52 protein-coding genes and 1 pseudogene are annotated in these 57,238 nt (G+C 68.6%); 28 read left to right on the forward strand and 25 right to left on the reverse strand.

Going from position 1 to position 57,238, the window contains the following annotated elements; genetic code table 11:
* On the reverse strand, nt 1-226 hold a 226-nt coding region (locus P3H15_RS35645), incomplete at its 3' end, for a hypothetical protein (protein WP_276141560.1).
* Between the two features lie 771 nt (nt 227-997).
* On the opposite strand from P3H15_RS35645, the gene P3H15_RS35650 reads away from it, so the two are divergent.
* Nucleotides 998-2,653, forward strand: coding sequence for an alkaline phosphatase D family protein (locus tag P3H15_RS35650; protein WP_276141561.1), 1,656 nt, complete (start codon nt 998-1,000; stop codon nt 2,651-2,653).
* Here the strand turns inward: P3H15_RS35650 and P3H15_RS35655 are convergent.
* A complete protein-coding gene (locus P3H15_RS35655; RefSeq protein ID WP_276141562.1) occupies nt 2,650-3,117 on the reverse strand; it encodes an SRPBCC family protein in 468 nt (155 codons plus the stop codon). The two genes, P3H15_RS35650 and P3H15_RS35655, sit on opposite strands and share 4 nt — an antisense overlap.
* A 132-nt stretch (nt 3,118-3,249) precedes the next feature.
* On the opposite strand from P3H15_RS35655, the gene fusA reads away from it, so the two are divergent.
* Together fusA and P3H15_RS35665 are read left to right on the forward strand one after the other, a co-directional pair.
* A complete protein-coding gene (gene fusA, locus P3H15_RS35660) occupies nt 3,250-5,283 on the forward strand; it encodes an elongation factor G (protein WP_276141563.1) in 2,034 nt (677 codons plus the stop codon).
* Nucleotides 5,284-5,367: 84 nt separating this feature from the next.
* Nucleotides 5,368-5,805, forward strand: coding sequence for a hypothetical protein (locus P3H15_RS35665; protein WP_276141564.1), 438 nt, complete (start codon nt 5,368-5,370; stop codon nt 5,803-5,805).
* A gap of 7 nt (nt 5,806-5,812) precedes the next feature.
* On the opposite strand, the gene P3H15_RS35670 is transcribed toward P3H15_RS35665, so the two are convergent.
* Nucleotides 5,813-6,856 (reverse strand): LuxR C-terminal-related transcriptional regulator, encoded by a 1,044-nt coding sequence (locus tag P3H15_RS35670; RefSeq protein ID WP_276141565.1) that lies wholly within the window; start codon nt 6,854-6,856, stop codon nt 5,813-5,815.
* Nucleotides 6,857-6,942: 86 nt separating this feature from the next.
* Between P3H15_RS35670 and P3H15_RS35675 the strand changes: the two genes are divergently transcribed.
* From P3H15_RS35675 to P3H15_RS35685, 3 genes are all read left to right on the forward strand, one after another.
* A complete protein-coding gene (locus P3H15_RS35675) occupies nt 6,943-7,410 on the forward strand; it encodes a hypothetical protein (protein WP_276141566.1) in 468 nt (155 codons plus the stop codon).
* Nucleotides 7,407-7,799 carry a DUF1304 domain-containing protein gene (locus P3H15_RS35680; protein WP_276141567.1) on the forward strand — a complete coding sequence of 131 codons (393 nt, stop codon included), beginning with the start codon at nt 7,407-7,409 and terminating at the stop codon, nt 7,797-7,799. The genes P3H15_RS35675 and P3H15_RS35680 overlap by 4 nt, the downstream gene beginning before the upstream one ends.
* Nucleotides 7,800-7,867: 68 nt before the next feature.
* The gene (locus tag P3H15_RS35685; protein ID WP_276141568.1) at nt 7,868-8,737 is read left to right on the forward strand and encodes a PE-PPE domain-containing protein; all 870 of its coding nucleotides are present in this window, start codon (nt 7,868-7,870) and stop codon (nt 8,735-8,737) included.
* Nucleotides 8,738-8,740: 3 nt separating this feature from the next.
* Here the strand turns inward: P3H15_RS35685 and P3H15_RS35690 are convergent, their stop codons facing one another.
* Nucleotides 8,741-9,271 (reverse strand): helix-turn-helix domain-containing protein, encoded by a 531-nt coding sequence (locus tag P3H15_RS35690; RefSeq protein ID WP_276141569.1) that lies wholly within the window; start codon nt 9,269-9,271, stop codon nt 8,741-8,743.
* 61 nt (nt 9,272-9,332) lie between these two features.
* Between P3H15_RS35690 and P3H15_RS35695 the strand changes: the two genes are divergently transcribed.
* Nucleotides 9,333-10,733, forward strand: coding sequence for an MFS transporter (locus tag P3H15_RS35695; protein ID WP_276141570.1), 1,401 nt, complete (start codon nt 9,333-9,335; stop codon nt 10,731-10,733).
* On the opposite strand, the gene ychF is transcribed toward P3H15_RS35695, so the two are convergent.
* Nucleotides 10,723-11,802, reverse strand: a complete 1,080-nt coding sequence (gene ychF / locus P3H15_RS35700; protein ID WP_276141571.1) for a redox-regulated ATPase YchF — start codon at nt 11,800-11,802, stop codon at nt 10,723-10,725. The two genes, P3H15_RS35695 and ychF, sit on opposite strands and share 11 nt — an antisense overlap.
* A 46-nt stretch (nt 11,803-11,848) precedes the next feature.
* Nucleotides 11,849-12,253 (reverse strand): CD225/dispanin family protein, encoded by a 405-nt coding sequence (locus P3H15_RS35705; RefSeq protein ID WP_276141572.1) that lies wholly within the window; start codon nt 12,251-12,253, stop codon nt 11,849-11,851.
* A gap of 119 nt (nt 12,254-12,372) precedes the next feature.
* Here P3H15_RS35705 and P3H15_RS35710 point away from each other — a divergent pair, with 119 nt between their 5' ends.
* From P3H15_RS35710 to P3H15_RS35725, 4 genes are all read left to right on the forward strand, one after another.
* Nucleotides 12,373-13,950, forward strand: coding sequence for an FMN-binding glutamate synthase family protein (locus tag P3H15_RS35710; RefSeq protein WP_276141573.1), 1,578 nt, complete (start codon nt 12,373-12,375; stop codon nt 13,948-13,950).
* Nucleotides 13,951-14,076: 126 nt separating this feature from the next.
* Nucleotides 14,077-16,380, forward strand: coding sequence for a carbon starvation CstA family protein (locus P3H15_RS35715; protein ID WP_276141574.1), 2,304 nt, complete (start codon nt 14,077-14,079; stop codon nt 16,378-16,380).
* Nucleotides 16,373-16,564, forward strand: coding sequence for a YbdD/YjiX family protein (locus P3H15_RS35720; protein ID WP_043826878.1), 192 nt, complete (start codon nt 16,373-16,375; stop codon nt 16,562-16,564). Before P3H15_RS35715 ends, P3H15_RS35720 begins: the two co-directional genes overlap by 8 nt.
* Nucleotides 16,565-16,641: 77 nt before the next feature.
* Nucleotides 16,642-17,853, forward strand: a complete 1,212-nt coding sequence (locus tag P3H15_RS35725) for an AI-2E family transporter (RefSeq protein WP_276141575.1) — start codon at nt 16,642-16,644, stop codon at nt 17,851-17,853.
* 7 nt (nt 17,854-17,860) lie between these two features.
* Here P3H15_RS35725 and P3H15_RS35730 read toward each other — a convergent pair whose 3' ends face one another.
* Nucleotides 17,861-20,842, reverse strand: a complete 2,982-nt coding sequence (locus P3H15_RS35730; protein WP_276141576.1) for an SMC family ATPase — start codon at nt 20,840-20,842, stop codon at nt 17,861-17,863.
* Entirely contained in the window at nt 20,839-22,023 is a 1,185-nt protein-coding gene (locus P3H15_RS35735) for an exonuclease SbcCD subunit D (protein ID WP_276141577.1), read from the reverse strand. The genes P3H15_RS35730 and P3H15_RS35735 overlap by 4 nt, the downstream gene beginning before the upstream one ends.
* 110 nt (nt 22,024-22,133) lie before the next feature.
* Between P3H15_RS35735 and P3H15_RS35740 the strand changes: the two are divergent.
* Nucleotides 22,134-22,283 (forward strand): annotated as a pseudogene (locus tag P3H15_RS35740) (DNA recombination protein RmuC); the annotation flags it as partial.
* A 26-nt stretch (nt 22,284-22,309) separates the two neighbouring features.
* Nucleotides 22,310-23,164, forward strand: coding sequence for a DUF6542 domain-containing protein (locus tag P3H15_RS35745; RefSeq protein WP_276141578.1), 855 nt, complete (start codon nt 22,310-22,312; stop codon nt 23,162-23,164).
* Between the two features lie 28 nt (nt 23,165-23,192).
* On the opposite strand, the gene P3H15_RS35750 is transcribed toward P3H15_RS35745, so the two are convergent.
* Nucleotides 23,193-24,203: a 4-hydroxy-3-methylbut-2-enyl diphosphate reductase gene (locus P3H15_RS35750; RefSeq protein ID WP_072940657.1), complete on the reverse strand. Its 1,011-nt coding sequence runs from the start codon at nt 24,201-24,203 to the stop codon at nt 23,193-23,195.
* Nucleotides 24,204-24,345: 142 nt separating this feature from the next.
* Between P3H15_RS35750 and P3H15_RS35755 the strand changes: the two genes are divergently transcribed.
* From P3H15_RS35755 to P3H15_RS35765, 3 genes are read left to right on the forward strand one after another with little or no spacing between them, the layout of a single operon-like run.
* Entirely contained in the window at nt 24,346-24,978 is a 633-nt protein-coding gene (locus P3H15_RS35755) for a lipid droplet-associated protein (RefSeq protein ID WP_276141579.1), read from the forward strand.
* A complete protein-coding gene (gene xseA, locus P3H15_RS35760; RefSeq protein ID WP_276141580.1) occupies nt 24,975-26,231 on the forward strand; it encodes an exodeoxyribonuclease VII large subunit in 1,257 nt (418 codons plus the stop codon). The genes P3H15_RS35755 and xseA overlap by 4 nt, the downstream gene beginning before the upstream one ends.
* Before the next feature lie 4 nt (nt 26,232-26,235).
* Nucleotides 26,236-26,466, forward strand: a complete 231-nt coding sequence (locus tag P3H15_RS35765; RefSeq protein WP_276141581.1) for an exodeoxyribonuclease VII small subunit — start codon at nt 26,236-26,238, stop codon at nt 26,464-26,466.
* A 9-nt stretch (nt 26,467-26,475) separates the two neighbouring features.
* Here P3H15_RS35765 and P3H15_RS35770 read toward each other — a convergent pair whose 3' ends face one another.
* The gene (locus tag P3H15_RS35770; RefSeq protein WP_009479114.1) at nt 26,476-27,045 is read right to left on the reverse strand and encodes a DUF4245 domain-containing protein; all 570 of its coding nucleotides are present in this window, start codon (nt 27,043-27,045) and stop codon (nt 26,476-26,478) included.
* A gap of 189 nt (nt 27,046-27,234) precedes the next feature.
* Between P3H15_RS35770 and glpX the strand changes: the two genes are divergently transcribed.
* Both glpX and P3H15_RS35780 read left to right on the forward strand, forming a co-directional pair.
* Nucleotides 27,235-28,275 (forward strand): class II fructose-bisphosphatase, encoded by a 1,041-nt coding sequence (glpX, locus tag P3H15_RS35775; protein WP_015889665.1) that lies wholly within the window; start codon nt 27,235-27,237, stop codon nt 28,273-28,275.
* 97 nt (nt 28,276-28,372) lie between these two features.
* Nucleotides 28,373-29,776 carry a class II fumarate hydratase gene (locus P3H15_RS35780; RefSeq protein WP_276141582.1) on the forward strand — a complete coding sequence of 468 codons (1,404 nt, stop codon included), beginning with the start codon at nt 28,373-28,375 and terminating at the stop codon, nt 29,774-29,776.
* A gap of 61 nt (nt 29,777-29,837) precedes the next feature.
* On the opposite strand, the gene P3H15_RS35785 is transcribed toward P3H15_RS35780, so the two are convergent.
* The gene (locus P3H15_RS35785; RefSeq protein ID WP_276141583.1) at nt 29,838-30,695 is read right to left on the reverse strand and encodes an acyl-ACP desaturase; all 858 of its coding nucleotides are present in this window, start codon (nt 30,693-30,695) and stop codon (nt 29,838-29,840) included.
* A gap of 156 nt (nt 30,696-30,851) precedes the next feature.
* Between P3H15_RS35785 and P3H15_RS35790 the strand changes: the two genes are divergently transcribed.
* Together P3H15_RS35790 and P3H15_RS35795 are read left to right on the forward strand one after the other, a co-directional pair.
* A complete protein-coding gene (locus P3H15_RS35790) occupies nt 30,852-32,462 on the forward strand; it encodes a serine hydrolase (RefSeq protein ID WP_276141584.1) in 1,611 nt (536 codons plus the stop codon).
* Between the two features lie 28 nt (nt 32,463-32,490).
* The gene (locus P3H15_RS35795; RefSeq protein ID WP_276141585.1) at nt 32,491-32,922 is read left to right on the forward strand and encodes a limonene-1,2-epoxide hydrolase family protein; all 432 of its coding nucleotides are present in this window, start codon (nt 32,491-32,493) and stop codon (nt 32,920-32,922) included.
* Between the two features lie 74 nt (nt 32,923-32,996).
* On the opposite strand, the gene P3H15_RS35800 is transcribed toward P3H15_RS35795, so the two are convergent.
* The 3 genes from P3H15_RS35800 to P3H15_RS35810 form a co-directional block, all read right to left on the reverse strand.
* Nucleotides 32,997-34,364, reverse strand: a complete 1,368-nt coding sequence (locus P3H15_RS35800) for a PhoH family protein (protein WP_276141586.1) — start codon at nt 34,362-34,364, stop codon at nt 32,997-32,999.
* Nucleotides 34,365-34,673: 309 nt separating this feature from the next.
* Nucleotides 34,674-35,969: a serine hydroxymethyltransferase gene (gene glyA, locus P3H15_RS35805; RefSeq protein ID WP_276141587.1), complete on the reverse strand. Its 1,296-nt coding sequence runs from the start codon at nt 35,967-35,969 to the stop codon at nt 34,674-34,676.
* A gap of 66 nt (nt 35,970-36,035) precedes the next feature.
* On the reverse strand, nt 36,036-37,256 hold the full coding sequence (locus P3H15_RS35810) for a DUF885 domain-containing protein (RefSeq protein ID WP_276141588.1): 1,221 nt from the start codon (nt 37,254-37,256) through the stop codon (nt 36,036-36,038).
* 169 nt (nt 37,257-37,425) lie between these two features.
* Between P3H15_RS35810 and coaA the strand changes: the two genes are divergently transcribed.
* Nucleotides 37,426-38,358: a type I pantothenate kinase gene (gene coaA, locus P3H15_RS35815; protein WP_005238987.1), complete on the forward strand. Its 933-nt coding sequence runs from the start codon at nt 37,426-37,428 to the stop codon at nt 38,356-38,358.
* A 41-nt stretch (nt 38,359-38,399) separates the two neighbouring features.
* Here coaA and P3H15_RS35820 read toward each other — a convergent pair whose 3' ends face one another.
* Nucleotides 38,400-39,167: an isoprenyl transferase gene (locus P3H15_RS35820; RefSeq protein ID WP_072940685.1), complete on the reverse strand. Its 768-nt coding sequence runs from the start codon at nt 39,165-39,167 to the stop codon at nt 38,400-38,402.
* Between the two features lie 161 nt (nt 39,168-39,328).
* On the opposite strand from P3H15_RS35820, the gene P3H15_RS35825 reads away from it, so the two are divergent.
* Nucleotides 39,329-39,997, forward strand: coding sequence for a hemolysin III family protein (locus tag P3H15_RS35825; RefSeq protein WP_124389422.1), 669 nt, complete (start codon nt 39,329-39,331; stop codon nt 39,995-39,997).
* Between the two features lie 6 nt (nt 39,998-40,003).
* Here P3H15_RS35825 and P3H15_RS35830 read toward each other — a convergent pair whose 3' ends face one another.
* The 3 genes from P3H15_RS35830 to mca are packed head-to-tail and all read right to left on the reverse strand — an operon-like array spanning nt 40,004 to nt 43,231.
* Nucleotides 40,004-42,019, reverse strand: a complete 2,016-nt coding sequence (locus P3H15_RS35830) for a thioredoxin domain-containing protein (protein ID WP_276141589.1) — start codon at nt 42,017-42,019, stop codon at nt 40,004-40,006.
* A 16-nt stretch (nt 42,020-42,035) separates the two neighbouring features.
* Entirely contained in the window at nt 42,036-42,356 is a 321-nt protein-coding gene (locus P3H15_RS35835) for a hypothetical protein (RefSeq protein WP_072940693.1), read from the reverse strand.
* The gene (gene mca, locus P3H15_RS35840; RefSeq protein ID WP_276141591.1) at nt 42,353-43,231 is read right to left on the reverse strand and encodes a mycothiol conjugate amidase Mca; all 879 of its coding nucleotides are present in this window, start codon (nt 43,229-43,231) and stop codon (nt 42,353-42,355) included. The genes P3H15_RS35835 and mca overlap by 4 nt, the downstream gene beginning before the upstream one ends.
* A 190-nt stretch (nt 43,232-43,421) precedes the next feature.
* Here mca and P3H15_RS35845 point away from each other — a divergent pair, with 190 nt between their 5' ends.
* A complete protein-coding gene (locus P3H15_RS35845; RefSeq protein WP_072940696.1) occupies nt 43,422-43,847 on the forward strand; it encodes a DUF4307 domain-containing protein in 426 nt (141 codons plus the stop codon).
* Between the two features lie 225 nt (nt 43,848-44,072).
* Nucleotides 44,073-44,567, forward strand: coding sequence for a transcription elongation factor GreA (gene greA, locus P3H15_RS35850; RefSeq protein WP_005238978.1), 495 nt, complete (start codon nt 44,073-44,075; stop codon nt 44,565-44,567).
* Between the two features lie 80 nt (nt 44,568-44,647).
* On the opposite strand, the gene P3H15_RS35855 is transcribed toward greA, so the two are convergent.
* Nucleotides 44,648-45,997 (reverse strand): bifunctional lytic transglycosylase/C40 family peptidase, encoded by a 1,350-nt coding sequence (locus P3H15_RS35855; protein WP_276141592.1) that lies wholly within the window; start codon nt 45,995-45,997, stop codon nt 44,648-44,650.
* A gap of 146 nt (nt 45,998-46,143) precedes the next feature.
* Nucleotides 46,144-48,036, reverse strand: coding sequence for a YecA family protein (locus P3H15_RS35860; protein ID WP_276141593.1), 1,893 nt, complete (start codon nt 48,034-48,036; stop codon nt 46,144-46,146).
* 120 nt (nt 48,037-48,156) lie between these two features.
* Between P3H15_RS35860 and P3H15_RS35865 the strand changes: the two genes are divergently transcribed.
* Complete coding sequence (locus P3H15_RS35865; protein WP_009479096.1) at nt 48,157-48,348, forward strand: hypothetical protein; 192 nt, start codon at nt 48,157-48,159, stop codon at nt 48,346-48,348.
* A 25-nt stretch (nt 48,349-48,373) separates the two neighbouring features.
* Nucleotides 48,374-49,144, forward strand: coding sequence for an FAD:protein FMN transferase (locus tag P3H15_RS35870; protein WP_276141594.1), 771 nt, complete (start codon nt 48,374-48,376; stop codon nt 49,142-49,144).
* 7 nt (nt 49,145-49,151) lie between these two features.
* Here P3H15_RS35870 and ilvA read toward each other — a convergent pair whose 3' ends face one another.
* The 4 genes from ilvA to P3H15_RS35890 all read right to left on the reverse strand — a co-directional run bounded on the left by ilvA (nt 49,152) and on the right by P3H15_RS35890 (nt 53,674).
* Nucleotides 49,152-50,384, reverse strand: a complete 1,233-nt coding sequence (gene ilvA / locus P3H15_RS35875) for a threonine ammonia-lyase (RefSeq protein ID WP_276141595.1) — start codon at nt 50,382-50,384, stop codon at nt 49,152-49,154.
* Between the two features lie 72 nt (nt 50,385-50,456).
* Nucleotides 50,457-51,629, reverse strand: a complete 1,173-nt coding sequence (locus P3H15_RS35880) for a cystathionine gamma-synthase (RefSeq protein ID WP_276141596.1) — start codon at nt 51,627-51,629, stop codon at nt 50,457-50,459.
* Nucleotides 51,630-51,650: 21 nt separating this feature from the next.
* The gene (locus P3H15_RS35885) at nt 51,651-52,184 is read right to left on the reverse strand and encodes a hypothetical protein (RefSeq protein ID WP_276141597.1); all 534 of its coding nucleotides are present in this window, start codon (nt 52,182-52,184) and stop codon (nt 51,651-51,653) included.
* A gap of 104 nt (nt 52,185-52,288) precedes the next feature.
* Complete coding sequence (locus tag P3H15_RS35890; RefSeq protein ID WP_276141598.1) at nt 52,289-53,674, reverse strand: cystathionine beta-synthase; 1,386 nt, start codon at nt 53,672-53,674, stop codon at nt 52,289-52,291.
* A gap of 135 nt (nt 53,675-53,809) precedes the next feature.
* Between P3H15_RS35890 and P3H15_RS35895 the strand changes: the two genes are divergently transcribed.
* Entirely contained in the window at nt 53,810-54,832 is a 1,023-nt protein-coding gene (locus P3H15_RS35895; RefSeq protein WP_276141599.1) for an SGNH/GDSL hydrolase family protein, read from the forward strand.
* Between the two features lie 107 nt (nt 54,833-54,939).
* The gene (locus P3H15_RS35900) at nt 54,940-56,157 is read left to right on the forward strand and encodes an acetyl-CoA C-acetyltransferase (RefSeq protein WP_276141600.1); all 1,218 of its coding nucleotides are present in this window, start codon (nt 54,940-54,942) and stop codon (nt 56,155-56,157) included.
* A 119-nt stretch (nt 56,158-56,276) separates the two neighbouring features.
* Here P3H15_RS35900 and P3H15_RS35905 read toward each other — a convergent pair whose 3' ends face one another.
* Nucleotides 56,277-57,131: a Bax inhibitor-1/YccA family protein gene (locus P3H15_RS35905; protein WP_174705482.1), complete on the reverse strand. Its 855-nt coding sequence runs from the start codon at nt 57,129-57,131 to the stop codon at nt 56,277-56,279.
* Nucleotides 57,132-57,238 lie beyond the last annotated feature (107 nt).

Below are 57,238 nucleotides of genomic sequence, written 5' to 3' on the forward strand. Positions count from 1 at the left end.
CGATCCCTGTCCCACAGCTCTTTTTCCCCCTCATAACCACCACGCCGCCACCCGACTGTGGGATCAGGGCATCGCCAAACTCCTGCGCCGGATCAACCCGGTACGCCGACACCGCGCCAACCCCCGCGTCGTCAAACGCAAGGTCCTCAAATGGGCCGCGAAACGCGCGCACCACCAACACCATCCACAACCCACCCAGCCGCCGAAATGCGACATCCTTGTTCACTAACTGAACGGTATTGCAGCTAGCCCTGTAACCCGACCTTCGATCGGGACGTAACCAACAGCAGCGTTTCGTCCTCGCGACCGTACTTGTCGGTCACGTCTGTCAACATATCGCCGATTATTTACATCAGATCTTTGGAAACTTGGGGGAAGAATGACATCACTGTCGGCGGCAACTTCATCGTCGGCAAGACTCCAAACGATCCGTTCGAACACCGAACTGAGATGCACCGTCAAGTGAAACGCCGCGTGTGGTTACCGGATAATTGGTTGTCAGTCGTCGGTGTGTCACTAGGAATTCTAGTTGCCATCGTGAATCTGAAGTCGAATCAAAGCAACTACATTGCGACCATCGCGGCCTGTGTAATTGTCGCGTTGAGTGGACTTGCCCTGACGATAAATCTCACATTGTGCGCAACAAGATTTCGACCATTTCGGTTCGGGTTGCCAGGCTATGCCCTCGAGAGGGATACCGAAGGACAGACCTTTCTCACAGTCCCGAGGGGACGCTGCCTTTGGTGCCCGACCGAGCGTTACATGCGTCTCCAACCCGTGGAAGGTCTATCTGAGCTGAAATGGGTCTGCCCGGCGAACCCTGTGCAACATCAGATCGGCTTTGACTTCACCCAGCTACCGAGCCCCGACTCGGCCTAGGAAACATTTGCCCTGCCGAACGTCACCTTCGGGCAGAAGCCTCCTCGCGGTCGCCCGGGGATCCGTAGGCTTATCGCATGTACCGGTCACGCGCGAAGAATCCGGCAGGGTGACGAGAGTGGCGGAGCTGATTCTCGGACCGCTGCTCAGACATGTCGGCACGGGCGATGCGACGGTGTGGGTCGAGACGTCGGAGCCGTGCACCGTCCGGGTCCTCGGCCACGAGGAACGCACGTGGAACGTGTCGGGTCACCATTACGCGCTCGTCGTCGTGGACGATCTGGAACCGGGATCGACCACTCCGTACGACGTGACCCTCGACGGCCGTCCGGTGTGGCCGCTGCCGAACGCCGTCCCGTCGGTGATCCGCACGCTCCGCGAGGACGACGACACCCTGGTCCTGACGTTCGGATCGTGCCGGTTCGCCACGATGTCCACGACGGAGGACAACCGGCACCTCGGCGCCGACGCCCTCGACGCGTACGCGGTGCGGATGGCCGGACAGTCCCCGGACCGGTGGCCCGACGCCCTGCTGCTGCTCGGGGACCAGGTGTATGCCGACGAACTCTCCCCCGAGACCGAAGCGCGGGTCGCCGAGATCCACGACGTGAAGGAGCCACCCGGCCCGCAGGTGCGCAACTTCGAGGAATACACCTGGCTGTACGCCGAGTCGTGGTCGGACCCTCAGGTGCGCTGGCTGATGTCCACGGTGCCCACGTCGATGATCTTCGACGACCACGACGTGCGGGACGACTGGAACACGTCCGAGTCCTGGCGCGACGACGTCGAGGCGACGTCGTGGTGGGAGGAGCGCATCGTGGGCGCGTTGTCGTCGTACTGGGTCTATCAGCACCTGGGGAACCTGTCGCCGAGCCTCCTCGCCGAAAACGATCTGTACCAACGTGTTCGGAAGCACGGCGGCGACGTCGAACCGATGCTCCGGGAGTTCGCGTCGGCCGCCGACGAGGAGGCGGACGGCGCGAAGGGCACGCAGTGGTCGTATCGACGCGACCTCGGAGTCGCGAGGCTGCTCGTCATCGACTCGCGGTGCGGGCGCATCCTCGCCGGCGGCCGCCGCGAGATGGTGTCCGACCCCGAGTTCTCCTGGATCGAACGTCAGACCGAGGGCGACTACGACCATCTTCTCGTCGGGACGTCGCTGCCGTGGTTGCTGCCCCGCGCCCTCCACGACCTGGAGTCCTGGAACGAACGCCTCGCCGCCGGATCCCGCGGCCCGCGGGTGGCGGCCTGGGCCGAGAAGATCCGGCGCGCGGCAGACCTGGAGCACTGGGCGGCGTTTCGTGACTCCTTCGACCGGCTCGCCCGGCTCCTCGCCGACGTCGGCAGAGGTCACCGGGCCGGGCCGGGTGGGCGCGCGCCGTCCACCATCTCGGTGCTGTCCGGCGACGTCCACCACGCCTACGCCGCGCAGGCGCACTACCCCGAACCGCTGCAGTCACTGGTCTATCAGCTGACGTGCTCGCCCCTGCACAACTACGTACCGGCGGCCATGAACGTGACGTTCCGGATCTCGTGGCGGCGCACCACCGAGCGGACCGTGCGTTTCATCCTGGGCCGGGTGTCGCGGGTGCCGCCCGTTCCGCTCGACTGGTCCAAGGTCGCCGGACCGTTCTTCGGCGATCAGGTGGCGACCCTTCATCTGAACGGACGGTCGGCCCGCCTCGTGATGGAACAGGCCCGCAACGACGGCGACGGCACACCCCGGTTCAAGACCATGACCGACCTCGAACTGGCGACGGGAAAGGACTACTAACGCTGCTCGGCCGCCGCCTTCAGCTGCGCGAGCCCCTTCTCGAAGTCCTTGCCCACCATCTTGTCCATCGGGAAGACGACTCCCACGATCCTGAAGAAGAGGTTGTTCTTGCCGGTCATCTGCCAGCGGACGGTCGTGCCCGCGCCGTTCGGTTCGAGGAGGAACGTCGTGACGTTTTCCGCCTTGAACGGTTTGAGGAAGGTCAGGTCGAGCACGACTTTCGAGCCGGGCACCGACTCGGTGATCACCATCTGTCCCGAACCCGCCTTGCGGTTGCCCTCCCATGCGTAGGAAGCGCCCACTCCCGAATCCGGGCCGGAATAGGTGCGCTTCAAGTCGGGATCGACGTCCTCCCACGGCGACCACGCCTGCCATTTCCGGAAGTCGTCGAGGAGGGGCTGAACGACGTCGGGGCTCGCATCGATGACGGTGGAACGTTCGACGAGGAACTCGGCCGAGGCCATGCGGTCTCCATTCGGTGTCGGGTGTGGCGGACCGAGGTCGCGACCACCTCTTCACGTGGAAGATAACGCCTCGCCACCGGTCGCGCGCGCGGTATCGTCGGGAGCGACCCGTACGACATGGTGGGGGTAGCAGTGACGACCGAGACGGATCTGATCCGCAATATCGCCCTGGTGGGGCATCAGGGCAACGGGAAGACGACGCTCGCGGAGGCGATACTCTTCCGCGCCGGTGTCGTCACGCGACCCGGACGGGTCGAGAGCGGCAACACCGTGCTCGACACCCAACCGGAAGAACACGACCGCACCCAGTCGCTGACGCTCGGCCTGGCTTCGTTCTCCTGGAACGACTACCGGATCAATCTTCTCGACCCGCCGGGCTACGCCGATTTCGCCGGCGACGCGATGACGGCGCTCCGGGTCGCCGACGTCGCCGTGTTCGTGATCGACGGGGTCAGCGGTCTGCAGGTGAACGACGAACTGCTGTGGCAGGCGGCCACCGAGCGAGCCATCCCGCGCATCCTGTTCGTGAACAAGATGGACAAGGAACGGGCGTCGTTCGACGCCGTCCTGGCCGGGATCCGCGACCATTTCGGGTCCGGAGTCGAACCGGTCGACCTGCCCGTCGGCGAGGCGTCCGCGTTCACCGGCGTCGCCGACCTCCTCACCGAGCACGTCATCCTCTACGACAGCGGGTCCGCGAGCACAAGCGACGAACTGCCCGCCGACATCGCCGACCGCGAACACGAACAGCACGAGCATCTCGTGGAGGACGTCGTCGAGATCGAAGACGACCTGCTCTCGAAGTACCTCGACGGCGAGGACATCTCCGTGCCCGAACTCGAGCACGCGCTCCGCGCGGGTTTCGCCGCGGGATCGCTGTGGCCGGTGCTGTGCGGGTCGGCCGTCGATGCGATCGCCGTCGACCGGTTGCTCGACTTCGTGTGCCGAATCGCACCGGCACCGTCGGAGGTCCCGGGCATCGAGGTCCGCGGTGACGGGGACCGGGTCGCCGAGGTGCGGTGCGATCCGTCCGGCGACCCGCTCGCGTACGTCTTCAAGACGCAGACCGACGAATACGTCGGGCAGGTGGCGTTGCTGAAGATCCTCTCCGGCAGCGTGCACGCGGACGATGTCCTCGTCAACCAGCGCACCGGCGCGAAGGAACGCCTGCACAACCTTCTTCGCGTCCTCGGCAGCAAACACACCCCGATCGACAGCGCGGAGGCCGGCGACATCGTCGGCGCCATCAAACTCACCGACGTCTCGACGGGCGACACCCTCGCTCCGATCGGCTCACCGCTCACCGTGCCCCCGATCGTGCACCGCCGCCCCGTCTACGGGATCGCGGTGGCCGCCGAGAGCGCCGGCGACGAGGACAAACTCGCGACCGCCCTGGCCGAACTCGTCAGCGACGACCCGACGCTGGAGGTCACGCGCGACAGCGAAACCCACCAGACGGTGGTCCGGGGCGCCGGCGACGTGCACGTGCAGGTGGCGCTGACCCGGTTGAAGCGGCGGTACGGCATCACCCTCCTGACCGAACCGGTCAAGATCGCGTACCGCGAGACACTGCTCGGCACCGTGGAGACGGAGGGCCGCCACAAGAAGCAGAGCGGCGGCCACGGCCAGTTCGGTGTGGCGACGGTCCGCTTCGAGCCGCTCCCCCGCGACGAGGGCTACGAGTTCGTCGACGAGACCCGTGGCGGAGTGATACCCAAATCCCTCATTCCCGCGGTCGGCAAGGGGATCGCCGAATCGATGGGACGCGGAGGCAGGCACGGGTTTCCGCTCGTCGACCTGCGCGCCACCGTCCTCGACGGCAAGCATCACTCGGTCGACTCCGACGATTTCAGCTTCCGGATGGCGGGGGCGCTCGCCCTCCGTGCGGCCATCGACAAGGTGGGCACTCTCGTCCTCGAACCCGTAGACCACGTCGAGGTCACCGTGCCCTCGACGCTGCAGGGTGACGTGATGGCGGATCTCGGCCGGCGACGCGGCCAGATCGAGGGCACCGAACCCGCAGGGGACGGTGAGGTCACCGTCATCGCTTCCGTGCCGACGAGCGAGGTCACCGACTATCCGGTCGCCCTGCGCTCGATGACGCACGGGCGTGGCCGTCTCGCGCTGAGTTTCAAGTGCTACCAGGAGCGGCCCGAACCGCGCTGACAGTGCCCTTCCAGCGTGCACGCAGCGTTCTCCCAGCTTCCCGCGGTGTAGTGGTGTCTCACTCACAGAGGAAGGGCATCGATCATGCGTTCACAATTGGTTCGCGGCATCGGTGGAGCGGCGATGGCAGTAGGTCTCGCATGTTCCGTCGTGGCGTGTAGTTCGGGCGAGTCTTCGTCCGGCACTTCGTCGACCGGCACCGCCGGCAGCGCCGTGCAGGGCGACGCCGGCGGCAGCGCTGTGCAGGGCGGCTCCGCCCCCGCGGCGATGAGCGACGAACTCCAGGCCTGCCTCGAGGAAAACGGCGTGCCCGCACCGCCCGACCGAGCCGGCGGCGGGGCACCGGGCGGAATGACCCCGCCCAGCGGCGAGATGGCACCGCCTGAGGGCGGCGACGGTTCGGCCCCACCCCAGGGCGGCGCGCCGGACGAGTCGGCCGCTCCTCCCGGGATCGACAATTCGACGTGGGCGGCGGCGCAGGAGGCCTGTTCCTCGCTGGCGACGGGCACCACCGGGTCGTGAGCGGTCGTTAGTTCTCGCGACCGGTCCTCAGCCGCGCGGCGAGTTCCGCGCGGCTGCGAACCCCGGCCTTCGCGTACACCGATTTCAGGTGGTCCTGGACGGTGTTCGCGGTAATGCCGCGACGTCGTGCGATCTCGGACGTCGCGTAGCCGGCCAGCACGTCGGCGCACACGTCACGCTCGCGTGCGGTCACCGCATACGCTGCGAGCAACAACCCGGTGAGCTCACCGCCGGCGGCGGGTTCCAGGGTGACCACCGTCTGCGGTTCGTCGCCGCCGATCAAGGCCGTGGCGCGCACCAGAATCCAGCCGCCCTCCGCGTCGCGCACGCGCGCCTTGAAGATCCCCGAACCGCTCGACCGCGCCCCGAACGTCGCGGCCCGCAACACCACGGTCAACCTGCCCGGGGCGACCTCGTCGAAGCGGTCCTGCCAGCCACGGGCAGCGGCCGTGAGCGCGATCGGATCGCCGGCGGCATCGGTGACCACCACCGCCGGACCCTGCTCGCCGCGACCGGAGACCGCCGGGGCGTGCACGGACGCGGCCCTCGTCGCGACCGCCAGGCCGGGAGCCACGAGTGTGAGGAACTCGAGCTCACGGTCGGTGAAATCCGGCCCGGACCGCACGAATCCGGCTGCGCCCCAGCACACACCGTCGACGCGGAACACGATCCGGACCTCGCTGCGGAGCCCCAGCGGCGCCCACACCGCGCCGTGGCGGAGGCTGTGCGCGACCGCGACCGCGGGTAGGTCCGAGGCCCGCGCGACGGTCCGGCCGCTGCGCGCGAGTTCGGCGAACGTGCCCGGATCGTCGCCGTTGTACTCGGATTCGGCGAGCAGCGGTTCGTACTGCCGCGGTATCCGGTTGCGCCCGCTGGTCATCGAACTGATCGCGAGTGTCTCCGGGTCGAGCATCGCCCAGCACGTCAGGTCGGTGCGCACCGTCTCCCCGACCAGTTCGATGGCGCGCTCGTGCAGCTGCGTGACGCCGGCGCCCGATCCCGCGAAAGCGAGCACCTCCCGGCGCAGCTTTTCCGCCCGGACCTCCAGCATGAACACAGTATGCGCTGGTCACCGGCACACCACCATCCCAGATTCCGGGGATGGGTAGCGCGCGGTGCCCGTCATAGCGTCGCAGTATGTCCACCCACGTTCACGTAATCAGAGCAGGCGACGGCAGGCGGTTCATCGCGCCGGACGCCGACATCACGGTCCTGGTCGGCGCGGATCACACCGGCGGAACGTACGAAGTCTTCCTCGTCGAAGCGTCCCGGACCGCACCGAACGGTCCACTGCACGCCGAGCCGTGGTCGAAGTCCTACCATGTGCTGCGCGGCCGGATACTCGTCCAGGCCGGGGACACCGGGTACGAACTCGCGGCGGGGGAAACGGTCGCCATCGAGGCGGGAACGATGAATACGTTCACGGTCCTCTCCGAGTCCGCCGACTTCCTCCTCGTCGCCGCCGGGGCGTCCCACGGCCGCTTCTTCGGTGATCTCGACGTGGTCGGCCGTGGCGGGCACTCGCCGGAGGTCGTGGCCCGACTACTGCACGAGGTCACCGACCGCTACGGCGTCGAACTCGCGACCGGGGCGGGTGCGCCGTGATCCTCGTCGCGCAGATCGCCGCGGGAGTGCACGTGCTGGCGTTCGTGTGGGAATCGTTCCTGTTCCGCCGGCCGTCGGTGCACGAGGGCATCTTCCGCATACCCGGCAGCGACGTGCATGCGGCCCATCTGTGGGCGTTCAACGTCGGCTTCTACAACCTGTTCCTCGCCTCCGGCGCCATCGCCGGCGTCATCCTGTGGTGGGCCGGTCAGGACACGCCGGGTCGCACGCTCGTCGTCTACACCTGCCTGTTCATGTTCCTGGCGGGCATCGCCCTGGCCGCGTCGGATCGCATGGCGCTGAGCCGGCAGCGCGGCGACGGCGTCGTCGGCGCACTGTCACAGAGCGGGCCGCCGCTGGTGGCTCTGATCGCGCTGGCCATCGGGTGACAACCTTTCGCAGTCGATTGCCAGAAACTTCTCAGGGTCGACCGATCGAATCCTTATCGTCCGTCGGCATGATGGACGCCATGCCCCAGGTGACCGTTCTCGCCATCGGTGGTACCGGAGAGTCCCACCCCGATGACCACCGGCGCCACGTCTCCGGACTGTTGTGTGACGTCACCGACGCCCTCGACGACCGATTCGAGTCTCGGTGGGTCGGCTATCCGGCGTCGTACGGGCCGGTCGCGGCTGGCGGGCTCAGCTATCGGCAGAGCACCGAGGTCGGCGTCCGCAGGTTGATCGACGCCATCGACGACGTTCCCGGACGTGTCATGCTGATCGGGTACTCGCAGGGATGCACCGTGATCCGTGAGGTGCTCGGACAGATCGCCACCGGCACCCTGCGCTTCGGCAACCTCGCCGCCGTGGGTCTCGTCTCCGATCCCGAGCAACCGGCGGGAGTGGTCCCGGGATGCTTCGGGCGCGGTGTCGCGGGTGTCGGCGCGCCGATCCCCGAGTCGGTACCGGTCCAGTGGATCGCGCACCCGGACGACATGATCTGCAATGCCAGCGAAGACAGCTATGTCCGCGACATCGCCGACCTCACCCGGTGGATGTCGTTCCGCGCAGTTCGGACGTGGCTCACGCAGACGTGGGAACTGATCCGCAGCAACAGCTTCCAGAATGCGGGCAAGACACGATTCAGCCCCCGGCAGTGGCGCACCGACGCCCGTCGCCTGCGGACCGCGATGATCGAGGTGCTGGGCTACCTTCCGCCGCGCCTCGCCTGGCGCGGTGTGCGTGTCGTCAACACGCGGGGCGGGCGGCACATCGCGTACGCCAGCGAACCACTCGACGCGAGCGGGCTCACCGGATGTCAGATCCTCGCCCAGTGGCTGCAGGTGCGCGCGACGTTCGAACCGCCTCTGCGCGTCGCGGCGTGACGGTCAGGCCTCGCTGCGTGACCGCAGCGGGGTGAGCATCCGGCGGGGTTCGCGCAGGGCCACGGCGACGGCGTCGCTGCGAGGGTGGACGGCCTCCCCCGGCCCGGGGGCGACCACGAGGTCTTCCGGCCCCGGGATCGTGCCGCAGTCGGGGCACCGCCCGAAACGGTCGAGTTGCGTCCCGCATTCGGCGTGCGAGAACACCCGGCCGGGATAACTGCCGGGCGACACGTACTGCTCACCCCATTGGGAGAGCGCGTAGATGCTCGGCCACAGCGCCTTGCCGGCCTCGGTGAGCTCGTATTCGGGGTGACCGCCGTCGGCGGCGCGGACGAGGACACCCGCCTCGACGAGAGCGCCCAGCCGATCCGTCAGGACCGCGCGGGAGATGTCGAGATGGGCGAGGAGATCGCTGAAGCGGCGGACGCCGTAGAAGCAGTCGCGCAGCACGAGCATCGTCCACCGCTCGCCTACCACTTCGAGCGCGCGAGCGAGGTTGCAGTTCTGCTGCGAGTACCCGGTTCCCAGTGCCATTCACCCATGCTAACTCAACTCGGTCTTGTCACCAGACCAAAATAGTTCTAAGTTCAGTCTTGTGAACAGACCAACCGCGGTTGTCCCGCCCGCCCGCACACTCGCACCCCGCCCGGGAACCACGCTGTCCGTCGCGTCGCTCGGCACGTTCGTCGCCTTGATCGCGTTCTGCGCCCCGCTCGGCAACATGCCCACCGTCGCCGCGGCGCTGTCGGCCGGCCCCGCGGCGCAGACGTGGATTCTCAGTTCGATGAGCGTGGGCCTCGCCGCGGTCCTGTTGACGGCGGGCGCACTCGCCGACGACTACGGCCGGCGCCGTGTGTTCCATTGGGGCGCATGGCTTCTCGCACTGGGCGCGGTGGTCGGCGCGATCAGTCAGGAACCCGTCCTGTTCATCGTCGGGCGACTGATTCAAGGGGTGGCGGGCGCAGCGCTCATCGCGGCCAGTCTCGGCGCCGTCGCCCACGCCTTCGCCACTCGGGCGGCACGCGCGACGGCGAGCGGGATCTGGGGCGCGAGCGTCGGCGCAGGCATCGCGGTCGGTCCCGTGCTCGCAGGACTCCTCGACCTCGCCGGATGGTGGCGCGGCCTGTACTGGGCACTCGCCGTCGCGTCGCTCGCGATCGGACAGGTCGCGACGCGCGCGCTGGCGGAGTCACGGTCCGCCGTCCCGAAGCGGATCGACGTCCCGGGAGCGGTCACGCTGTGCGCCGCGATGGTGCTGGTCCTCGTCGCACTCGTCGAGGGAAGGCAGGGCAACACTCCCGCCACCGTCCTCTGCGGTATCGGCGCCGCCGTGTTCACCCTCGCGTTCGTCGGCGTCGAGCGGCGGCGCCCGTTCCCGATGCTCGACCTCGCCTTGTTCCGACGACGCGACTTCCTCGCCGCCACCATCGCGGCCCTCGCCACCGGGGCGGGCATCATTGGTCTGATGTCGTTCGCCTGCACGTTCCTCGTCAAGACGATGCACGTCAGCACGCTCGCCGCAGCCGGGGTGATCGCGCTGTGGTCCGGCACGAGCGTCGTGGCGTCACTGCTGGCGCGGAAACTCCCGGCGCGACTCGCCGGGACCCCGCAACTCGTCATCGGACTCGCCGGCGTCGGCGCCGCCATGCTCACGATGACGGGCCTGTCCCCCGACTCGTCCCCGCTGCGACTCGTCCCGGGCCTGCTGCTCGCCGGCATCGCCAGCGGCCTGCTCAACGCAGGTCTCGGCCGCCAAGCCGTCGCCAGCGTCCCCGCCGACCAGGGCGGACTCGGCAGCGGCGCCAACAACACCGCCCGCTACCTCGGCTCCTCCATCGGCGTCACCGTCGTCAGCATCATCGCCCTCGACCCCGCAGGCACCATCGACGGCATGGCGGCGGGCTGGAACCACGCCGCCGTCACCACCGGGTTGATCTCCCTCGCCGGCGCAGCAGTCGTCGCACTCCTCGTGCGGAGAGACGCGATCAGACGTTGAAGCGGAACTCCACCACGTCGCCGTCGGCCATGGTGTAGTCCTTGCCCTCCATGCGGACCTTGCCTGCGGCCTTGGCGGCGGCCATGGATCCGGCGGTGACGAGGTCGTCGAAGGAGACGATCTCGGCCTTGATGAAGCCGCGCTCGAAGTCGGTGTGGATGACGCCGGCGGCCTGCGGGGCGGTGTCGCCCTTGTGGATGGTCCAGGCGCGGGACTCCTTGGGACCTGCGGTGAGGTAGGTCTGCAGGCCGAGGGTGTGGAAGCCGGTCCGGGCGAGGGCGTGCAGGCCGGGCTCGGACTGTCCGATGGAGTCGAGCATCTCCTGCCGGTCCTCTTCGTCCAATTCGAGGAGTTCCTGCTCCACCTTGGCGTCGAGGAACACGGCGTCGGCGGGGGCGACGGAGGCGCGCAGTTCGGCGACCTTCGCTTCGTCGGTGAGCACGGCCTCGTCGGCGTTGAACACGTACAGGAACGGCTTGGTGGTAAGCAGGCTCAGCTCGCGCAGCAGCGCGAAGTCCAGCTTGTCCTTCGCGCTGAACAGGGTCTTGCCCGAGTCGAGGACTTCCTGCGCCTTCAGCGCCTCCTCGTGGATCGGCTTGAGCTCCTTGTTCTTCTTCGCTTCCTTCTCGAGGCGCGGCAGGGCCTTCTCCAGCGTCTGCATGTCGGCGATGACGAGCTCGGTCTCGATCACCTCGATGTCGGATGCCGGGTCGACGCGGCCGTCGACGTGCACGACGTCGTCGTCGTTGAAGACGCGAACCACCTGGCAGATGGCGTCGGCCTCGCGGATGTTGGCGAGGAACTTGTTGCCGAGGCCGGCGCCCTCGGAGGCGCCCTTGACGATGCCGGCGATGTCGACGAACGACACCGTGGCGGGCAGGATGCGCTCGGAACCGAAGATCTCGGCGAGCTTGGACAGCCGCGGGTCGGGCAGTTCGACCAGGCCGACGTTGGGTTCGATGGTCGCGAACGGGTAGTTCGCGGCCAGCACGTCGTTGTTGGTCAGCGCGTTGAACAAGGTGGACTTGCCGACGTTGGGCAGTCCGACGATTCCGAGGGTAAGGCTCACGGTCGTTGGATTCTACGGCGTCGGCGCCGGATCAACGACCACGCCCTCACCAGCTGTTGGTATTGCTGTTCGCGACGAGGGCGATGATCAGGATGGCGTACCCGATGACGAACACGACGATCAGCGCCACCCAGATCCACAGAGCGATCTTGCCGAGCGACTTGGCGCGGTCGGACGCGTACTGGGCACCCTGGTAGTCGCCCATCGCCCACTTCGGGTAGACGTCGTGGACGTGGTTGAACGCGGCGAACGCGAGCGGCCAGAAGAAGAGGACGGCGGCCACCGCCCACCCGGCGTTCGACGGCGGCAGCGGCGGCGGGCCGTACTGTCCCGGGTAGGGCTGCGCCTGCGGCTGTTGCTGCGTCGGGTACTGGTAGGCGTAGGCGCCCGCGTCGCCGGGCTTCGGCGGCACCGGATTGCTCGACGATTCCGGATTGATTGACTCCGACATGACATCCCCCAGTCGTGGCAGCTGACCTCGTGCCTCCACTATCCCATCCCCTCCCCATGTGAGTGGGAAAGTGCGCCGGAGTACGCGTCGGCGCTCACGTGAGGTTCTAGTCTCAGCACGTGACCCGATGGTTGATCGTCCTCGCGATATGGATCCTCGGACTGGGTGCTCTCGCCCTGACCGTCGCTGTGGCCACGGGATGGTGGTTCGCCGCCCTCCTCCTGCTCGCGACCGCCGCCTTGGGCACGTGGGACCTGCTGCAACGGCGGCACAGCGTTCTGCGGAACTACCCGGTGCTGGGGCACGCGCGGTTCCTGCTCGAGAAGATCCGCCCCGAGATCCAGCAGTACTTCATCGAATCGTCCACGGATGGAACGCCCTTCGACCGCGACACCCGCGACCTCGTCTACGAGCGCGCCAAGGGCACGCTCGCCGAGGAGCCGTTCGGCACCGAGCGGGACGTCCACGCCGTCGGCTACGAGTTCATGGTCCATTCGCTGCGCGCACGGATGGCCCCGCCCGAACCGCCGACCGTCCGCCTCGGCGGACCGGACTGCGAACAGCCCTACGACATCGCGCTTCTCAACGTGTCGGCGATGAGCTTCGGCTCGCTCTCGGCCAACGCCATCGAAGCCCTCAATGCCGGGGCCGCGCGGGGCGGGTTCGCGCACGACACCGGCGAGGGCGCGATCAGCCCCTATCACCGCAAGCACGGCGGCGACCTGATCTGGGAGATCGCGTCCGGCTACTTCGGCTGCCGGACGGAGGACGGCCGGTTCGACCCCGCCAAGTTCGCCGAACACGCGGCACTCGACCAGGTGAAGGCGATCTCCATCAAACTGTCGCAAGGCGCGAAGCCCGGGCTCGGCGGCGTGCTGCCCGGCGCGAAGGTGTCGCGGGAGATCGCCGAGACGCGCGGAGTGCCGGTCGGGAAGACGGTGATCTCCCCACCCGCGCACACCGCGTTCTCCACCCCGAACGGGCTCATCGACTTCATCGTCACCCTGCGGAAGCTCTCCGGTGGCAAACCCGTCGGGTTCAAACTGTGCGTCGGATCGCGCATCGAGTTCCTCGGCATCTGCAAGGCGATGCTCGAACGCGACGTCACCCCGGACTTCGTCATCGTCGACGGCTCCGAAGGCGGAACCGGTGCGGGTCCAGTGGAATTCGAGGACAACATGGGCATGCCCCTCACCGAGGGGCTGATGCTGGTGCACAACGCCCTCACCGGCACCGGACTGCGGGACCGCGTCAAGATCGGCGCGTCCGGGAAGGTCGCCAGCGCATCCGACATCGTCAAACGAATCATCCAGGGCGCCGACTTCACCCTGGCCGCCCGCGCGATGATGTTCGCCGTCGGGTGCATCCAGGCGCAGATGTGCCACACCAACCGCTGCCCCGTCGGGGTGACCACCCAGAACCCGGCGCGGACCCGCGCACTCGACGTCCCCGACAAGGCGGCCAGGGTGTTCCGGTTTCAGAAGTCGACGGTGGCAGGCGCCCGGCAGATGGTGGCGTCGATGGGCCTCGACAGCTTCGACCAACTGACACCGGCGATGCTCAACCGCCGGATCGACGGCGTCACCACCCGCACCTACGCGGAACTGTACGAGTGGCTGATGCCCGGCGAGTTACTCGAGGACCCGCCGTCGGGTTGGCTCACCGACTGGATCGATGCCGACTCGACGCGCTTCTGACGTCGTTTTTTCGTCGAACGGAACGTCGGCGCAATAGGGTGACGGGGGCCACAAAAGATGTGGCACCTGTCGACGGCGTCGCCCCTGGCACACAATGACGACGGGGACGCCGGGAAGGAGTTCGCGATGGCCCTGAGAGCCGCCCCCGAGTCCGAGGTCGAGTACCTGAAAACGGATCCGGATCTGCCGCCGGTCGGCGTCGTGGACCGCACTCCGATCTCACCGGCGGCGCGGATCACGTTCGCAGTCCTCGGCATTCTCGGCGGCATCGCCTGGGTGATGATCGCGTTCGTCCGCGGCGAGAACATCAACGCCGTCTGGTTCGTCGTGGCCGCCGTCTGCACCTACCTCATCGCCTACCGCTTCTACGCGCGGTTCATCGAGCGCAAACTCGTCCAGCCCCGGGACGACCGGGCCACGCCCGCCGAGATCCTCGAGAACGGCAAGGACTACATGCCGACGGATCGGCGGGTGCTGTTCGGGCACCACTTCGCCGCCATCGCCGGCGCAGGGCCCCTCGTCGGCCCCGTCCTCGCCGCCCAGATGGGTTACCTGCCCGGCACGCTGTGGATCATCATCGGCGTCGTCTTCGCCGGAGCCGTCCAGGACTTCCTCGTCCTGTGGATCTCGACGAAACGCCGCGGCCGCAGCCTCGGCCAGATGGCCCGCGACGAACTCGGCGTCGTCGGCGGTGTCGCCGCCATGATCGGCGTCTTCGTCATCATGATCATCCTCATCGCGGTGCTCGCCCTCGTCGTCGTCAACGCGCTCGCGGAAAGCCCGTGGGGTGTCTTCTCCATCGCCATGACCATCCCGATCGCCCTGTTCATGGGCGTCTACCTGCGGTACCTGCGCCCGGGCAAGGTCGCGGAGGTGTCGCTGATCGGCGTCGTGCTGCTGCTCCTCGCCATCGTCTCCGGCGGCTGGGTGGCCGACACCGGCTGGGGCGCCGACTGGTTCACGCTGTCCAAGGTGACCATCGCCTGGCTGATGATCGCCTACGGTTTCGCCGCCTCCGTCCTCCCCGTGTGGCTGCTCCTCGCCCCGCGCGACTACCTGTCGACGTTCATGAAGATCGGCACGATCGTCCTGCTGGCCATCGGCATCCTGGTCGCGCAGCCCGCCATCAAGATGCCCGACGTCACGACGTTCGCCATCCAGGGCAACGGCCCCGCCTTCGCGGGTTCGCTGTTCCCATTCCTGTTCATCACGATCGCGTGCGGCGCGCTGTCCGGCTTCCACGCGCTCATCTCCTCCGGCACGACGCCCAAACTGCTGGCGAAGGAAAAGCAGATGCGGCTGATCGGCTACGGCGGCATGCTCACCGAGTCGTTCGTCGCGATCATGGCGCTCGTCACCGCGTGCATCATCGACCAGCACCTGTACTTCGCGCTGAACGCGCCGGCCACCCTCACCGGCGGAACCCCCGAGACGGCCGCGACGTATGTGAACAGCCTCGGACTCTCCAGCCCGAACATCTCCGCGGACACCCTCGCGCAGGCCGCGGCAGGTGTCGACGAGGAGTCGATCATCTCGCGCACCGGCGGTGCCCCGACGCTCGCGTTCGGCATGTCGGAGGTGCTCAGCCAGTTCCTCGGCGGCGCTGCCCTCAAGTCGTTCTGGTATCACTTCGCGATCATGTTCGAGGCGCTGTTCATCCTCACCACCGTCGACGCAGGCACCCGGGTCGCCCGGTTCATGCTGTCGGACTCGCTCGGCAACTTCGGCGGGCCCGCCCGCAAGTTCAAGGATCCGTCGTGGCGCATCGGCGCGTGGGTGTGCTCGCTCGCCGTCGTCGGACTGTGGGGCGCCATCCTCCTGATGGGCGTCACCGACCCGCTCGGCGGCATCAATACGCTGTTCCCGCTGTTCGGCATCGCGAACCAGTTGCTCGCCGCGATCGCGCTGACGGTGGTCCTCGCCATCGTCATGAAGAAGGGCCTGTTCAAGTGGGCCTGGATTCCCGGTGTTCCCCTCGTCTGGGACCTGATCGTCACCATGACCGCGTCCTGGCAGAAGATCTTCTCCGGCAACACCTCCGTCGGCTACTGGTCGCAGCACGCCGCGTTCAAGGATGCGAAGGAAGCGGGCAAGACCAGCTTCGGATCCGCCAAGACCCCCGAGGCCATCGACGCCGTCATCCGCAACACGTTCATCCAGGGCACCCTGTCGATCGTGTTCGCCGGCCTCGTCCTCGTCGTCGTGGTGGCCGGAGCGCTCGTGTGTCTCAAGGCGTTCCGGGCCGGTGGACTGCCGACCACCGAAGCTCCGGAGGAACCGTCGAAGATCTTCGCACCGGCCGGGTTCGTCACCACCGCCGCCGAGAAGGAACTCGACAAGGAATGGAACGAACTCATCGCCTCGGGCGCGGTTCGCGCACCCGGCGCGGCACATACCCACACGGACAGGGCACATCATCATGATGAATAGGGTTGTGGGGGCCGTCCGGACCGCCTGGTGGTGGACGGGGGCGCTGATGGGCGACCACGACTACAGCAGGTACGTCGAGCACCTTCGCCGCCACCATCCGGACGCCGAGGTGCCGAGCGAGCGGGAGTACTGGCGAGCGCGCTACGCGGACGCCGACGCGAACCCGGGCGCCCGCTGCTGCTGACCTCACCGTGCCGGCCCGGCGTTCCCCAGTACTGTCAGTACTGATCGGCTGAGCAGACACGGCAGGGAGGACCATCTGTGACGGAGAAGGAAGCCCCGGCACCGTCCGGGAGCGCGGTCACGAAACCGGACCGCGGGCACCTCATCGGGGTGGGTGCGATGTGGCTGGCCAAGTGGTCGCTGGTCCTCGTGGCAATCTCGCTGGGCGCGTTGCTGTTCGGATGGATCATCGAGAAGCTGTGGGTGATCGTCCTCCCCGTGCTGTTGGCCGTCGTGGTGTGCACGGTGCTGTGGCCGCCGACGCGCGCGATGACGAAGCGGCGCATCCCCCCGGCGGCGGCCGCCGCGACGACGCTCGTCGTGTTCATCGCCGTCGTCGCCGGGATCATCGCCGGCATCGTGCCGTCCGTCGTCAGGCAGGCCCCCGAGCTGGCCAACAAGGCCACCCAGGGCATCAACCAGGTGCAGGACTGGTTGAAGGGTCCACCGATCAACCTGCAGGACGATCAGATCGACCAGGGCATCCACACGATCATCGTGAAGGTCCAGGAGAGTGGAACGGTCATCGCGTCCGGGGTGTTCACCGGTGTCAGCACCGCCAGCTCGCTGCTGATCACGCTGGGCCTAGTGCTGGTGCTGTCGTTCTTCTTCATCAAGGACGGTCCCCGGTTCATCCCGTGGCTGCATTCCGTCAGCGGCGGCCGCGCGGGCCGTCACCTCGAAGAGGTGCTGGGCCGCATGTGGGACACACTCGGCGGGTTCATTCGCACCCAGGCACTGGTCAGCCTCATCGACGCCGTCTTCATCGGCGCCGGACTGGTGATCCTCGGCGTGCCGCTGGCACCGGTCCTCGCGATCCTGACGTTCATCGGTGGCTTCATCCCGATCGTCGGTGCGTTCGTCGCCGGCGCACTCGCCGTGTTGGTCGCGCTGGTCGCCAACGGTCTCACCACCGCCGTGATCGTGCTGATCATCATCCTCGTGGTGCAGCAGATCGAGGGCAACGTGCTGCAGCCGGTACTCCAGAGCAAGAGCATGAAACTGCACGCCGTCGTGGTGCTGCTCGCCGTCACCGCCGGTGGTTCCGTGTTCGGGATCGTCGGTGCCTTCCTCGCGGTGCCCGCCGCCGCCGTCGCCGCCGTGGTGGTGCGCTACATCGGCGAGCAGATCGACGAGCACAGTGCCGAAAGCAACATCCCCGACGCCGTCGCCGCGAACGAAGACCTCGACGACGCCGAACGGGAGGGCGTCACCGTCGACGAGACCGCCGTCGCGTCCAAGCCGGACTGACCGGCGGTCAGCCGGCCACCATCTCCACGGTCGAGCCGGTGCGTCCGCGGATCACGTGCAGCCTGCTCGGTATTCGCTGACGCAGCTCGTCGACGTGACTGACGATGCCCACCACGCGGCCGCCGTCACGCAGCTCGTCGAGGACGCCCATCACCGAGTCGAGGGTGTCCGCGTCGAGGGTGCCGAATCCCTCGTCGATGAACATCGTGTCGAGCACGACTCCACCCGACTCGGCAGCCACCACATCAGCGAGACCGAGCGCCAGCGACAGCGACGCCAGGAACGACTCACCGCCGGACAGGGTCTTGGCCGACCGCACCACCCCGGTGTAGTCGTCGCGGATGTCCAGTCCCAGGCCGCCGCGACGGCCTCGCGGACCGGCCTCGTCGCTGTGGACGAATTCGTAGCGCCCGGCCGACATCCGGCCGAGTCGCGCGGACGCCGACACCGCAACCTCTTCCAGCCGGGCCGCCAGCACATACGACCGCAGCGACATCTTCCTGGTGTTCTGACCACGGCCCGCAATCACCTCGGCGAGCGCGGCCAGCTCCTCGTGCGCGGCCTGCATCGGGGCAATCGTCTCGGCGGTCTTCTCGAGCTGACCGACGTACCGTTCCAGATCGAGCAGTCGGCGCTCGGCGTCGGACGCCGCAGCGACGGCGACGTCCACGACCTCCGCCGCCGCGTCGTGCGCGTGCTGGACCGCCGCCAATTCCACGGGTTCCGCGTCGGCGACAGCGGCAACCTCGGGGTCGTCGAGGACGCGGCGCGCCCCGACCTCGGCGTCCCGCGCCGCCGTCAGTGCGGCCTCGATCTCACCCCGGCGGGCGGCCGGCCGGACCGCGGCCACGGCGTCGTCGATGCTGCCGAAACCGGCGTCCCCGGCGAGCGCCTCGGCCTTGGCCGCGAGTTCACGGGCCGCGGACTCGGCTCCGGCGCCGGCGTCCCGTGCGTCCAGCAGTTCCGATGCCGCATCGGCGAGGGCGTCGAGTCGGGCGCGCCGACCCTCGACGCTCGGGTCGTCGCCCGCCGCCTGACTCACCCGGACCCGGATCTCACCGAGCTGGGTCGTGCTCGCGGCGATCCTCTCGGCCACCGTGGCGGCGTCGGCTCCGACGTCCCGCGATCGTTCCTGCAGCCGGCGCTCGCGGTCCCGCAGTGCGGTGAGAGACGCGGACCGGTGCTCCACCTGATTGCCGAGCGCAGCCGCCTCCCCCACAGCCTTCTCCGCGGCCGAGAGTGCTTGCGCGAGTTCGTCCGCGTCGCCGTCGCCGCCGCGCTGCACGAGCACGTCGATCGCGCGTTCGGCCGCGCCCAGTTTCTCGGTCGCGGTGGTCGACGCCGCCGCGGCCTTCTGCTCCGCCGCGCGTGCCGTGTCCTCGTCGGCCTTCGTGACCGACAGCTCGGACGGTTCGGCGGGCTGCGGATGCTCGGGTGAACCGCACACCTGGCACGCGACACCGTCTTCGAGCGTGCCCGCCAGTTCCGCGGCCATGCCCGCGATCCGGCGTTGCAGCAGGTCGAGCCAGTGTTCGCGCGCGTCCTGGTGCTGCTCCCGGGCCTCGAGCGCCGCGCGCTCGAGGCGATCCCGCTCGACGCGGCGGGTGCGGAGATGCGCCGCCGCGGAGGCGGCGTCGGCTGCCCGGTCCCGGGTGTCGACCAGGCCGGGCAGCGCGGCGCGGGCCTTCTCCGCCGAGTCGAGAGCCTTCTCCGCTTCCCGCAGGGCGAGTGGCAGTCGGTCCCGCTCCCGCGACAGCGCGGCACCGGCCTCGGTGAGTTCGGCCTGCCGGGCGCGCAATTGCTCCACCTCGACGGTGAGGCGTTCGGCGGCAACGGATTCGGCGAGTGCCCCGTCGAGGCGCACGATCTCGTCACGCCAGCTGCGGATACCGGCCCGGATGTGTTCGCGTTCGTCTGCGGTCGGCGGCCAGGACAACTCCGCAACGAGGTCGGCGCCGCCCACCGTCGCGCGCAGTCCGTCGGTGATCGCCCCGACGTTCCGCGCGGCGGCCGCGGCCTTGGCCCGGGCGGCGTCGGCGTCGCGCGCCGCGGTCGCGACCGGTTCTGCCCGGCGCGCATCGGCCAGTTCGGCGACGAGTTCGGCCCGCTGGTCGGCACCCGCCGCGTGGGTGTCGAGTTCCGTCTCGGCTCGCCGACGGCGGTTCTGCAGTTCGAGGACACGGCGCGCCTCGGTGAGCGCGTCGCGGGCAACCTTCGCCCGGCTCTTGGCCTTCTGCAGGTCGTCCGCTGCCAGGTCGCGGGTTTCGCGCGCCTCGTCCTCGAGCTTGTGGGCCCAGGTCACCGGATCGGCGTCGGCGCCGCCCTCGATCCCGGCGGCGGTCGCGACCCTCGCGAGCAGCACGTCGACGGCCCGCTGGTGCTCGTCGAGTTCGTGGGCGCTGGTGCGCCTGCGGTCGAGGAACCACTCCTCCACCGTCCCGAATCGGGTGGTGTCGAACAGCCGCTCCAGCAACTGACCGCGCTCCTCGGTGTCGGCGCGCAGGAACTTCGCGAACTCGCCCTGCGGCAGCAGCACCACCTGGAAGAACTGGTCGGCGCTCATCCCCATCAGCCGCCCGACCTCGTCGGCGATGTCGGGGATCCGGGACAGGTTCTCGCCGTGACCGTCGAGCCAGGTCAGCGTGGCCTTCGCGTTCTCCTTGATCGTCCCCGACCCGCGACGCTTGAGCCGCTCGAACTCCGGGCTGCGGACGAGCCGCAGATGCCGGCCGGCGATCGTCGCCTCGAGCGTCACCGTCGGAACGGATCCGGCGGGCGCATGGTCGGACAGGAGGCGCTTGCCGTCCTTCCGCGCCCCGGGCACGGTGCCGTAGAGCGCGAACGCGACCGCGTCGAGGACCGTCGTCTTGCCGGCCCCGGTATGACCGTGCAGCAGGAAGAGCCCGTCGGCCCCGAGCCGATCGAAGTCGACGTGTACGGATCCTGCGAACGGCCCGAAGGCTTCGACCTCGAGTCGATGCAGCCTCATGCCGTCTGTTCCAGCGCGACGACCTCGGCGGTGTCCTCGCCGGCCCGGTCGGCGTGACCGAGAGCGGCCTCCACGAGCCGGATCTCGCCCGTCGTCGGTTCGCTGCGCAAGTCGGTGAGGAAGCTGCGGGTGATCTGCAGATCACTGCGCCCGTGCACCTTGTCGCGGTACCGCAGATCGTCGGCGCCGGCCGGGCGTTGCCACTCGAGGTGGACGGCGAACGGGAACCGGGTCTGGAGTGAGCGCATGGCGTCGACCGGACGTTCCGGGTCGGTGAGCACCGCCGACACGTAGCAGTCCTCGGCGTCGCGGAACGCGCCGTCCTCGAGCAACTGCTGCACCGTCCCGGTCAGCTGCTTCAGACCGCGGACCACCGGCAGATCGACCCGCTCGACGGAGTGCAGCCCATCGGCGTCGAGGTCCACCAGGAAGACGGCCTTGCCGTGGGTGCGTTCACCGAACGAGTACGGCAGCGGCGAACCCGAGTAGCGGATGTTCTCGGTGAGGGTCTGCGGCGAGTGGAGGTGGCCGAGCGCGACGTAGTCGACCCCGCCGAAAGCCGAAGCCGACACCGTTTCGACGCCGCCGACGGAAATGGACCGCTCCGACCCGGTGGCCTCCGCCCCCACCACGAACGCGTGGGCCAGCACCACCGATCGGGTACGCGGTGCGTTCTCGCGGCGCGCATCGAGGTCGGTGTGGACACGGCCCATCGCGGCGTCGAGGATCTCGGCGTGCGACCGGGCGGACGGCACGTCGAGTTGGGCGCGGGTGATCTCGGGCTCGAGATAGGGAATGCCGTAGAACGCGACGGGTCCGTGCGCGTCCTCGAGCACGACGGGCGCGCCGATCCCGGCGACCGTCGTCATGAGGTGCAGCCCGCCCGCCCGGGAGAACGCGGCACCCGCGCCGAGCCGTGCCGCGGAATCGTGGTTGCCGGACGTGGCGACGATGACCGCGCCCGCGTCCCGGATGGCTTCGAATCCGCGATTGCACACAGTGACGGCGTCCGCACTGGGGATCGACCGGTCGTACACGTCTCCGGGAACGACGACGACCTCCACACCGTGCTCGGCGACGAGAGCGGCGATCGCGTCGAGCACACGGGCCTGGTCGGTGAGCAGGTCCACCCCGTGGAACGTGCGTCCGATGTGCCAGTCCGAAGTGTGCAGGATCCTCATGTCCCGAGACCGTAGAGCACGGTGCCGACAACCTCGAACACCTCGCCCGCGTGGCGTCCAGCCGAATGGGCTGTCGGTGCGCGCGGGTGCACCATGGTCACGCGCCGACGGAGTCGAGGGTCACAGTCACCACCCGCAAGCTCCACGACCTCGACGTCTTCGACGGCGACATCACCGAGGTCAGCGCCGTCGATTCGTGGCCGCGACGCACAAATCTCGAGGATCTGTCGGGCTCCACCGGTCACGCCAACGGAGCTAGTCGACAAGTTGCCGCTACTGTCGTTGTGTGTCTGCAACCCAACGTGCTCGCTCTGGGGTGCCGCTCGACAGGCGGTCGATTGTCCCTACGGTCCCCGGTCTCCCCTGGTGGGGTGTCATTCTCCTGGCCGTCGGAGTCAGCTTTGTCGGATTCGCTGTCGATGCGGCTCGTGGCACCGAACTCACGGCGGCGTTCTCCACCTTCTACTTCCTCGGCTGTGTCCTCGCCGTGGCGGCTGCGGGCAACCGGGCTCTGTTCACCGCGATCGTCCAGCCGCCGCTGATTCTGTTCGTCGCGGTGCCGCTCGGGCAGAGCCTGATCGCGGAGGAGAACAGCACCGCACTGAAAGATCTGGCGATCAACGTTGCGTATCCGCTGGTCAACCGATTCCCGGTGATGCTCGCCGCCACCGTGGTGACGCTGCTGATCGGTGGGCTCCGCCTCTTCCTGTTGCAGCAGCGCAAGACCGGTCCCGCGCGGACCTCGGAGCGTCGCCGTGCGCAGCGGGCGCCCCGCACCGCCCGTCCTCGGCGCGCAGCCGAAGGGTCGGAGCAGTCCCCGCCGGCGCGTCGGGCGCGGGACAGGGACACGGACACCTCGAGGGGTGCCGCACGGGAGCACCCCCGGTCGTCGCGACGGGCAGCCACACCACCGCCCCGCCGCTCGTCCTCGTCAGGCGGGCGCACGGCGCCTCCACCACCGATGGTCGACCGGGCAGCGCAGGCGCCCCGGTCGGCACCGCCGCGGACCACGCAGGCGCCGCGATCGGTCCCGCCGCGGACCATGCCGCGGCCCGACCACGACGTGCCTGCCCACCCCATTCCGCAGGTGCGCTACCGCGACCGGTACGAGCCGCCGTTCGAGTCGGAGCAGCCCCGCTAGAGCGGCGACAGCGCAGGTAGCGGGCCGATCAGGTCCGCGCGGCGCGAAGCTCACGCGGCAGCGCGAAGACCAGCGTCTCGTTGGCCGTGGTGACCGGCTGGACGTCGTGGAATCCGTGCTCGTCGAGCAGATCGATCACACCCCGCACCAGGATTTCCGGCACGGACGCGCCCGACGTGATCCCCACCGTCCGGACACCGTCGAGCCAGGCCGGATCCACTTCGCGGGCGTAGTCGACCAGGTACGACGCCTTCGCGCCCGCACCCAGCGCGACCTCGACGAGGCGAACCGAGTTGGAGGAGTTGCGGGATCCGACGACGATGACGAGATCACACTCGGGGGCCATCGCCTTGACCGCCACCTGACGGTTCTGGGTGGCGTAGCAGATGTCGTCGCTCGGCGGGTCCTGCAGACTCGGGAAACGCTCCCGCAGGCGAGCGACCGTCTGCATCGTCTCGTCGACGCTCAACGTGGTCTGCGACAACCAGATGACCTTCGATTCGTCGCGGACCGTCACGGCGTCGACGGAATCGGGGCCGTCCACGAGCTGCACGTGATCGGGGGCCTCGCCGGCCGTGCCCTCGACTTCCTCGTGGCCCTCGTGGCCGATGAGGAGGATGTCGAAGTCGTCGCGGGCGAAACGCTTGGCTTCCTGGTGGACCTTCGTGACCAGCGGGCACGTGGCGTCGATGGTGCGCAGATTGCGTGCGGCGGCCGATTCGTGGACCGCGGGAGACACGCCGTGCGCGGAGAACACGAGCAGCGCACCCTCGGGAACCTCGTCGGTCTCGTCGACGAAGACCACCCCCTGGTCGCTCAGCGTCTCGACGACGTGCCGGTTGTGGACGATCTCCTTGCGCACGTAGATGGGGGCGCCGTGCTTCTCGAGCGCCTTCTCCACCGTTTCGACGGCGCGGTCCACGCCGGCGCAGTAGCCGCGGGGCTCCGCGAGCAGTACGCGCTTCCCGCCGTCGGCACGCGACGCACCCGAATCTGCCGAACGTGTGATACCCACATTGAGTGGAACAGCCGAAGACATGGTTCCAGACTACGGGTCACCCCGGACGGACGACACTTTCGCGGGGCCTCGGCGGGGTAGTGTGCGCATCGTCGCACCGAAGTCGTCGACGCTGTGGGCACGTCGGCTACCCAAACGTGCCGTTGTCAGGCAGGCTGTGGGAATGATTCGTCCCCCGTTCGTGGCGCGTGTCGCCGCCGGAATCGCCGTGACGGCCGTCGAAGAGGCCAGGAAACTGCCGACCACCGCGGCGACCCTGCCCATGACCGCGGTCAGTCAGGTGCTGCAGACCACGATGCGCGTTCAACAGTCCATGACGGCACTGGCCATCAAGGGCGACCAGGCCTTCGCACTCATCAACTGGACCCACGACGACGAACAGCCCGCCTGGGCCGTCTTCGACGAGGACACCGATCCCGCGCCCGGCGTCGACGGCGCCACCGAGGAGCGGTCTGCCGGACCGGGCCGGTTCGCGCTGTACTCGCTGAGCCCGCAGGACGAGAGCACACCCGAGAAGATCGCGGCCCCGAAGGCGGCACCCGCCGCCACCAACGGCGCCGCCACCACGAAGACGGCGAGCAAGAAGCCCGCCACCACCCGGCCTGCCGTGGCCGAACCCGAGATCGCCGTCGTCCTCGACTACGGCACCCTGACCCTGGCCCAGTTGCGGGCGCGTCTGCGCAGCCTGTCCGTCGAGGACCTCACGGCGCTGCTGGACTACGAGAACGCGACCCTGGCCCGCGCACCGTTCCAGACCATGCTGACCAACCGCATCACCACCGCCAAGGCCAAGTGACCTCCGCACAGCCCCGCGCAGCCAGTACCGGACCGAGTACCGCCGAGCAGCCGTGGCCGGTCCGCACCGTGTCGGCCAAGGTCGCACAGTGGATCGACCGGCTCGGGAGTGTCTGGGTGGAGGGACAGATCACCCAGATCAACGCGCGTCCGGGCACCCGGACGGCGTTTCTGGTGCTGCGCGATCCGTCCGTCGACATGTCGCTGTCGGTGACCTGCTCCCCGCAGTTGCTGCAGAGTTCGCCCGTCCCGCTCACCGAGGGCAGCCGGGTGGTGATGTTCGGCAAATTGTCGTTTTACACCGGCCGCGGGTCGGTCTCGTTGCGGGTCACGGAGATCCGTGCGATCGGGATCGGCGAACTCCTGGCCCGGATCGAACGGTTGCGCGCGCTGCTGGCCGCGGAGGGCCTGTTCGACCCTCGGCTGAAGCGTCCGCTGCCGTTCCTGCCCGGCACCATCGGGTTGATCACCGGTCGCGCGAGCGCCGCCGAGCACGACGTCCTCAGCGTGGCGCAACGCCGCTGGCCCGCCGTGCGCTTCGAGGTGCGCAACACTCCGGTGCAGGGCGCGACCGCGGTGCCGCAGATCCTCGACGCGTTGAAGGAACTGGACGCCGACCCGCACGTCGACGTCATCATCCTCGCGCGCGGCGGCGGCAGCGTGGAGGATCTGCTGCCGTTCTCCGATGAGACGCTGTGCCGGGCGATCGTCGCGTGCCGCACCCCGGTGGTCAGCGCCATCGGCCACGAACCGGACAGTCCGCTCAGCGACCACGTCGCCGACCTGCGGGCCGCGACACCGACGGACGCCGCCAAGCGGGTGGTGCCGGACGCCGTCGCCGAGCAGGCACTCGTCGGCGAACTGCGGTCGCGGAGCGCGGCCGCCCTGCGCAACTGGGTGCAGCGCGAGTCGCATCTGGTCTCCCAGCTGCGCAGCAGGCCGGTCCTCGCGGACCCGTTGCGCGCACTCGACCACCGGTCGGACGAGGTCGAGCGACTACGGGAGGCCGGGCGACGCGACATCAGCCGCGCGATCGCCGCGGAGAGCACCACGATCGAGCACCTCCGGGCACGGCTGACGACCCTCGGGCCCGCCGCGACCCTGGCCCGCGGCTACTCCGTGGTCCAGCGGATCGTGCCGGACGGCGACCCGGAGGTCCTGCGTTCGGTCGACGACGCCCCGCCGGGAACCCAGATTCGCGTTCGAGTCGCCGACGGCGCAATCCGCGCCGCGGTGATGGGAAAGGACAAGTAGGAACATGAGCAACCCCACCGGAAACGACACCGACATCGCGGAACTCGGTTACGAGGCGGCGCGCGACGAGCTCGTCGACGTGGTCAAGGTGCTCGAACAGGGCGGCCTCGACCTCGACGCGTCACTCGCGCTGTGGGAGCGCGGCGAGGCGCTGGCCACACGCTGCGAGGAGCACCTCGCGGGGGCCCGCAAGCGCGTCGAGACTGCCCTCGCCCACGCCGAGGACGAGGGCTGACACCGGTCGTCAGGCGGCGAGGATCGGAGCGTCGGCCGCCGCGGTGGTGAGCTGCTCGAACGCTTCGGGTGACGCACTGCCCGTGACGAGGAGCCGGACGTCGCCGAAATCGGACACCCAGATCGGTTCGACACCCTCCCCGCCGTACACGATCCAGCTGTGACCTGCGACGTCCTCGGTTCCCGTCGCCGTCCGCGGACCACCCGCGACGAACGGCACGAGCACCGTCTCGACGGCGTTGCTCTGCGTCAGCTGGATGTAGCGGCCGGCCTCGGTGATGAATCCGACGGTGCTCGAATCGCCGCCGCCGTCACCGCTGACGATGCTGCGGCTGCCCGAGTTGGGCGTCCAGCCCTCCGGCGTCTCCGGCTTGCGCACCGGGAACGGCAGGTCCTGCGCGTCGTACTTCAGCGCCGCGTCCACGTCGAAGCTGGGAATCGGACCACTCGTGGGTCCGCCCGGGCTGAACGTGCACTGGCTGGCGATACCCGCGATCAGCACACAGAACAGGACAAGGGGTACGAGCGACCACACCATGTCGCGGTTGTTGTGCAGGATGCGGGGTTTATCAGATGCCACGCCCACCAGTATCCAGGGTCGGTCCCGGAACAACGATTCTCGGTCCCCTGATTCGCGCCCCAGCAGCGCACGTCACACATCTTTCTGGGAGAATCAGCAGCGAGATCCACCCGACAATCGGCGGCCGACGGCCACCGACACAGCGTCGACGTACAACGTCGACCGTGACTGCACCAGGAGGCACTGCCCATGACGGCTAGCACCACTTCGAGTCGCCGCGAGGCCCCGGACCGAAATCTTGCTCTGGAATTGGTCCGAGTCACCGAGGCTGGTGCGATGGCTGCCGGTCGCTGGGTCGGCCGTGGCGACAAGGAGGGTGGCGACGGCGCCGCCGTCGACGCCATGCGCCAGCTCGTGAGCTCGGTCTCGATGCGCGGCGTCGTCGTCATCGGCGAGGGCGAGAAGGACGAAGCCCCGATGCTGTTCAACGGCGAAGAGGTCGGCAACGGCGACGGACCGGACTGCGACTTCGCCGTCGACCCGGTGGACGGCACCACCCTGATGTCCAAGGGCATGCCGAACGCGATCTCCGTTCTCGCGGTCGCCGAGCGCGGCGCGATGTTCGACCCGTCCGCCGTGTTCTACATGGAGAAGATCGCCGTCGGACCCGACGCGGCGGATGTCATCGACATCACCGCTCCCGTCGCCGAGAACATCAAGCGGGTCGCGAAGGTCCGCAAGGCGTCCCCCTCCGACGTCACGGTCTGCATCCTCGACCGTCCCCGGCACGCCCGGCTGATCGAAGAGGTCCGGGACACCGGCGCCCGGATCCGCCTCATCTCCGACGGCGACGTCGCGGGTGCGATCGCCGCCGCGCGTCCGGAGTCGGGCACCGACATCCTGCTCGGCACCGGTGGCACGCCCGAGGGCATCATCGCCGCCGCCGCCATGCGCTGTATGGGTGGTTCGCTGCAGGGCCGGCTGGCCCCGACCGACGACGCCGAGCGGCAGAAGGCCATCGACGCAGGCCACGACCTGGACCGCGTGCTGACCACCGAAGATCTCGTGTCCGGTGAGAACGTCTTCTTCTGCGCCACCGGCGTCACGGACGGCGACCTTCTCCGCGGTGTCCGATACTACGGTGGCGGCGCTTCGACGCAGTCGATCGTGATGCGGTCGAAGTCGGGCACCGTCCGCATGATCGACGCGTACCACCGTCTGGAGAAGCTGCGCGAGTACTCGTCCGTGGACTTCACGGGCGAGGACGGCGCCATCCCGCCGACGTTCTAGGCCCTTCGGGCTCGTGCGCCTTTCCGGATGCAGCAGCAACCGGAAAGGCGCACGGGGAGCACCCCCACGACGCGCTCGAAAGTGGCATGTTTGACGCATGACCGAGAGCAACGAGCAGCAGTACCGGATCGAACACGACACCATGGGCGAGGTGCGGGTGCCCGTGGATGCGCTGTGGCGCGCGCAAACTCAGCGCGCCGTCGAGAACTTCCCGATCAGCGGTCGAGGTCTCGAGCGCACCCAGATACGCGCGATGGGTCTGCTGAAGGCAGCCTGTGCGCAGGTCAACAAGGATCTCGGGCTCCTCGACGCCGAGAAGGCGGATGCCATCATCGCCGCGGCCGGCGAGATCGCCGAGGGCAAGCACGACGACCAGTTCCCCATCGATGTCTTCCAGACCGGTTCGGGCACCAGTTCCAACATGAACGCCAACGAGGTGATCGCGTCGATCGCCGCGGCGAACGGTGTGGTCGTCCACCCCAACGACGACGTCAACATGTCGCAGTCGTCGAACGACACCTTCCCCACCGCGACGCACGTCGCGGCAACCGAGTCGGCGGTGAAGGACCTGCTGCCCGCCCTCGACCACCTGCGCCTCGCCCTGCTCGACAAGTCCACCGAGTGGAAGACCGTCGTGAAGTCGGGCCGCACCCACCTCATGGACGCCGTCCCGGTGACGCTCGGTCAGGAGTTCGGCGGGTACGCCCGTCAGATGGAGGCCGGGATGGAGCGGGTGGTGGCCTGTCTGCCGCGGCTCGGTGAGCTGCCCATCGGCGGCACCGCGGTCGGGACGGGACTCAACGCCCCGGACGGATTCGGACCGAAGGTCGTCGCCGAACTGGTCAAGGCGACGGGCGTCGACGCCCTCATCCCGGCGAAGAACAGCTTCGAGGCGCAGGCCGCGCGTGACGGACTGGTAGAGGCTTCCGGCGCGCTGCGCACGATCGCGGTGTCGCTGACCAAGATCGCCAACGACATCCGCTGGATGGGGTCGGGTCCGCTCACCGGTCTCGGCGAGATCCGTCTCCCCGACCTGCAGCCCGGCAGTTCGATCATGCCCGGCAAGGTCAACCCGGTTCTCCCGGAGGCCGCCACCCAGGTTGCCGCACAGGTGGTCGGCAACGACGCCGCGGTCGCCTGGGGCGGTGCGGCGGGCGCCTTCGAACTCAACGTGTATATCCCGATGATGGCGCGGAACCTGCTCGAATCGCTGACGTTGCTGTCCAACGTGTCGCGACTGTTCGCCGACCGGTGCGTCGTGGGGCTCGTCGCGAACACCGAGCACCTCAAGACCCTCGCGGAGTCGTCGCCGTCCATCGTGACGCCGCTGAATTCCGCGATCGGGTACGAGGAGGCCGCGGCCGTCGCCAAACAGGCGCTGAAGGAGAAGAAGACCATCCGCGAGACCGTCGTCGACCGCGGTCTGATCGGCGACAAGCTGACCGAGGAAGAACTCGACAAGCGTCTCGACGTGCTGGCGATGGCGAAGGTGAAGGACTGACCCCGGCCGACGCGAGAGGGCCCGCACTCGAACCGAGTGCGGGCCCTCTCGCATCGAAGTCCTACAGCAGCGCCGACAGCTCGTCGCGGGCCTTCTCGCCCTCGGTGCCGAGGTCGGTGCGTCCGGCGATGTTCCACGAGCGGAGCAGCGGGGCGAACACCTTCTCCCCCTGCTGGGCGGGGTCGTAGATGCCGGCCTCCGCGAGCACCGCGGTGCTGTCGGTTCCGCCGGGCAGTGCCACGCTCGGCACGTCGAACGCGGCGATCCGCGAGGCGATGGCGCGCATCGTCTGGTCGGGCACCAGCTCGAACGCCGCCTCGACGACGTTCCGGTAGAACAGCGACTGCAGTTCGTCGTCCGACGCCAGTCGCTCGGCGATCACGGCCACCAGCGGGTCCTCACCGAGCGCGGCCGTGTTGTGATGACGCACGGCCGCGGCCTTCTCCTCGAATGCAGAGTTCGCGAGCATCTCGATCAGATGCATCGGCGGCATCGCGTAACCGCGGACCATCTCGTCCATCCGGGCGCGCTCGAGGGCGACAGGATCGACGGCGCGCGTCACCATCAGGTAGTTCCGCAGCACGATGGAGTGCCGGTTCTCCTCCGCGGTCCAGCGGCCGACCCAGCGCCACCACGGGCCCACCAGGGCCAGGTGCTTGGCGATCTCACGGTGGTATGCGGGCACGTTGTCGGCCACCAGCACGCCCACCGTCAGCGCGAGCGCCTCGACATCGCTCAGGGTCGACTGATCTGCCGACCAATCCGTTCCACCCATGAACGCGAAGTTCTTGCCCTGGTCCCACGGAACCAGATCGTGCGGCTGCCAGCCGTCCGCCTCGGCGATGTGGCGCGTGAGGTTTTCGTCCACCACCGGGGCCAGCTCACTGAGCAGCTGCGAGTCGTTTTTTTCAATCGGCATCCGCACACCGTAGCGTCCGCGGCCCGGAGCCGGGTCGACCACCGGTGGATTCGACGTGAACAACGCCGGCGTTGTGACGAAAACATCCAGGTCATGGGCTTGCGGTCGTTACGCTGGCAGTTCACGGCTTCCCCGGGCCCGAGCAGAGGATCACCAATGCGCAGACTTCGGAACCTGACGATACTTCTCTCGGCTCTCGCTCTCGGCGGGTCACTCGTGACCGGGTGCGGCTCCGACGCGGACGACGCAGGATCCGCCGACGCGTCCGGCGCCAATCCCACCTCGGAGTCCTCCGGCCCGCCCAACCCGGCCGCCGTCGCGGGCGTCGACATTCCCGACGGCCAGATCGACGATGCCGTGGGCCGCCTCGACGACCTGGCGAACGAGTTGATGGAGAGCTCCGGACTGCCGGGCATGGCGGTCGCCGTCGTCCACGGCGGGCGGACCGTCTACGCGAAGGGATTCGGGGTGCGCGAGGCGGGCACCGATCAGAAGGTGGACGCCGACACCGTGTTCCAACTGGCGTCGATGTCGAAGTCGGTGGGGTCGACGGTGGTGGCCCGTCAGGTCGATGCCGGCGTCGTCGGCTGGGACACTCCCGTGGTGTCCAAGCTGCCCGGTTTCGCCCTCGCCGACCCGTGGGTCACCGAGCACGTCACGGTGGGCGATCTGTACTCACACCGGTCGGGCTTGCCCGATCATGCCGGCGACCGCCTCGAGGACCTGGGGTACGACCAGCAGCAGGTGCTCGACAAACTCCGGCTCGACCCGCTGAACCCGTTCCGGATCACCTACGAGTACACCAACTTCGGTCTCACTGCGGCGGCCGAGGCCGTCGCGGCGGCATCGGGGACGGATTGGGCGACGCTCTCCGAGCAGGCGATCTACGGGCCGCTGGGAATGTCGGCCACGAGTTCGCGGTTCGCCGACTACGAGGCCCGCAGCGACCGCGCCGTCGCGCACCAACTCGTCGACGGCAAGTACGTCGCCGATGCGGTACGCAACCCCGACGCGCAGTCCCCTGCAGGCGGGGTGAGCTCGTCCGTCAACGACATGGGCAAATGGCTGGCAATGCTGCTGGCCGACGGAACGTTCGAGGGCAAGGAGATCGTCTCCCCCGAGGCGCTGCAACCGGCGGTCAGTCCTCAGATCGTGTCCAGCCCACCGCGTTCGATGGACAGCCGTCCGGGATCGTACGGTTACGGGTTCAACGTCTCGACCACCCCGGCCGGCCGGGTCTCCCTCAGCCACTCCGGCGGGTTCCAGCTCGGGGTGGCGACGAACTTCGTCGCGATACCGTCCGCCGACGTCGCGATCGTCGCGCTGACCAACGGGTCGCCCATCGGAATTCCCGAGACCCTCACCGCCGAGTTCGCCGACCTCGTCCAGTTCGGGGAGATCCGCGAGGACTGGAGATCGTTGTACCGGCAGGCCATCTCGCCGATGTCCGAGCCCGAGGGCAGTCTCGTCGGCCAGACGGCCCCCGCGAATCCGGCGCCACCGCAGCCGCTGCCGATCTACGCGGGCACGTACAACAACCCGTACTGGGGGCCCGCGGTCGTCACCGAGAGCAACGGCGCACTGACGCTCGGGCTCGGGCCCGCCGGGCAGACACACCGCCTGACCCACTGGGACGGCGACACCTTCACCTTCACGCTCAGCGGGGAGAACGCCCCGCCCGGAACCATCTCGAAGGCCACGTTCGCCGGCAACGACGTCACACTCGAGTACTACGACACGGAAGGCACGGGGACGTTCGTCCGCTGAGCCCGACACAACCGACGGGGAGAAGATCATGAACACGAACTCGCATGCACCGACGGGAACCGATCGCACGGAGACGGCGGATATCCACGTGGTCCGGGCATTCCTGGACGCCCTCGTCGCCGGCGATCCGGACACCGCGCAGCAGTATCTCCACGACGACATCGTGTGGCACAACGTGTCGCTGCCGAAGATCCGCGGCATCGGCGCCGTCATGCGGATCTTCCGCGGAATGAGCCGTCCCGGTTTCGGATTCGACGTGCGCCTGCACCACATCGCCGACGACGGAACGGCCGTGCTGACCGAACGCACCGACGTCCTGATCTACAAGCGGCTGCGCAGCGAATTCTGGGTGTGCGGCACGTTCGAGATGAGGGATGGCAAGATCGCCGTCTGGCGCGACTACTTCAGCAACCGGGATGTCCTGTGGGGCACGCTCAAAGGCATCGTGAAGGCGTTCTGACGTATCCGCCCGATGTCGCCTCGGTTCGTTCGGACCGTGGTGACATCGGGCGGATCACGCTGCGGGGCAGTCGCCTACGGCGTCGGCCCGAACTCCTCCAGCATCTCCGTCACGAGCGCCGCGATCGGCGAACGCTCACTGCGGGTCAACGTGATGTGCGCGAACAGCGGATGCCCCTTGAGCTTCTCGATCACCGCGGCCACACCGTCGTGACGTCCGACCCTCAGATTGTCGCGCTGGGCGACGTCGTGGGTGAGGATCACCCGCGACCCGGTACCCAGCCGGGACAGCACCGTGAGCAGCACGTTGCGTTCCAGCGACTGCGCCTCGTCCACGATCACGAACGAATCGTGCAGCGACCGTCCGCGAATGTGCGTGAGCGGCAGAACTTCCAGCATTCCACGGCTGATCACCTCGTCCATCACCTCGGTGCTGGCCAGCCCGTCGAGAGTGTCGAAGACCGCCTGGGCCCATGGACCCATCTTCTCGCTCTCACTGCCCGGCAGATAGCCGAGTTCCTGGCCGCCCACCGCGTAGAGCGGCCGGAAGACAACGACTTTCCGCTGAGTGCGACGCTCGAGCACCGCCTCCAGCCCCGCCGTCAACGCCAGCGCCGACTTGCCGGTGCCCGCCTTGCCGCCCAGCGACACGATGCCCACACTGTCGTCCAGCAGGATGTCGAGGGCGATCCGCTGCTCGGCCGAACGTCCGTGCAGGCCGAACGCCTCCCGCTCGCCCCGCACCAGCTGCACCCGCTTGTCGGCGTTCACGCGGCCCAGCGCACTCGACGAACCTCCCAGCAGCCGAATACCCGTGTGGCACGGAAGCTCTCGGGCCTCCTCCAGATCGACGACGCCTTCGGAGAACAATTCGTCGATCGACGAGGACGCCACGTCCAACTCGGTCATTCCCGTCCAACCCGACGGAACGACGTCGTGGGCGTGGTACTCGTCGGCCGGGAGCCCCACCGCACCGGCCTTCACCCGCAGCGGGATGTCCTTGCTGACCAGGACGACGTCACCGCCCTCGGCCTCGAGGTTCAGTGCGCAGGCCAGGATCCTCGAATCGTTGCTGTCCGTGCGGAATCCGACCGGCAGAACCGACGGGTCGGTGTGATTCAGCTCGACCTGCAGGGTGCCGCCGTCCGTGCCGATCGGCACGGGCTGGTCGAGTCGACCGTACTCGAGACGGAGGTCGTCGAGCATGCGCAGCGATTCTCTTGCGAACCATCCCAACTCGTGGTGATGCCGCTTCCCTTCGAGCTCGCTGATCACAACGAGGGGAAGCACCACGCGGTGCTCGGCGAACCTGGTGACGGCCCAGGGGTCGGACAGCAGTACGGAGGTGTCGAGTACGAACGTACGCACTGCAGAATCCGAAGATTTCCTGGGGGCGGCGGACGAACGTCCGACGCGGGCTGAGACGGAGCGTGAAGCAGTCACGTTGGCTCCTAGGTCTGCGTGGCACCCACGCAAACTCGGTTCGCTGGACCGGTCCGTCCCTGGTGTGTCACCACACGAGGGCCGGGCGCCGGCCCCCTCGCACTGAGTGTGTCAGCCACGATCAGGACCTCCCGTACAAGCAACTTCCCCGCTGCCTGTTACCCCCGACGGTACTGCCAAACACGCCGATCGGCTGACCGAGCGGCGGGCGTGTCGGTGAACAACTGGTTACACGGAGAAGGCGCTTCGCGCCCGTGCGCGGTTAACGAGTCTCTGCAGTCGTCAACCACGCACGGGCGGCGGAGCCGCCTAGATCAGGCGCCAGTCCTCGAGGCCCTCGTACAGCGGGAAGTCGGCGGCGAGCTTCGACACGCGGGCCTTCAGCGTCTCGACGTCGGACGGACCGGCGAGCGCGGTGCCGATGATGTCGGCGACCTCGGTGAACTGCTCGTCGCCGAATCCGCGGGACGCGAGCGCGGCGGTGCCGATCCGGAGACCGGACGTGACCATCGGCGGGCGCGGGTCGAACGGCACGGCGTTGCGGTTGACAGTGATGCCGACCTCGTGGAGGAGGTCCTCACCCTGCTGGCCGTCGAGCTGCGAGTTGCGCAGGTCGACGAGCACGAGGTGCACGTCGGTACCGCCGGTGAGGACGCTGACGCCCTTGTCCACGACGTCCGAGCCGGTCAGGCGCTCGGCGAGGATCTTCGCACCGGTGAGGGTGCGCTGCTGACGATCCTTGAACTCGTCGGTGCCTGCGATCTTCAGGGAGACGGCCTTGGCGGCGATGGCGTGCATCAGCGGCCCACCCTGCTGACCGGGGAACACGGCGGAGTTGAGCTTCTTCGCCCACTCCTGCTTGGCCAGGATCAGGCCGGAGCGGGGCCCGCCGAGCGTCTTGTGGACGGTGCTGGACACGACGTCGGCGTAGGGCACGGGCGACGGGTGCAGCCCGGCCGCGACCAGGCCCGCGAAGTGCGCCATGTCGACCCACAGGTACGCACCGACCTCGTCGGCGATCGACCGGAACGCGGCGAAGTCCTCGTGCCGCGGGTACGCGGACCAGCCGGCGACGATGACCTTCGGCTGCGCGGCGACGGCGATCTTGCGGACCTCGTCCATGTCGATGCGGTGGTCTTCCTTGCTGACCCCGTACGACTCGACGTCGTAGAGCTTGCCGGAGAAGTTCAGCTTCATGCCGTGCGTGAGGTGGCCGCCGTGCGCCAGATCGAGGCCGAGGAGCTTCTCGCCCGGGTTCATCAGGGCCATCAGGACCGCTGCGTTGGCCTGCGCGCCGGAGTGCGGCTGGACGTTCGCGAAGTCGGCGCCGAACAGTTCCTTCGCCCGGGTGCGGGCGAGGTCCTCGACGACGTCGACGTGCTCGCAGCCGCCGTAGTAGCGGCGTCCCGGGTAGCCCTCGGCGTACTTGTTGGTGAGGACGCTGCCCTGTGCCTGGAGGACGGCGCGGGGAACGAAGTTCTCCGAGGCGATCATCTCCAGCGTGTCGCGCTGACGGGCCAGCTCACCTGCCATGGCCTGGGCGACTTCGGGGTCGAGTTCGGCGAGGGGGGCCGTGTTGACGTCGGTACCGGGCACAGCGGTCATCGAGGAATCTCCAAGCTGGATGCGGAAACGAATGCTCCCAGTCTACGAACTATCCGTGAGGACTTCCTAACCGCCCGCGGTGAGGTATCCCTCACCGGCACGCAGGACGCTGGGAACGAGCGGCTCGTCGAGCAGTCGGCGGAACCGTTCCGACCGTTCCGCGCCGACGGGCACCTCGGCCAGCCAGCCCCCGAGCAGGCGGTACCCCTCCACGTACGTGCTGGTGTACGCCCGCCACAGCGGGGAGGACAGGAAGCGCAGCGACTGCCGGGCCCGCTCGGGGGTCGACAGGCTCCACCGCTGCAGGAACGCCGCGACGTCGTCGTGGCTGCGGCCTTCGTCGTGCAGCATCATCGCCGCGTCCTGCCGCACCCCGAGCAGCTGTCCGGACGCACCGGACAGGCGTTGCGCCTGCTCACCGTCGAATCGCAGACCGAGGTCGGCGTAGATTTCCTGCGCCCACAGCCCCCAGTCGGACCCGACGATCGATTCGAGCGCGAGGTCGGCGAGGCCCTCGGCCATCAGGCACTGCGGGGTGTTGACGACGAACAACGTCTGCTCGAGTTGTCCGGCGCCGACGAGTCCGGCTTCCTTCCGGCAGTGCTCGGTGTGGTGGCCCGGGTACGACTCGTGTGCGATGAGCCGCGGCAGGTTCGCCATGTGCTGCTCGAGGTCCGAGTTGATCGCGACCTTCGAGCGGTAGTCGCCGAGGTAGTAGTTGAACCCGGACCACGGCTTGTCGCCCACGACCTCGTACTCCACCACCTCCGAGTCGGGCAGCGCGTAGTGCTGCCGCACGAGGTCGCGCAGGGCGCTCGAGAAGGCGTCGACGCATTCCTGCAACCGGTCGGCGGGAATCGCGTCCTTCGCCCGGTGCACCCGGACGCGTTCGGCCAGCGGTCCCGGTCCGGGCAGCACGGCGTCCATCTTCCGGTGCGCCTCCCGGTACTGGTCCTCGTCGCCGCGTTCGATGCGGACGTCGAAGTACGCCTCGACCTCGTCGACGAAGCCGACGTCGTCACCGGCGAATTTGCGCCCCGAGCATTCGAGCGCGCGCAGGTGGACGTCGAGGAACCGGGTTCGCTCCTCGGACAGTCCCGCCGAGGGCAACTCGGCGCGGAGGTTCGCCGCCGTGCGGGCGAGGTCCCTCGGATCGGGCTTCGGCGCGTTCTCCACCTGCCTGCGCAGCGCCGGATCGCCGGTGTACGCGTCGACGAATCCTTCCTCCAGCCGATCGAAACCCAGCCCGAGCAGCAAGTATTCGCGAACGAACGAATCGGATTCCATGCCGTCCGACCTTAGTCGCAGACGCGTCTGCCTGACCCGCCGACAGCGCAACCTGTGGCACCAAGCACAATCCGACTATGCAACCGCTACTCGCCAGCGCGACGACGACGGCAGAGATTCTGGGCACGGACCGCTCACTCCCCCGTGTACCCGAGTGTGAGCGGAACTGATGGCGCGGACGAGCGAGTCCAGTCCGTACGTCGAATTCGACCGGAAGCAGTGGCGCACACTGCGTAAGTCGACGCCGCTCGTCCTCACCGAGGAAGAGCTGTACGGACTGCGGGGCCTCGGCGAGCAGATCGACCTCGAGGAGGTCGCGGAGGTTTACCTGCCGCTGTCGCGTCTCATCCACCTACAGGTGGCGGCCCGGCAGCGACTGTTCGCCGCGACCGCGACGTTCCTCGGCGAAAAGCATCCCGACCAGCAGGTGCCGTTCGTGATCGGCGTCGCGGGCAGCGTGGCGGTCGGCAAGTCCACCACGGCGCGTGTCCTGCAGGCGCTCCTCGCGCGCTGGGAGCACCATCCCCGTGTCGACCTGGTGACGACGGACGGCTTCCTGTACCCGACGGCAGAATTGAACCGCCGCGGGATCATGCACCGCAAGGGCTTTCCCGAGAGTTACGACCGCCGCAAGCTGCTGCGGTTCGTCACCGAGGTGAAGTCGGGGGCCGAAGAAGTGGCCGCACCGGTCTATTCGCACATCTCGTACGACATCATCCCCGGCCAGTACCACCTGATCCGGCAGCCGGACATCCTCATCATCGAGGGTCTCAACGTGCTGCAGACCGGTCCGCGGCTGATGGTGTCGGACCTGTTCGACTTCTCGATCTACGTCGACGCCCGGATCGAGGACATCGAGAACTGGTACATCCAGCGATTTCTCGCGCTGCGGAAGACGTCGTTCTCCGACCCCGACGCGCATTTCCACCACTACGCCGGACTGTCCGACCGGGACGCGACGTCTGCCGCGCAGGAGATCTGGCACAACATCAACCGGCCGAATCTGGTGGAGAACATCCTGCCGACGCGTCCGCGCGCGACGCTCGTGCTCCGCAAGGATGCCAATCATTCGATCAACCGGCTGCGCCTGCGGAAGCTGTAGGTGAGTGGCGAAGTGTGTTCCGGCACGCTTCGCCGCTCACGTCAGACGCCGAAGCGGCGGTGCCGGGCGGCGTAGTCACGCAGCGCCCGGAGGAAGTCGACGCGGCGGAACTCCGGCCAGTACGCCTCCGTGAACCAGATCTCCGAGTACGCGCTCTGCCACAGCAGGAACCCCGACAGCCGCTGTTCCCCCGACGTGCGGATCACGAGGTCGGGGTCGGGTTGGCCGGAGGTGTAGAGGTGGCCGTCGATGCCGTCGATGGTGATCGATTTCACGAGTTCGTCACCCGACAGTCCGGCGAGGAGTTTCTCGCTGAGCAGCGACTGCACGGCGTCCGCGATCTCCTGGCGCCCGCCGTAGCCGATCGCGACGTTGACGTGGGTGCCGGTGCGACCCTCGGTTCCGGCGGCCGCGTCGCGCAGTCGGCGGGACTGTTCGGCGGGCAGGAGATCGAGGGCGCCGACGATCTTGACGCTCCAGTTCTTGTCCGGTCCCGAGATCTCTTCGACGACGTCGGTGATGATCTCGAGCAGGGTGTCGAGTTCCTCGGGGTCGCGGCGCAGGTTCTCGGTGGACAACAGGTAGATGGTGGCCATCTCGATGCCCGCGGCGTCGCACCAGCCGAGCATCTCGGAGATCTTCAGGGCGCCCATGCGGTGGCCGTGGCTGACGTCCTCGAAGCCGTTCTCCCGGGCCCACCGCCGGTTGCCGTCGCACATCACGGCTATGTGCCGGGGGTGCTGTAGACCGTCGAGCCGCTTCAGTAGCCGACGCTCGTAGATGCTGTACAGCAGTCCTCGCGCACTCACCTGGAGATCACCATGACACGCAAGACTACGCCGCAGCCGTAGGCGATCCGCGACGGCCGTCACACAGCGCACGACTTCCTGCTACCGACGGGTACGCTCTCACCACAAGCTAACCTACGGTTGCGTAGGTTAGCGCCACGCACAGCGAGAAGAGGTGTTCGGTGACCGCTTTCGGCCTCGACGAATTGCCCGTCAAGCCCCGACTGCGAGGGTGGATCCACCTGTGGGCGTTCGGCGTCTCCGTGATCGCCGGCCTCGTCCTCGTCACGCTGTCGGGCACGCAGGTGTCCGGGGAAGCGGCGCTCGCCACCGCGGTCTACAGCCTCACGGTGTGCGGCGTGTTCGGGGTCAGCGCCACCTACCACCGCATCCACTGGAACACCGTCGCGGCCCGCACGTGGATGAAGCGCGCGGACCATTCGATGATCTTCCTGTTCATCGCAGGCAGCTACACCCCGTTCGCGGTGCTGGGTCTGCCGCCCGACACCGGCCGGACGCTGCTGATCGTCGTGTGGGCGGGGGCACTCGCCGGGGTCGCGCTGAAGATGCTGTGGCCGACGGCACCGCGTTGGGTCGGGGTGCCGCTGTACCTGCTGCTCGGCTGGGCCATCGTCCCGGTGGCACCCGAACTGACGCACGAGGTCGGCGTCCTGCCGATGCTGCTGCTGCTGATCGGCGGCATCCTGTACTCGGTCGGGGCGATCCTCTACGCCACCAAGTGGCCCAACCCGTGGCCCACCACGTTCGGGCATCACGAGTTCTTCCACGCCGCCACCGTCATCGCGGCGCTGTGCCACTACATCGCCGTGTGGCTGGTGGTGTTCCGGTAGGCCGGACTACCGGCTCAACGCGGCGGCGAGGTCCTCGGCCGTCGACACCGGGCGGTCGCACACGAACCCGCGGCACACGTACGCCGCCGACGTGCCGCCGACCAGCGGCCGGTCGGCGAGCAGCGGGGACGAATCCGGTTCGCCGCCGACCACGACGGCACCGCCGGGTGCGAGCCTGCGCGCCTCCCGCAGCAGCGCGGAATCGCCGTCGGTGGCCACCGCGACCTGGATCGGGCCGCGCACCGAGGCCTCGGCCACCGCGAGCCAGTGTCCGGCCGATCGCGGTGCGCGCTCCAGGAGCAGCGCGACGCGGTCGAGCGATGCGGCGGCCGCGGTCGCGTACCGGCCCGAGGCGTCCGCGCCGGCCACCGCGGCCGCGGTGAGCAGCGCCTCGGCCAGGCACGACGCCCCGGACGGTGTCGCTCCGTCGACCGGGTCGCGGGGACGGGTCACGAGGGTTTCGGCGTCGTCGGCGGTGTCGAACCAGCTGCCCGGCCGCTCGTCGTCGGCGAAGTGAATCAGAGCGCGATCGAGCAACGACTGCGCGTGCGCCAGCCATTCGGTGCCGCCGGTCGCCTGATACAACGCGAGCAGCCCCGTCGCCAGGCAGGCGTAGTCCTCGAGCACCCCGGCCGGCTCGCCCACCGACGTTCCCAGGGACGCCCGCCGCAGCCGACCGTCCACGACGTGCAAGTCCAGCACCACGCGCGCGCACTCGGCGGCGGCGTCCACCCATTCCGGTCTACCGAGTCCGGCGCCCGCCTCGGCCAGTGCGGTGATCGCGAGGCCGTTCCAGGCGGTGACCACCTTGTCGTCGCGGCCCGGCTGCGGCCGCGTCGCACGACGGGCGAGCAGGGTGTCCCGGATCCGGCGCCAACGGTCCCAGTCGTCCGGGTCGCGCGGGAGCTGCAGCACCGACGCGCCCGCCTCGAACGTCCCGCCCGCGGTCACTGCGAACACCCGGGCCGCCCACTGTCCGTCGTCCGGTCCGAGGACCTCGACGAGCTGCTCCGGGGTCCACACGTACGTGAGTCCCTCGACGCCCTCGGTGTCGGCGTCGAGGGCGGACGCGAACGAACCGTTCCCGGTGCGCAGATCGCGCAGCAGGAACCCGACCGTCTCCTCGGTGACGCGGACGGCCAGGTCCGAACCCGTCCGCCTGCCCAGGTGCGCGTAGGCGCGCAGCAGCTGGGCGTTGTCGTAGAGCATCTTCTCGAAGTGCGGCACCACCCAGGCGGCGTCGACCGAATAGCGGGCGAAGCCGCCGCCGAGCTGGTCGTAGATGCCGCCTCGCGCCATCGCCGACGCCGTCCGCGTCACAACGCCGAGCACGTCCGCGTCACCGGACCGCTCGTACGTGCGCAGCAGGCCTTCCATCAGCGCGGACGGCGGGAACTTGGGGGCTCCCCCGAACCCGCCGCGTTCGGCGTCCTCGTCCCGCAGCACGGTCCCGGCGGCCGCGTCCAGCAGGTCGGCGGTCACCCGGACATCGCCTTCGGGGATGCCGCCGGCCCCGCGCCGCAGTTCCGCGACCACCGAGGCGGCCGCGTCGTCGACGTCGCCGCGGCGGTCCCGCCACGTGTCCGCGATGGCCCCCAGCACCTGGGTGAACGACGGCATCCCGCCACGCGGCTCGGCCGGGTAGTAGGTGCCGCAGTAGAACGGGGCACCGTCCGGGGTGAGGAAACACGTCATCGGCCAGCCGCCCTGGCCGGTCATCGCGACCGTGGCGTTCATGTACACGGCGTCGAGGTCGGGACGCTCCTCGCGGTCGACCTTGACGCACACGAAATGCTCGTTCATCAGCGACGCCACCGCCTCGTCCTCGAAGGACTCGTGGGCCATCACGTGGCACCAGTGGCACGCCGAGTATCCGATCGACAGCAGGATCGGGACGTCCCGTTCCCGCGCCCACTCGGTCGCCTCGGGACCCCACTGCTGCCAGTGCACGGGGTTGTCGGCGTGCTGTCGCAGATAGGGGCTGGTGGACCCAGCGAGCGTGTTGTGTTCGCGTGGGTCCATGTCCAGCTCCTGTCGACTACTTCTGCAGGTTCGGCGGGGTGTCCGTGGGCTTCGGCGGCTCGGTCTTGCCCGCGCCGCCGCCGTGGATCGCGCCGCGGTCGGTGCCCTCGTCCACTTCCTGATCCGGTTCGGGGTGCTCCGGCTCGAACGTCTCGGGCAGGTTCTTGAGCTTCTTGTTCATCGAACGCACCAGCAGCACCACGCCCGCGAGCAGCGCGAGAATGACGACGAGGCCGATGGGCGACGCCTTGCCGAATTCGGGACCGGACGGGGTGCTCGGCGTCTGCGCCAGGATGTCTGCCGCGCCGGCCACGATGTTCACCGTCAGCGCATTCACTGCTGGCCGTCCTCGTGGATGCCCGCGAACAGATCGCTCTCCGGGATGGAGGTGGTGACCCGCGTCTTGGCGAGCTCGAATTCCTCGGTCGGCCAGATCTTCTGCTGGATCTCGAGCGGAACCGCGAAGAACGAGCCGTTCGGGTCGATCTGCGTCGCGTGGGCGCGCAACGCGTCGTCACGCTGCGGGAAATAGTCGCCACACGTGATCTGGGTGGTGACGCGCGCCATCAGGTCGCCCTGCTCGGTCTTCCACTTCTTGAGCCACTCGGCCATCGGGAATTCTTCGCCGCGGCGCTCGTACTCCTCCTGGAACTGCAGGAGGCGCTTCCGGATGAAGCCGTGCGAGTAGTAGACCTTCTGCACCTTCCACGGCTCCCCGGCGTCGGGGAACCGCTCCGGGTCGGCGGCGGCCTCGTAGGCGGCCATCGACACCTCGTGGCAGCGGATGTGATCGGGGTGCGGGTACCCGCCGTTCTCGTCGTACGTGGTCACGACGTGCGGACGGAACTCACGGATGGCGCGCACCAGCGCCTCGGTCGACTCCTCGAGCGGAACGAGCGCGAAGCACCCCTCCGGCAGCGGCGGCTTCGGGTCGCCCTCCGGGAGGCCGGAGTCCACGAATCCCAGCCACTGGTGCTGGACTCCCAGGATCCGCGCGGCCTCGGCCATTTCCTCGATGCGCACCTCGTGGATGCGGTCACGCACCCCGGGCACGTCCATTGCGGGGTTGAGGATGTCGCCACGTTCACCACCGGTCAACGTCACGACCTTCACTTCGTTGCCCTCTGCGGCGTAACGGGCCGTTGTCGCGGCACCCTTGCTCGACTCGTCGTCGGGATGCGCATGGACGGCCATGAGCCGGAATCCGCTCACGTATTCGTTCACCTCAACTTCGCCAGTAGCCGTTGCCGGCTTGTCCGTGTCGCGCGTTCTCGCCTCCGCCATCGCTGACGGCGCACCGACGCACGTCCTCTATAGTTCCACCCGAGAGTTCCGCTTGCAGCCGTGCCCCCGCTCGAGTGCTGTGAGTTACGTGGAACCGGAGCGGTACGAGAGTTGAGAGATGACGAGAACGCTTCCCCCGGGCCGATACACAGCCGCGGCAAAGCCTGCGCGCCCGAAGCGCTGGCTCGTGTGGGCGCTCTCCGCGGCGGTAGTCGTCGTCGGCGTGGTCGTGGCACTCGTCGCATACGACAAGTTCGCCGTCTCCGAGATCGACAGTGAAGCCACATCGTTCGATCTGGTGAGTGATTCGCAGCTCGACATCACGTTCACCGTCACCCGGGAGGATCCGTCCCGGGCCGCGGTCTGCATCGTCCGCTCCCGCTCCAAGGACGGTTCCGAGACCGGCAGGCGCGAGGTGTACATCGCCGGCGGCGACAGCCAGACGGTGAAAGTCACCGCTCCCGTCTACACGTCGCGCCCCCCTGCGATGGGCGACATCTACGGCTGCAGCCTGGACGTTCCTGCCTACCTGACCGGCGGCTGACACCCGCGCAGCCGAGCGACCGTTCGGGTTATTCGGGGTTTGCACTCCCCGATCGTGCTAGAATCGCCTGGTACACGGTTCCGTTTGGAACCGTGTATTGCTGCATTGGCGGCAAGGCGGAAGATGAACGGCCCCGGCCGTCGAATCCGCCGAGCCGTTGATCACTGCTGTTGCAGTGGTCTGTCGAGGGAGCCCGGCGGCTCCAACTACGAGGGAGTGATCGAGATGACCGAGACCCAGGTGACCTGGCTGACCCAGGAGTCACATGACAGGCTCAAGAGCGAACTCGACCAGCTCATTGCCAATCGTCCGGTCATCGCCGCCGAGATCAACGAGCGTCGCGAAGAGGGCGATCTGAAGGAGAACGGTGGCTACCATGCGGCCCGCGAAGAGCAGGGTCAGCAGGAGGCGCGCATCCGTCAGCTCCAGGAACTCCTGAACAGCGCGAAGGTCGGCGAGGCCCCCACCCAGTCCGGTGTCGCACTGCCCGGTTCCGTGGTGAAGGTCTACTACGACGGCGACGAGAAGGACACCGAGACGTTCCTGATCGCGACCCGCGAAGAGGGTGCACGCGACAACAAGCTCGAGGTGTACTCGCCCAACTCTCCGCTGGGTGGCGCACTGCTCGAGGCGAAGGTCGGCGAGACCCGCGAATACACGCTGCCCAACGGCAGCAGCATGAAGGTGACGCTCGTCAGCGCGGAGCCTTACCACAGCTGATCTCGGATCAACCGCCGAAAACTCCGGTCCGGGCCCAGTGCCCGGGCCGGAGTTTTCTGCGTCGAGCCCTGCGGATGTGATCAGAAGACCCGGCGGGCCTTCATGTCGGCGAACACCGGTCCGATGCGCACCACGTCGCCCGTCGTCGGGGCGTGCAGCATCTGGCCGTTTCCGACGTAGATCGCCACGTGACCCGGCCCACCCGACTGCCAGTTGCCGAACAGCAGATCTCCGGGCCTGGCCTCCGACAGCGGCACCTCCACACCGACCTTCCACTGCGTTTCCGACGTGCGGGGCAGTGTGATGCCGGTGGCGGCGTACACGGCGAACGAGGTCAACCCCGAGCAGTCGAACCCGCCGCCGGACGGTCCGTTGATGTTGCCGCCGCCCCACACGTACGGCAGGCCGATGAACCGCATGGCCGCCTCCACGACGCGGCTCGTGTCACCGGCGGCCGCACCGTAGAAGAACGGCGACAGCATCCGCGCGAACGACTCCTCGAGCGATCGGATGCGTGCGACGTACGGCTGCGTTTCGTGCTCGTAGTCGAACTTGCCGACGGGCATGCCCCCGGCCGTCCGGACCGCACCCGCACCGGCGTTGTAGGCGGCGATCGTGAGGTCGAGGGTGTCGCCCTTGACCACGCCCTCCTTCTTCCACCCGTCGATCTGACCGAAGAGGTCGCACAGCATCTGACCGGACGCCATCATCGGGTCGGCGACGCCGTTGATGTCGACCTTGCCGTCGCCGTCCGCATCCTTGCCGTACCTGGCCCAGGCTTCGGGCATGAACTGGCCGGGGCCGCGGGCACCCGCCCGGGACACCGGCGACGTCGCGCCGTAGCGGAACCCGTTCTCGACCGAGTACAGGGCCGCCAGTGTCGGCGGCTTGATGCCCTCGCACAGCGATCCGGCCTTGCGGATCCACGGTGCGAAGACGGCGATGGCGCCGACGGGCGCGAGCGAGACACCGGGAAACCCTGCGGGCACGGACGGGATCAGCGATCCGAGTCCGCTGATGAGGGCCGGTACCCCCGGCAGAGCGGCGAGGCCCCCGATCGCGGTTCCGACGTCGGGGGCACTCATCACGGGGGGCTGGTCGAGCGGGGTGTCCGGCAGGGCCAGTGGCGGTACCGGGGCAGGCGGCGGCACCGCCTCGACGGCGGGTGGCGGCGGAATGTAGGGGTCGGTTGCCTGCTTCACGACATCCGAGGCCTGGGCCACCATCTGCTCGGCCTGCACGCGGGCCGGTTCCGGGAGGATCGATATTGCGTCGTTTACCTGTTTCTGAACGTCGGGTGAGGCCTGCTCGACCACCTGAATTGCTTCTGCTGCTTGATCTTTGACCGGCTGCGGTATGTCCGCTCCCTGAACGATGGCCCCCGCTGCGGTGGTGATCGCCACGATGATCGCCGCTGCATCAACTGACATACGTGCGCTCCTCCTCCTCGGTGCACCTAACCGAGTGAGTTCACGTTACGACGGGGCACAGCAGATGCGAGGCGATTCTGCGGGATTGATCCGTTCCCTACCGTGACCTGCGGGAGAGCGGAACCCGGCGAATCCCGCCGCCCCGATCACCCGCTCACCGGCACGAATCGTTCGCTGAGGATCTCGACCAGGTCGGCCGGATCCGTGGTTTCGTCGTCCAGCGCCTCGACGAGGCGCGCACGCCGATCCTGCGAGATCGGTTCGATTCCCCCGAAGATCTGCCACGTGTCCCCCGCCGGGACGACGCGGGCACAGATCAGATTCCCGACGTGCAGTTGGTGGCTTGCGGTGACTTCCCTGATGTCGCGCCGGTCGCCGGTGCGCAGGTCCCGCAGTGTCAGACCCGCACCCGGCCGGACCTCTTCCACCTCGTGCAGGGACCGTTCGACTTCCTGCCACTGTTGTGCGAGTACGAACTCGTCCGGCGGCAGCAAGTCGCCGCGGCACTCGACGAAGTCGGCGAACGCACCGCCCTCGAAAAGTGCGATGTCGGTGACCAGAGGGTCCTCCAGCGCATCGAACAGCGCCGCGTCACCGGGCCAGTTCTCGGAACGGATTTCGGCGTAATCGACGATCTGATCGCGCCAGCCGAGTTCCTGCGCGTGCAACTTCGCCTTCTGGTACAGCCACCCTGCCCGCTCGGACAAGGCATGGTCGCCCTTGCCGAGGTGGCACGTCTTGTACTTCCTTCCCGACCCGCACCAGCAGGGATGGTTGCGGCCCAGCCCCGGCCGCGGCGTCGGCTGAAAGTATTCGAGCACCGCGTGCAGCGGCTCCGCATCCCCGGCGGCCATCCGGTTCAGTAACGACAGCCCGCGGACTGCATCGCCGCGATCCGAGGCGAAACGGGCAAGGTCGAAGAGAGCGAGATCGAATGCTCCATCCAGGACGAGCGCGTGTTCGTAGTGGTCTTCGGCCTGTTTCGGGAAGCCCTGCATCTCGGTGGCCCGGCCGGCGATCCACGACGCGGCGGCTTTCACTTCGCGCGGTCCCGACACGAGCAGCCGCTGCGCTGCGAGCAGGAGCACCTCGGGATCGACGTCGACGTCGAACAACTCCTGAGCGGCGACTTCCATGACAGCCGGATCGGCGAGGGCCGCGTAGCGCTCCGGCCTTTCGAAGAACCTCGCCTGGATGTCCTGGTCCTCGTCTTCCTCGAGAGCGGTGACCAGCGATACCAGCGTGGCGACGGCCACCGCCGCGTCCATGGGCACCCCGAGCTCGTCGGCGTACACGCCGATCATCAGGTCTCGGCCGTAGGCCTCGAAATCGAATCCGCGACGGGCGACGAGTTGCCCGGACCTGTCGAAGTCGGCTGCCGCGACTATTTCCGCCAACGGCAGCGCCGGCACGGTGAACGCCGTCGGATCGTCGACCAGGAGGTGGCAGACCTCCTCCTCGAGGTCGATCACCGAAGTCTCGCTCAGCCGACGAGTGAGCCGCAGCGCAAGCTCGGGAGCGTCCGCGACCGGCTCGCCGACGAAGTCGAGGCGCACTCCGCCGTCCGTGGCGATCACCGCCAGAAGATCCCCGGGAGAACACTGCGCGAGGGTGCCCCGGGGAAGCATGAGCACTTCCTCGTCCGACCGGTTCGCGCCGACGCCCCCTCTCGCGGCGAGTTCGTCGGCCTCGTCCTCGAAGAACACGACCTCGAAGCCGTCGACGTCGGGGTCCCCGGATGCGAGGCGCGGAAGTGCGCCGAAATCGTCTGGCGCCACGACATCGGCCGAGATCTCCTCCGCGGTGAGGCGGTGCGTGAGGACACGTCCCGCGAGCAGAACGTCGAGCGCCACCCATCGGTCGTCGGGGAGAGTTCCGAGAAGCGGCGCGTCGAACTCCACTACGTTCTCGATCAGGTCGTCGACGCCTCCCCAACCCGAGTCCGCAAGCGCGACTGCGAGCTCCCGGTCGGACAGGGGGCCGCGCTCCCGCAGCACGCCCAGAGCGGCATCGAGCAGTTCCTCATGGTCCGCGATCACGGATCCGATCGTAGTGACGACTCCGTCACAGCGGTGGATGTCGGGTACGACTGCGCACTCGGCGCCGAGAGTCAGATTCTTCCCAGGTTGTTCTAAGGTTCGTCGGGGAAGCTGGTCGGCATGAGTGAAGACCGACGGATTTCCCGCCTGCTTCCCGTTCGCCGCGTGTTGGCGGCAGCCGGAATCGCCGGACTGGTCGCCGGTGGCGGTATGGCGGCGGCCGCTGATCCCGCGACCCCCGATTCGACGGTGGCGGCGCCCCTCGTCTCGGCCGGATTCGGCGCACCGGACGCCGTGTCCAGCGGTTCCTGAGATCCCGCCACCGGAGAACCACCACATGACCAGCGCACGCAGCGCAACCGAATGGTCCACCTGGGGTGTGCACGCACGGATCGTCGTCACCGATCCCGACGCCCTCAGCTCGGCGTCGAACCTGATCCGCGGCTACCTCGCGGCCGCCGATGCCGCCGTCAACCGCGACCGCGCCGACGCCGAGATCCGCGCGCTCGACGAGGGCCCGAACACCGTGACCCCGATGTTGGCGCGGTTCCTCACCGACGCCCTCGCCGCAGCGCGCACCACGGACGGCGCCCTCGACCCCACGGTGTCGGCGCCCGCACCCCACTCGTGGCGGTCGATCACCGTCGACGGCACCGAGGTCACGCTCCCCGCCGGGGTGGAACTCGACCTGACGGCCACCGCCAGGGCGAGTTCCGCCGACCACTGTGCGTCGACGACGGCGGAGTTGCTCGGGTGCGGCGTCCTGGTCGCGCTCGGCGGCGACATCGCCACGGCCGGGACCACACCGCCGGGCGGCTGGCAGGTCCAGGTCCAGGATCTGCCGGGCGATCCCACCTGCCAGGTGTCGATCCCGTCCGGTGCGGCCGTCGCGACCGCCAGCACCGTCAAGCCCCTGCACCCCGACTCGGTCTCGTTGTGGCGGACCGTGTCGGTGGTCGCCGGGTCCTGCACCACCGCGCACGCGTCGAGCACGGCGGCGGTCGGGATGGCCGGCGGCGCGATCGACTGGCTCACCAACCTGGAGTTGCCTGCCCGGCTGGTCGATCAGGAGTTCCGGGTGATCACCCTGGGCGGGTGGCCGAGCTAGGTCCGGCCTACTCCTGCAGGCGGACCGAGTACCGGGCGTCGCGCAGGGCCTCGAGGAGATCCTGGCGGTGTCCGGGACCGCGGGTCTCGACGGTGAGGAACACCTCCACCTCGTCGAGTGCGAGCGCGCCGCCGGTGCGGGAATGGACGACGTCGACGACGCTGGCGCCGTTGCCGCTGATCACGCCGAGCAGGCTGACCAGACCACCCGGTCGGTCCGGAATGGTCACGTGCACACCGAGATACCGTCCCGCGGCCCGGAGACCGTGATTGACGACGTGGGTGAGCAGCAACGGGTCGATGTTGCCGCCGGACAGCACCGCGCACACCTTCCCGGTGAGTCCCAGCTCTTCCGTGGAGCAGCTGATCAACGCGGCCACCGCCGCCGCGCCCGCGGGCTCGACGATGAGCTTCGCGCGTTCGAGGCACAGGAGCAGCGCCCGGGACAGCGCGTCCTCGCTGACCGTGACGATCGCGTCGACCTGGGAGCCGACGTGGGCGAACGGCACGTCTCCGGGGCGGCCGACCGCGATGCCGTCGGCCATGGTCGACATGGTCTCCAGCGGAATCGGGCGACCCTCGACCAGCGAACGCGGCCAGGCCGCCGCCTGCTCGGCCTGGACGCCGACGATCCGCACGTCGGGCCTCGTTGCCCTCACCGCGGCGGCGATACCCGCGATCAGGCCGCCCCCGCCGGTCGGGACGACGATCGTGCCGACGTCGGGTTCCTGCTCGAGGATCTCCAGCCCGACGGTCCCCTGCCCGGCGACGATGTCGACGTGGTCGAAGGGATGGATGAGGACGGCGCCGGTCTCGTCCGCGTACGCCTTCGCGGCGACGAGCGCGTCGTCCACCGTGTCGCCGGTGAGGTGGACGGTCGCGCCGTACGCCTTGGTGGCGACGAGTTTCGGCAGGGGTGCGCCGGTGGGCATGAAGACGGTGGACGGGATGCCCAGTTCGGTGGCCGCCCAGGCCACACCCTGCGCGTGATTGCCCGCACTGGCCGCCACGACCCCGCAGGCCCGTTCCGCGACCGCCAGGTTCGCGATCCGGTTGTACGCACCACGAGGTTTGAAAGATCCTGTGCGCTGCAGATTTTCGCACTTCAGCGACACGACGTGCCCGCATCGTTCCGACAGCGCCCGGGACGCGATCACCGGCGTCCGGCGCATGACGGGGTCCAGCAGCTTACGGGCTGCTCTGATCTGGTCCAGCGTGACAGGCTCCACGCGGGTCAGCATAGGGCGCTCCGCGCCCCGTGCGTGGTTACCGAGTGCAGAGACTCCGTAACCACGCACGGGCGGCGAAGCCGCCTACTTCAGCGCCTGCTCGATGTCGCCCACCAGATCGGCGGCGTCCTCGATGCCGACGGAGAGGCGCACCAGGTCGTCCGGCACCTCGAGGAGCGAACCGGCGGTCGAGGCGTGGGTCATGGCGCCCGGGTGCTCGATCAGCGATTCGACGCCGCCGAGCGACTCGGCCAGCGTGAAGATCTCGGTGCGCGAGCAGAAGTCCAGCGCAGCCTGCTTGCCGCCCGTGAGGCGGACCGAGATCATGCCGCCGAAGCGGCGCATCTGCTTCTCCGCGACTTTGTGGCCGGGGTGCGACTCGAGCCCGGGGTAGATGACCTGCGACACCGCGGGGTGCCCGCTGAGCAGTTCGACGACCTTCTCGGCGTTGTCGCTGTGCCGCTCCATGCGCAGTGAGAGGGTCTTGATGCCGCGGAGGGTGAGGAACGCGTCGAACGGTCCGGGGACCGCGCCTGCCCCGTTCTGCAGGAACGCGAACGCCGTGTCGAGCTCTTCGTCGTTGGTGACGAGTGCGCCGCCGACGACGTCGGAGTGCCCGCCGATGTACTTCGTCGTCGAGTGCAGGGCTATGTCGGCGCCGAGCTGCAGCGGCTGCTGCAGGTACGGCGACGCGAACGTGTTGTCGACGACGATCTTCGCGCCGGCCTCGTGTGCGATGTCGGACAGTGCCTCGATGTCACCGATGTTGAGCAGCGGGTTGGTGGGCGTCTCGACCCACACGAGCTTGGTGTTGGGCCGGATGGCGGCCCGGACCGCGTCGACGTCGGACACCGCGGCGGGCGTGTACTCGATGCCCCACTGGGTGAAGACCTTGTCGATCAGGCGGAACGTTCCGCCGTAGGCGTCGTTCGGGATGACGAGGTGGTCGCCGGGGCGGAGCGCGGCACGGAGCAGGCAGTCGGTGGCGGCCATGCCCGACCCGAAGGCGCGACCGTACGTGCCCGACTCCAGGGCGGCGAGGTTGGCCTCGAGCGGTCGTCGGGTGGGGTTGCCGGTGCGGGCGTACTCGAATCCGTTCCGCATGCCGCCGACGCCGTCCTGGGCGAACGTCGAACTCGCGTAGATGGGGACGTTGACGGCGCCCGTCTGCGGGTCGGGGTCGAATCCTGCGTGCACGGCCTTGGTGGAGAACCCCTGCCAGCTGATGTTGTCCGCTTTGCTGCGCTGCTCACTCATGGCCCCCAGCCTAGTGGGGACCTAATTCTCCAGATACTCCGCGATGGCGAAGGCGACGTCGAGCTTGGTCGCGTCGCTGACGGACGGGTCGAACGCGTTGACGATGATGCTGTGCTCGGGTGTGAGCAGGGCCATGGCCACGACGTCGAGGACCACCCCGCCGAACTCGGCGGACCGGGGGTCTGCGACGACGTTCGTCCCGTTCCGCATCTCGACGATGACGGCGGGATCGGTGACCTGCGGCCTGACCGATGCGGTGATGGTGCTCATCACGTTGGTCGGCCCCTTGGACCACGAGCAGGTCGGATCGGTCGATCCGGGGAGGACGGCCTCGGTGAGATGCGGCCGGTCCGAGACGAGCCGGCCGAGCGCCTTCGTCAGCGCGGCGCAGTCGGCGGACGCTCCGGACGGAGACGTGCCCGAGGACACCGATCCGACGTCGGACGAGCCCGGCTGTGCGACGGCGGCACCCTCGATCCTGTTCCCGCATCCGGCGGCGGCGAACCCGAGCAGGGCGACCGGAACCACCAGGACACGACGCAGACGAGCACTCACTGTGACCTCCCCCTCACGGACAGCGGACCGGCACCCCACTGTGCACCGCACGTTCCGTGCGCAGCGGGGACCGGTCTTACCTCGTCATGCCCTCGACGTGTCGTCTAGGAGCCGGCGCTGAGGAAACCGAGCAGGTCGTGACGGGTGATGACGCCCGCGGGCTTTCCGTCGTCGACGACCATCAGCGCGTCGGTGTCGCCGAGCGCCTTGGTGGCGGCCGACACCGGTTCGCCCGAACCGATGAGCGGGAACGGCTTGCTCATGTGCTTCTCGACCGGGTCGGCCAGGTGTGCGCGTCCCTCGAACACGGCGCTGAGCAGGTCGCGCTCGGTGACGCTGCCCGCCACCTCACCGGCCATGACGGGCGGCTCGGCACCGACGACCGGCATCTGGGACACCCCGTACTCGCGGAGGATCTCGATGGCGTCGCGCAGCGTCTCGGACGGGTGGGTGTGGACGAGGTCCGGGAGTTCGCCGGACTTGCCGCGCAGCACGTCGCCGACGGTCTTCTCGTCGGGTTTGCCGTCGAGCGGGGTGCGGAGGAATCCGTAGGACGCCATCCACTTGTCGTTGAAGATCTTCGACAGGTATCCGCGGCCGCCGTCCGGCAGCAGGACGACGATGACGGCGTCGGGGCCCTCACGCTTGGCGACCTCGAGCGCGGCGACGACGGCCATGCCGCAGGAACCACCGACCAGCAGGCCCTCCTCGCGGGCGAGACGACGGGTCATCTCGAAGGAGTCGGCGTCGGACACGGCGATGATCTCGTCGGGGATGGACGGGTCGTAGGCGCTGGGCCAGAAGTCCTCGCCCACTCCCTCGACCAGGTACGGGCGGCCGGTGCCCCCCGAGTACACGGAACCCTCGGGGTCGGCGCCGATGACCTTGACCTTGCCGCCGGACACCTCCTTGAGGTAGCGACCGGTGCCGGTGATGGTGCCGCCGGTGCCGACGCCCGCGACGAAGTGGGTGATCTTGCCGTCGGTGTCGGCCCAGATCTCGGGGCCGGTGGTCTCGTAGTGGCTCTGCGGGCCGCCCGGGTTGGAGTACTGGTTGGGCTTCCAGCCGCCGGGGAGTTCGCGGGCGAGCCGGTCGGAGACGCTGTAGTAGCTGTCCGGGTGCTCGGGCGCGACCGCGGTGGGGCACACCACGACCTCGGCGCCATACGCCTTGAGGACGTTCCGCTTGTCTTCGCTGACCTTGTCGGGGCACACGAACACGCACTTGTATCCGCGCTTCTGGGCGACCAGCGCGAGGCCGATGCCGGTGTTGCCGGACGTGGGCTCGACGATGGTCCCACCGGGCTTCAGCTCGCCCGACGCCTCCGCGGCGTCGATCATCTTGACCGCGATGCGGTCCTTCGAGCTTCCCCCCGGGTTGAGGTATTCGATCTTGGCTGCAACGGTCCCGTGGTTCTCACCGATGACGGAAGTGAGCTTGACGAGAGGGGTGTTGCCGATCAGGTCGACGACGTGTTCCGCGATGCGCATGCCTCCATGCTCCCAGATGCCCTGATCCGATGCTCACAGACGTCCGGCACGGGGGCCCCGATCCGACTAGATTGGTGCCGACGCAGTCCGCTGGAACCCGTGAGATGAGCACCACGTAGCGGAAAGGTGAGACCAGTGCCCAAGAGGACCTGGCAGACCGGAGTGAAGGCCGGCGCCGCGGCTGTCGTGGCAGGTTCGAGCGCAGGCACGCTGTCGTGGGCGGCGTACTCGTATCTGATGTCGCAGGCGACGGCGGCCCGCGGGGTGATCGGCCACAACGTCGCCAAGCCGCCGGAGGCCGACGGCGTCTACTCCCCCGGCGCGGCGGTGCCCGAACGCTGGCTGCGGACCACCCCGTACGACGTCCACTTGATGATTTTCGGCGACTCCACCGCCGCCGGGGTGGGCTGTTTGTCGGCGGAGGAGGTGCCCGGCGTGCAGATCGCGCGGCGCCTCGCCGACGAGACAGGGAAGCGGATCCGGCTGAGCACCAAGGCCATCGGCGGTGCCACGTCCCGCGGGCTCAGCGGTCAGGTGGACGCGATGTTCGTCGCCGGGCCGCCGCCGGACGCCGCGGTGATCCTCGTCGGCGCCAACGACGTGACGAGCAAGAACTCCATCCGGGCGTCGGCGCGCAGGCTCGGGGAGGCCGTCGAACGGCTCCGCGCCCACGACTGCGCCGTCGTCGTCGGGACCTGTCCCGATCTGGGGGTGGTGACGGCGATTCCGCAGCCCCTGCGTACCGTCGTCCGGACCTGGGGACTACGACTGGCCCGGGCGCAGGCGGCCGCGACCAGCGCGGCGGGCGGCCACCCGGTGGCACTCGCCGACCTGCTGGCCCCCGAGTTCCTGGCGGCACCCGACCGGATGTTCTCCTCCGACCACTTCCACCCGTCGGCGGCCGGCTACGAATTGGCGGCCATCCAGATCGTGCCCGTACTCGCGACGGCCCTGGGCATGTGGCACGGCGGACCGCTGCCCGATCTGCCGGAGGTGTCGGAGGCCGCGGAATCACGCAAGCTGTCGACCCGGATAACGGCTTCGCTCAACCGTTTTCTGTGGCGACGCGACGTCCGGCGACGCGCACCCGCCCGCCTCGACGAACTCCTCGCGATCGAGGAAGCGTCCGCGCCCGGGACGCGACGGGTCGCTGAGTGAGATGGCGGCGACCCCGGCGGCGCCCGGCAACGTAAGTTGTCGGAAAGGCCACAGAACGGGTGGTCTGAAACACAGTGCAGACACCCGCAGTTGACAAAGGAGTTTTCATGCCCGAGGCAGTCATCGTCTCCGCAGTACGCTCACCGATCGGCCGAGCCATGAAGGGCTCGCTCAAGACCATCCGCCCGGATGATCTGACGACGCAGATGGTGGCCGCGGCGCTGGCGAAGATCCCCGAACTCGACCCCACCGAGATCGACGACCTGCTCCTCGGCTGCGGCCAGCCCGCCGGACAGTCGGGCTTCAACATCGCCCGCGTCGTCGCAGTGGAACTGGGTTACGACTTCCTGCCCGGCGTCACCGTCAACCGCTACTGTTCGTCCTCACTGCAGACCACCCGGATGGCGCTGCACGCGATCAAGGCCGGCGAGGGCGACGTCTTCATCTCCGCCGGTGTCGAGTCGGTGTCCAGCTTCGTCACCGGCAACGCCGACGGCCTGCCGAACACCAAGAACGCGAGGTTCGCCGACGCCGAGGCACGCACCGCGAACCTCGCCGAGGGCGGTGTCGCCTGGACCGACCCCCGCGAGAACGACCAGATTCCCGACGTCTACATCGCCATGGGGCAGACCGCCGAGAACGTCGCTTCGGCCACCGGCATCACCCGCGAGGAGCAGGACCGCTGGGGCGTCCGCTCGCAGAACCGCGCGGAGGAAGCGATCAAGAACGGCTTCTTCGAGCGGGAGATCACCCCGGTCACCCTCCCCGACGGCACCGTCGTCAGCACCGACGACGGCCCCCGCGCCGGCACCACGTACGAGGGCATCAGCCAGCTGAAGCCGGTGTTCCGACCCGACGGCACCGTCACCGCCGGTAACGCGTGCCCCCTCAACGACGGCGCCGCCGCCCTGGTCATCATGTCCGACACGAAAGCGAAGGCCCTCGGCCTGACCCCGCTGGCCCGCATCGTGTCCACCGGGGTGTCCGGCTTGTCGCCCGAGATCATGGGTCTCGGCCCGATCGAGGCCGTCAAGAAGGCACTCGCCATCGCGGGCAAGTCCATCTCCGACATCGACCTGTTCGAGATCAACGAGGCGTTCGCCGTGCAGGTTCTCGGTTCCGCCCGCGAACTGAACATCGACGAGGACAAGCTGAACATCTCCGGCGGCGCCATCGCCCTCGGCCACCCGTTCGGCATGACCGGCGCCCGCATCACCAACACCCTGCTGAACAACCTCCGCGAGCAGGACAAGACGTTCGGCGTCGAGACCATGTGCGTCGGCGGCGGTCAGGGCATGGCGATGGTCCTCGAGCGCCTGAGCTAGGCGGCTCCGCCGCCTGTGCGTGGTTGACGAGTGCAGAGGCTCGTTAACCACTCACGGGCGCGAAGCGCGAAAAGGCCCCGAGAGCTTCCGCTCCCGGGGCCTTCTTCGCGCTTTCGCGCCTAGTCGCTGTTGAAGTAGCTCAGCAGTCGCAGGATCTCGACGTACAGCCACACCAGGGTGACGGTGAGTCCGAAGGCGACGCCCCACGCTGCCTTCTCCGGCGCCTGGGCGCGGATCAGCTGGTCGGCGGCGTCGAAGTCCAGCAGGAAGCTGAACGCGGCGATGCCGATGCAGACGAGGCTGAAGATGATCGCCACGGGACCGCCGTCGCGGAGGCCGAGGCCGCCTTCTGTGAAGAAGCTGGCAATCAGGTTGCCGAGGGCGAGGACGACGACACCGATGAGGGCGCCGATGATCATCCGCGTCAGGCGGGGTGTGACCCGGATGGCGCCGGTCTTGTAGACGACGAGCATGCCGAAGAACACGCCGAACGTGCCGAGCACGGCCTGCCCGATGAGCGCCGCACCGCCGACTCCACCGAAGGTGACGTCGGTGAACATGAACGACAGCGCGCCCAGGAACAGGCCCTCCGCGACCGCGTAGGCGAGGACGATGCCCGGGTTGTCCATCTTGCGGCCGAACGTGGCCACGAGGACCAGTACGAGACCGACGAGGCCGCCGCCGATGACGAGCGGGGTCGCCAGGTTCGCGTCGTTGCTCACCAGGAAGTAGGAGATGATCGCCGACACCGTGAGCACGCCGAGCGTGACGCCTGTCTTGGTGACGACGTCGTCGATGGTCATCGAACGGTGGTCGGGACCCGTCCGGTAGGGCTCGGCCTGCGTGTACTGCGGCTGACCGAACTGCTGCGTGACCTGCGCGGCGCCGGCCGTCGTAGATCCGAACGAGGCGTATCCGCCGCTGCCCTCTTGTTTGGGCAGGTTGCGGAACACCGGGTTACTGGTGGTGCGCACCGTGCACATCCCTTCTCGTGGCTCGCCGGGTGGATCCGGGTGTCTTGTACGTTGAACGTCCCGCACCCACCGCAAGTTCCCGTTCGTCGCTTTCGGGTCGGACAATT

Origin of the sequence: Rhodococcus sp. T2V (assembly GCF_029269925.1) — a bacterium.
In the GTDB taxonomy this organism is placed as follows: Bacteria; Actinomycetota; Actinomycetes; order Mycobacteriales; family Mycobacteriaceae; genus Rhodococcus_F; species Rhodococcus_F koreensis.

Coding starts and splice junctions, on each gene's coding strand:
- P3H15_RS35655 (WP_276141562.1), bottom strand. CDS start 3,117: ATGGCCTCGGCCGAGTTCCTCGTCGAACGTTCCACCGTCATCGATGCG.
- P3H15_RS35665 (WP_276141564.1), top strand. CDS start 5,368: ATGCGTTCACAATTGGTTCGCGGCATCGGTGGAGCGGCGATGGCAGTA.
- P3H15_RS35670 (WP_276141565.1), bottom strand. CDS start 6,856: ATGCTGGAGGTCCGGGCGGAAAAGCTGCGCCGGGAGGTGCTCGCTTTC.
- P3H15_RS35675 (WP_276141566.1), top strand. CDS start 6,943: ATGTCCACCCACGTTCACGTAATCAGAGCAGGCGACGGCAGGCGGTTC.
- P3H15_RS35685 (WP_276141568.1), top strand. CDS start 7,868: ATGATGGACGCCATGCCCCAGGTGACCGTTCTCGCCATCGGTGGTACC.
- P3H15_RS35690 (WP_276141569.1), bottom strand. CDS start 9,271: ATGGCACTGGGAACCGGGTACTCGCAGCAGAACTGCAACCTCGCTCGC.
- P3H15_RS35705 (WP_276141572.1), bottom strand. CDS start 12,253: ATGTCGGAGTCAATCAATCCGGAATCGTCGAGCAATCCGGTGCCGCCG.
- P3H15_RS35715 (WP_276141574.1), top strand. CDS start 14,077: ATGGCCCTGAGAGCCGCCCCCGAGTCCGAGGTCGAGTACCTGAAAACG.
- P3H15_RS35720 (WP_043826878.1), top strand. CDS start 16,373: ATGAATAGGGTTGTGGGGGCCGTCCGGACCGCCTGGTGGTGGACGGGG.
- P3H15_RS35730 (WP_276141576.1), bottom strand. CDS start 20,842: ATGAGGCTGCATCGACTCGAGGTCGAAGCCTTCGGGCCGTTCGCAGGA.
- P3H15_RS35735 (WP_276141577.1), bottom strand. CDS start 22,023: ATGAGGATCCTGCACACTTCGGACTGGCACATCGGACGCACGTTCCAC.
- P3H15_RS35750 (WP_072940657.1), bottom strand. CDS start 24,203: ATGTCTTCGGCTGTTCCACTCAATGTGGGTATCACACGTTCGGCAGAT.
- P3H15_RS35755 (WP_276141579.1), top strand. CDS start 24,346: ATGATTCGTCCCCCGTTCGTGGCGCGTGTCGCCGCCGGAATCGCCGTG.
- P3H15_RS35765 (WP_276141581.1), top strand. CDS start 26,236: ATGAGCAACCCCACCGGAAACGACACCGACATCGCGGAACTCGGTTAC.
- glpX (WP_015889665.1), top strand. CDS start 27,235: ATGACGGCTAGCACCACTTCGAGTCGCCGCGAGGCCCCGGACCGAAAT.
- P3H15_RS35780 (WP_276141582.1), top strand. CDS start 28,373: ATGACCGAGAGCAACGAGCAGCAGTACCGGATCGAACACGACACCATG.
- P3H15_RS35785 (WP_276141583.1), bottom strand. CDS start 30,695: ATGCCGATTGAAAAAAACGACTCGCAGCTGCTCAGTGAGCTGGCCCCG.
- P3H15_RS35790 (WP_276141584.1), top strand. CDS start 30,852: ATGCGCAGACTTCGGAACCTGACGATACTTCTCTCGGCTCTCGCTCTC.
- P3H15_RS35795 (WP_276141585.1), top strand. CDS start 32,491: ATGAACACGAACTCGCATGCACCGACGGGAACCGATCGCACGGAGACG.
- glyA (WP_276141587.1), bottom strand. CDS start 35,969: ATGACCGCTGTGCCCGGTACCGACGTCAACACGGCCCCCCTCGCCGAA.
- P3H15_RS35810 (WP_276141588.1), bottom strand. CDS start 37,256: ATGGAATCCGATTCGTTCGTTCGCGAATACTTGCTGCTCGGGCTGGGT.
- coaA (WP_005238987.1), top strand. CDS start 37,426: ATGGCGCGGACGAGCGAGTCCAGTCCGTACGTCGAATTCGACCGGAAG.
- P3H15_RS35830 (WP_276141589.1), bottom strand. CDS start 42,019: ATGGACCCACGCGAACACAACACGCTCGCTGGGTCCACCAGCCCCTAT.
- P3H15_RS35845 (WP_072940696.1), top strand. CDS start 43,422: ATGACGAGAACGCTTCCCCCGGGCCGATACACAGCCGCGGCAAAGCCT.
- greA (WP_005238978.1), top strand. CDS start 44,073: ATGACCGAGACCCAGGTGACCTGGCTGACCCAGGAGTCACATGACAGG.
- P3H15_RS35855 (WP_276141592.1), bottom strand. CDS start 45,997: ATGTCAGTTGATGCAGCGGCGATCATCGTGGCGATCACCACCGCAGCG.
- P3H15_RS35865 (WP_009479096.1), top strand. CDS start 48,157: ATGAGTGAAGACCGACGGATTTCCCGCCTGCTTCCCGTTCGCCGCGTG.
- P3H15_RS35870 (WP_276141594.1), top strand. CDS start 48,374: ATGACCAGCGCACGCAGCGCAACCGAATGGTCCACCTGGGGTGTGCAC.
- ilvA (WP_276141595.1), bottom strand. CDS start 50,384: ATGCTGACCCGCGTGGAGCCTGTCACGCTGGACCAGATCAGAGCAGCC.
- P3H15_RS35880 (WP_276141596.1), bottom strand. CDS start 51,629: ATGAGTGAGCAGCGCAGCAAAGCGGACAACATCAGCTGGCAGGGGTTC.
- P3H15_RS35890 (WP_276141598.1), bottom strand. CDS start 53,674: ATGCGCATCGCGGAACACGTCGTCGACCTGATCGGCAACACCCCTCTC.
- P3H15_RS35900 (WP_276141600.1), top strand. CDS start 54,940: ATGCCCGAGGCAGTCATCGTCTCCGCAGTACGCTCACCGATCGGCCGA.